Source organism: Peribacillus folii (genome assembly GCF_030271255.1).
Classification (GTDB): domain Bacteria; phylum Bacillota; class Bacilli; order Bacillales; family DSM-1321; genus Peribacillus.
Genome location: NZ_JASJOM010000005.1, coordinates 288,358 through 346,028, shown reverse-complemented (window position 1 = coordinate 346,028; position 57,671 = coordinate 288,358). Strand labels below are relative to the sequence as shown.

Genomic DNA, 57,671 nt, shown 5'->3' with positions numbered 1-57,671 from the left:
CCTAGTTATGTGTATCCCTATTTTGTATAGTAGTATAGTTCGTTTTAAAGGATTTAGTATTGATATCAAAAAAGGAGAAGATTCAATGAAACTTATATTTAAGATAATAGTATTATCAACATTGTTATTGAGTTTTATACCGATTTCAATGGTTCAGGCATCTGGGGAAACACTACATGAAGGTGATTTCAAATATAGTGTTTTAAATGGAACAGTTGAAATTGTAGATTACGTTGGAGACGCTAAAAACGTGGAAATTCCAAGTGAACTGAATGAAATGCCAGTAACAAGTATTGGAAATTATGCTTTTAGTAGTAAACAATTAAAAAGTGTAATCATCCCAAATAGTGTGACAAGTATAGGGAATGGTGCATTTCGCTATAATGAATTAACCAATATAACCATTCCAAAAAGTATCACTAAGATAGGGAATGAAGCATTTAGTGCTAATCAATTAACAAGTGTAACCATCCCAGAAAGTGTGACTAAAATAGGAGAAGGTGCATTTAATAGTAACAAACTAACGAGTGTAGCCATCCCGGATAATGTGACCAGTATAGGGGCCTCTGCATTTATTTGGAATCAATTAACAAGTGTAACCATCCCAAAAAGTGTGACAAATATAGGAGACTGGGCATTTAGTAGAAATCAACTAACAAGCGTGAACATCCCAGAAGGTGTAACTAGTATAGGAAATTATGTATTTAGCAATAATCACCTAACAAGTGTAATTATCCCGAAAAGTGTAACTAGTTTAGGGTCATCTGCATTTAGTGATAATAATCTAACAAGTGTAACCATCCCAAATAGTATGACAAGTATAGGGAATGATGTATTTAGTGGTAATCAATTAACAAGTGTAACCATTCCAAATAGCGTAACAAGTATAGGAGATCGTGCATTTCGTTCTAATAAATTAGCAAGTGTAACCATTCCAAATAGTGTGAACAAGATAGGGAGTGATGCATTTCGCGGTAATCAATTAACGAGTGCAACCATTCCCAATAGCGTGTTAAGTATAGGTGACAGTGCATTTCATTCTAATCAAATAAAAAATGTAACCATCCCAGAAAATGTGACTAAGATAGGAAAATATGCATTTTTTTCAAATAAATTAACAAGTATAACCATTCCGAAGAGTGTAACGAGTATCGAGGATTATGCATTTGCTTTGAACCAATTAACGAATGTAACTCTCCCGAATAGCGTAACGAGTATCGGCGATCATTCATTTCATTGGAATCAACTAACAAGTATCACCATTCCGAACAGTGTAATGAGTATTGGAGATCATGCATTTCATTCGAATCACCTAACAAGTGTAACCATTCCGAACAGTGTGACAAGAATAGGGTCTTATGCATTTAAGGAAAATCACCTAACAAGTGTAACCATTCCAAACAGTGTGACTCGGATTGAATCTCATACATTTAGTGAAAATCAATTAACGAGAGTAACGATCCCGGAAGGCGTCACAAGTATAGGGGGGATGGCATTTGATTCAAATCACCTAACAAGTGTAACCATTCCAAGCAGTGTGACAAGTGTAGGGACTTATGCATTTAAGGATAATCAACTAACAAGAGTAACCATCCCGGAAAGAGTGACTAAGATAGGGGCATCTGCATTTGAAGATAATCAACTAAAAAGTGTTACCATTCCGAACAGTGTGACTAGTATTGAATCTGATACATTTAGTAGAAATCATTTAACAAATGTAACGATCTCGGAAGGCGTGACAAGTATAGGGGATGGAGCATTTAGAGATAATCAACTAACAACAGTAACCTTCCCAAATAGTGTGACAAAAATAGGATATTATGCATTTAGTAGAAATCAACTAACAAATGTAACGATCCCGGAAGGCGTGACAAGTATAGGGGATGGAGCATTTAAGGATAATCAATTAAAAAGTGTGACCATCCCGAAAAGTCTAACGAGTATGGGGAGAGCTCCTTTTGGACGTACTGAGGAAAACCACTTATTTGTCTGGTATTTAGACAGAAAGTACACAACAGTTTGGGATCAATCTACAACAGGTGTAACGATATATGCTAAATGGTTGTCTCCACCTGTATTGGAAGGGGTAGAAGCTGTAACAATTAAACGAGGAGATAGCTTTGATGCTACAAAAGGCGTGATTGCAACAGATATGCATGATGGAGAATTAACATCTAGTATAGAAGTTGCCGGTAGTGTGGACCCAATGAAAGTGGGCAGCTACACCTTAACGTACAAGGTGACGGATAGTGATGGATATACAACAGAGGCTAAAAGACAAGTGAGAGTAAGAAGTAATGATAAGCCTATGATCAAAGGGACCAAAGCTGCAACAATCAAATTAGGAGATAGCTTTGATAGTAAAAATGGTGTGACTGCAACAGATACAGAAGATGGGGAACTGACATCAAGTATAGAAGTTGCCGGAAGTGTGAACTCGACGAAGGTGGGTAGCTACACCTTAACGTACAAGGTAATGGACAGTGATGGAAACACTGTAAATATAGTAAGACATGTAACGGTAAACCCTGCTCAAGTTAAAAGCTTGAAAGTATCTAGCAGAGGGACAAACTCTTTAAAACTGATATGGACAAAGCAAAGTGGTGTCACAGGCTATAAAATCTATCAGTATGATAGTAAGGGCAAACTGTTAAAGACCATTACAAGTAACGCGAACAGCTATACAATTAGCAAACTAAGTGCCGGAACAACGTATCAATATAAAGTTGGTTCATATAAAACCGTAGGGAAAACAAATTATTACGGATCCTATAGCAGTGTTCTCACTTCTACAACAAATCCAGCTACTGTTACATTATCGAGTGTTAAAAAGAGTAGCTCAACAAGTATGAAAGTGAACTGGAAGGAGATCTCTACTTCTACAGGGTACCAAATTCAGTATTCTACCAGCAGCAAATTTACTAGTAGTACAACAAAGAATGTGACAATCACAAACAAAAATACCGTTTCTAAAATAATAACCTCTTTAAAAAAGGGCGAAAAATATTATGTTCGTATAAAAACGTATAAAACATTGTCAGGAACAAAATATTATGGCTCTTGGAGTTCTGTAAAAAGTATAACTATAAAATAACTATAAAAAAGGTTTATAGAAAGATATTGATAACCTATAAGCTGGTATTGTTTAAGTAGAATTGAGTGTTTTCATGGCTGATCCAGATTTTAATTATTCCATAAAGGGACGCATTTCCTGAATAGGAAAAGCGTCCTTTTTGCCCGAAAGGTCCATCTAACGGAGGAAGAATTTAAAGAAATATGGAACTTAATAGTAATGCTAGTCTAGTGTTTGTGAAAGATTGTACTTAAAGTAACAGGTGCATTAGCTGAAGATCGGAGCTGTCTTTAAGGCAGCTTTTTTTCTTCTGGAACTAACGGGGCAGGAAAGTTCAGCAAAAGATGCCATAATACATTATCTTCGGCTTCTTTATGAACTGAAAGGGTTGAATTGCGGTTTGTGTCGTCTGAATTTTTAGAATAATCATGGTTATGTTAAAATAAATGAATTATGGCTTGGAAATAATGAGTTAAATCCTGCAAATACGAGAGGTGAAGATCGTGAATAAAAACGAATATGAATGGGTCAGACAGACTCGGGGAGTATTGCTTGATTTTTGCAGTGAACTGGATTCAGTTGATTTTACTCGTCAAAATGGATTTGGTTTTCAAAGCGTTAGAGACACGCTGGTCCATATTGCGGACTGTTATCATGCTTGGCTTGGTTCATTTGTTTTATTGAAGACGAAGAAACCGATCACTTCAAAGGAAGACATATCGGTACTCGGTTTGGATGAAATAAAAGTACGTTTTGAACAAGTGGATTTGTATGTAAATGAAGTATTTGAAGTGCTGAAGCATCAAATGGATGATCCGATCCATAGGCAGATTCCGTGGCGAGAAGGAGGAGAGCCGATTTCAATGACACCAAGTAAATTGCTGATGCATACGATCACTCATGAGTTCCATCACAAGGGGCAGATTATGGCTATGGCACGTCAGATGGGCTATGAACCTCCCAATACGGATGTGTTAGGAACTAAGGATATCAATCATTTTACGATCCCCTGCCAGATGGATGAATTGTAACGGATACTTGGGGCGAGTTATGAGACTACTATTGTTCACGAAATTCACCATATAGAACAACTATCAATTTGGGCAAGAGAATTGGGAAGAAAGCCTGTTACTGCCAACCTTATCGGACGGGGCCTTTCCTCTCATTCTAAAAAAAATTTATTCCGTTTCAGCTCATTATGGAGGCGATGCTCTAAAGGGGCATCGCCTTTATCGTTTACAGACGGGGCTGTTTTGGGGAGCAAAAAGTATTTGTGCATTCACTGAAAATCAGAGCTGTCTTCAGGGCAGCGTTTTTTTATGCCGCCATCGCAGCAGTTAGTTGAAGAATAATCCTGTAATGTGGATAATAGCCTTCGCTATAGGTGTTAACGGTTGGTTACATGGAGGGCATCATTTAACGTCTCTTTCGGGTAATTGGCCATTATAACAGGATTATCGTAATTTTATGATTGCCGTAATCCTTTACCTACCAAAAACCGCTGACCCTAAAGGCGGCAGCGGCAATCTACGGTTAGTATCCATCCTAACAAATTTTTCATTTCTTTATTCTTATCCTGTATCCATCCTATTTGCTTAACCATTCGTCAGTTTTCTTATAAAAGGCTTCTACCAAGTCAGGTCTGTCAATTCCAGGCAAATCACCGGCTATATCATACCCGTCTTGACTAAGAACATAAGAAAGACAGGCATAGCTTTCCCTGAATTTAGATATTTCTTCCATGGGAACATTCATATTGGTAGTTGGAAATACAGGGACAAGAGAATCTTGTTCGTATATCCCTTCCATTGAAACAATAAACCATTGTCCATCTATTTTTTGTACACAGAATACCAATTTTGCATCGGAGTTTAATTCTACCGGGTACCCATTCATATCCATACGTTTTTGTATGGTAGCTAGCATGATGGCTACTGCCTTATCACCATTCAGCCAAATTTCAGTATTATAAATTTTATGTGGTGCACGACCTGGCATCTTCTTGGAAGCTTCCACGAATTCATGCCCGGTTCCTTGAAACCAGGAAATCGTAATCCTTGATTCAGGCGCAAAGCATTTTTCCATTTCACCCCATAAAGCGTTATCTCTGCAAAAACGCTCAAATTCAATTAATTCTTTTACGCTTGCCTTATTAATAATATCCTGCTGTGTATTTACAACTGGCCTTTTTAATATCATATGTGAACCCTCCAATTTCAAGATGATGTATAGACGGTAGAACAATTGACATTACATATTACCTTGCTCTATACCATATATTTTACTCTGTAACCATGCGCTATTCCATGTACTAGGATTTGATAATTTGGTTTATATTAAGTAAATTATTGTACTGTAATACAATGATTTTATTATGGAGATGTTAGGAATATGGATAAATCAAAACAAGCTATTTTGAAATCAGATATTCCTGAAATACAAATAGCCTTATACATTCAAGAATTAGTAGAGGTACTCAGTCTTAACTTAGGTTTGCAACAGCTAATGGACAGATCCAGAGAAATACTAGGCCACCCCATGGTTCTTCATGATATGGGATTTAAGGTGCTGGCAGCTTCCTATGATGCACATGAGGTTGTGAATTTTATACATGACGACCATGGAAATAAATATATTAATGAAGATACGATTGAATTTATTCGTTCCAATAATGTTGCCGGTAAAGTTCGAAAAAAAGGAACTTCTGAATACATCGAAAAGTTGGAGCCTTTAAACGGAACATTGCTTTCTATCATTAAAATCAATGACATTGAAATTGCACAGTTCGCCGTATATGAGGCAGCTATTAAGTTTGAAGAATTTGATTTTAAGCTCATTGATAAAATCACCCAGCTTTTATCCGTTGAACTTCAAAAAAGCAACGCATTCCAAATTGACAATAGTCTTATACCGAATTATGTAGTTACTGATTTATTAGACGGGAAAATAATGACGGAGGATGCTGTTAGAGACAAGCTGCATTATTTACATTGGATACATGAAGAGGCCTTTTATGTTATGGTGTTATCCGATGCAGACCATAAGGCATTGGATATGAAGATCCCAGCAGTGGTTCAGGTACTAAAAGAATTTATTCCACTTGAAAATTGCATTATCTTTCAATCAAATATTACGGCGTTCATCTCCAAAAAGCTTTATACAAAATTGTGTTCTGAAAGCAACTCCGTATTTGAGGATTTTTTACAAACGAATGCATTACGGGCTGGAATCAGCCTGGAATTCTCTGAAGTTTCTGCATGTAAGAGGTATTACACACAAGCTAAAAAAGCACTGGAAATTGGAAGGAAACAAAATAGCACACTATCCTTTTTCAAGGAATCTGCACTAGAGATCATTTATGAATTAATCACAAGCAACTACAACTTTGTGGATTTTTGCCATCCTGCAGTGATGGAACTTTTGAATTATGACCAATGTAACCATACTGATTTATTGCCTACATTAAAGAATTATCTTCACTTTATGAGTTCACCAAATGAGGCGGCTAAAGTGCTATGTATCCATAGAAATACCCTGTTTTATCGAATTAATAAAATAAAAGACATGACTGGCATTAATTTAAAGGATGTAACCGAAATATCTCAGCTGTATTTCTCAATAAGGCTTTTAGAAATTGATGGCTATTAAATCAACGCGCTCATCAGCAGGATTTAAAGCTATATTCGTCATTTATTTTGTCGTACTGCTTCTTCAATTCGGACTATAATAATTTTAAGAATAGCAAAGAAGGGTGATGCACTACCATTGAAAGTAACTCGCCCTTTCTCTGCTTATCCTCATAGTGATTACCATAAGAACTATATGTCTTTTTTTATCTGTACATTGTGCATGTATATCATGTTTACGTTTTCTAACTAAATAAGGTGGTAACGTCAGGAATGGAATGCGACGGACTCCTATATGTTGTGGAAAAAATTATCATAATAAAATTCACTTAGCCGTTATACCAATACATCCTTTACAGCTTGAGCAAATTCCTGGGGCTTCTGTGCATAGCCTAGATGAGCGCCGGCAATGGAGTGAATAGGTAAATCAAGCTTCTCGGACAAGTCTCTGACAACATCTTGAGGGAATGAACCCACTGAATCTGTTCCATTAAATAAGATGATTTTTTCCTTTTGCTCTGCAAGCTTGTTTAAATCAATTTTACGACTAGTATATTGGAGAATTTCATATTTGAACCAATCGGCCATTCCTTTAACAACGGGATTATCAATATTTTCAAGTGAAACAGCTGGTTTAGCCATCATTTTGGCATCCATAGGAGCGATATGCAGAGCCTCGCCAAATAGTTTCATGGCTGCAGCCATTCCCTCTGTCTGGGACGTTTCAACTATTTTTTCATTCATTGCTGCCCAATCTGATGAATCAGACAAAAATGTATTGATCGGCGGTTCGTGGAAAGCAACTTTTTGTACAATCCCAGGATAGTCTTGCAAGGTTTCCATCGCGACAATTGCGCCGGAACTGCTGCCCAAAATAAATATGGGGTCATCAGTAAGGTGTTTTGCCAATGCAGCTACATCATTAGCGTCGGTTTCAAGACGGTACGTACTGTGTGGATTCTCGGCATCTTTCGGCAATGGTGCAGTTAATTTACTCTGTCCATAGCCGCGGCGGTCATACGTTACAACCGTATACTGGTCTTGTAAAAAATCAGCTGTTTTGCCATAAATATCTCCAGTGCCGTTAGCTCCTGGAATCAAGATGATAACAGGACCTTGACCAACTTTTTCATAATATATATGGGCACCATTAACCTGTAGATGACTCATTGCAAATCGCTCCTTTTAAAAAATATTTAAAACGCCTTGCTAACTCATGTCACCAACTATAAACTCATGATATGAGTTAGTCAAGCCACAAAATTAAAGAAGGATGGAACCATGACAAAGCGAATTAGTTTATCAAGAGAAATTGTGCTAGAAGAGGGTTTGAAAATCAGCAGTGAAAAGGGATTCAATAAACTGACCTACAACGGGTTAGCCCGTTCATTATCGATACAGCCGCAGTCGATGTATCGATATGTAAGTAATCTGGAGGATTTAAAAAGTGGAGTAGTAGCCATCTACCTAAAAGGGTTGGTCGAATTGATTTACCATGAATTATTAGCGTACTCAGGTAAAGACGCATTACGTAAATTTGCGTTCTGCGTGATTTCCTATTCACAATCCAGACTCACATTTCCAGATATGGTTGGTGGACTTGCTGAATTCAGTGATACCGATGCAGTTTCACAGCAAATGGAAAAGCTGCATACCATTTTAGTTGAAATTATTAAACCAATCACAAAAGATGATTCAATGATTGAGCAAAATGTACAAATATTTCTGAGTTATGTACTCGGGCATCTGCAACTCATGAATAATGGAATTGCACCGAAAAAAGCAAATATTCAACAAAACTTTGAAGAGAACATCGAACGATTATTTTCATTATTTTAAATGGGGGAGTTACGGGGTAGACGGTCAAAAGTAGTCTATTAACAAGCTTCCTGAAGCTACTGGGTTTGTTTGATTAGGCTTTGATTTTGAACATGTTCTTGGAAAACAACCATAAACTTATGTGCACTTTACTTTATATAAGTAAAGTGCTTTTCATTTCACAGCTTCCCCGTACGTATGAACTCTATAATAACCCTTATTGAGCTAACAGGTACTTTAGCAGAAGATCGGAGCTGTCTTTCAAGCAGCTTTTTGGAAAAAGTTCAGTGAGGCTTCCGTGCTCGATCCTTCGGAAAAGGAGTGAAGGAACCAGCCACTATCAGGCATTTCTTCCACGTGAAAAAAGGTAATTCGGCTGAATTACCTTTTTTAGCGTTCGGCAAGCTCAATCGGATGTCGTCATGGATGCCTGGACATTAGGACTGATAGGGGCCTGAGGATAGTTGATGCGTTCCTCGAATTCGACCCAGTCGAGATTTGCCATCAGCAGCAGGTAGCGTTTGTCGCTGGCCGGGTCGCTGATGATGATGTGGTCTCGACCAGCCGTTTCCACGCGTCCGCGGTAAATCATTGAATTCCATTTGCTGCTGCCTTGGTAAGTGAAGTAGAAGGTACCGATCTTACCTTTGTTGAAGCGCAGGATGTTTTCCATAAAAGATTCTTCGATCGCGCCTGCCGGAAGCTGCTGTCCCGTCCCCATCGGTACGACTGGGGCGGCATACGAAGGTCCGGAAGGCATGGTTTCCCGGCAGCCGCCGATGCCATTCATCGTGGAAGCCTGATAAAAACCAGGATGATCATTCATTGGATAATAATTAGAGTCTCCGCAAGTCATGAGAAGATAGCTCCTTTTTCATTCAACTATAAAACTCTGGACAATAGCCCGGAACACCGATATAAAAGCAATGATTCTTGTGCGCAAAATCGAACTGCGTCATGGGGGACCTTGGCATCGTGGCAGTACAAGGTGCCCGGTATCTTTTCCCCGGACTTGGATTGAAGAACCACAAGCTATTCCTGGCCCTTGGGTCCCGATAACCATGCAGCACATCCCTGGCCCTCTGAAGATCAGCTTCATTGGGGCGTTGTGTATACAATGTTCCATTCAAGACGGGCTCGAAGTGGGGAGTTTCAGTTCCGGGTATGGTTTGGTAAATCGCATGCCTGATATTGCGCAGCCCTCTGAAGTCAGGCGCACAATCGGCCTCGACCCGATTGGCGACAACCGTTCCCACCATGTTCATGCCTTGGACTCCCTCACCGCTCGCTTCCGCCTTCATGAGCCTCGCTAACTCTTCTACGTCTCGTTCATTATGTTTTATGCGTCTGCCCATTTTCTCGCCCCCCCTCGCCTATATAGGTAGCTTATTGCCCAAAGCTGATTTTGGTAACTTGGCTACCAGCCCATTATTACGTGATCTTCAGGCAAGTTTATTAACGAGCAGGAAAGGAGGGATTCTTCAATGGAATGGAGCATTTTCCCATTACAGCTTGATTGCTCCTTTTATGTACGGGTAGTGGGTTTTGATGAAATGGATTCCCTTGGAACTTAACAGTATGTCTCCATTCAGCTACTTCTTTGGATCCTTCATGATTTGCTCCACCCCGGCCAGGATCACCGTCAATCCGAACTCAAACGATCGATCCGATCCCATCAGGTTGAACAGGCCATCTGTGAACATCCTCCGGAACAGTCCGGCGTCCGACTCGCTCATGGAGTCCAGAAGGCGAGTCACCTCCTCGCCAGGCTCCGTTTCCTGGTCCTTCATGATGGCAGCAACATTCCGTTCATGCTGGTAATCGTCCAGAACGAAGTAATAGACATAATTGACAAGCGTGGTGACCACTTGCATTTTCTGCTCTTGCTCAAGCGTTGTCGATTCCACGCAAAGCAGCATACGGTTGGTGAACCGGATGATGTCGGGTTCGTGGGGCAGCGTCATCATCATCAGCTGTGTCGAGCAAGGATATCGGCTGAGCACACTCCGTACCGTGATTGCAAGTTCCGTCAGTTGCTCCTTCCAGTCCCCGTCGGAGTGAAACTCCTTCAGGATCATGATGGATACATGATTGGCCAGTCGCTGGTAGAGATGCTGCTTGCTCTTGAAGTACCAGTACAGAGAGGGAGCCTGAATTCCAAGCCGGGTGGCCAATCGTCTCAAGCTGAATTTCTCGATGCCGTCTTCCCCGAGAAGCTCCCATGAAGCTTCTAAGATCTTATCCTCCGAAATCTGGGGCTGTTGCTTTTTCATTGGTCTGCCTCCTTAAAACTAACAGTGTAAGTTTATGATTTACATGGTCATAGGTTTATGATATCATCTAACACTGTAAGGGGCAATCTAACAGCGTTAGATTAAAAGCCTGAAAAATAAGGAAAGTGGTGACCCGCATGGATTCAGAAAACCTCCATTACTTTGAAAAAGCACCGGTAGCAAAGGCCGTAGCCCACTTCGCTGTACCCATGATGCTAGGAACGTCAATGAGTGTCATCTATTCGATCTTGAATGCCTATTTCCTTGGTACACTTCACGATACGGCCATGTTAACCGCACTGGCACTAACCTTGCCATTATTCGCCGTCATCATGGCGCTAGGCAACTTGATTGGCGTGGGCGGCGGCGCATTCATCTCCCGTTTGCTTGGAGAGAAAAAATATAGGGAGGTAAAGCATGTATCTTCCTTCGCCTTTTACAGCAGTTTAGTTCTCGGTCTTATCTTGATGGCCGTCTGTCTCCCGTTGATCGGCCCAATCGTTCATGGCCTGGGGGCAACGCCTGATTCCTTTGGATTCACGAAGGACTATGTCACCGTCATGCTTATAGGTTCACCATTCGTCGTATTATTCTTCACCCTGGAGAATATCGTGCGCTCGGAGGGTGCGGCAATCACGTCGATGATCGGAATGATTCTCAGTGTTGTCGTCAATATCCTTCTCGATGCGTTCGTCATCTTCGTATTTCATTGGGATGTAATCGGCGTTGCGTCTGCGACGGTCATTTCCAACTTGGTCGGGAGTGCATTCTATGCCTTCCATATGGGATATAAGAGCCAATTCCTAACTGTCTCGCTCACATGGTTCAAGGCTACAAAGGAAATACTGGGCAACGTCTTGAAAATCGGCATTCCCGTCTTTATTATGAGTGTGTTCATGGGGGCCATGTCGCTCATCTTTAACCAGTTTCTTGTCGAATATGGCGATCAGGCCGTAGCGGCATTCGGGATTTCATCACGTTTACTGCAATTTCCTGAGTTCATTCTGATGGGCTTATGCGAGGGAGTGGTGCCGTTGATAGCCTTTTCTTTCACAGCGAATAAATTACGGATGAAGCATACGATAGGATTTACGATTAAAGCGATCGTGGCGTTAGCGGTCGTGTTCGGCATCATCGTCTATTTGATTTCCGATCATTTAATTGGTTTATTTACGAATGACCCGCAGTTAATTGAAATGGGAAGCTACATTCTGCATGTGACATTTTTATCCTTGTTCATTACAGGAATGACCACATTGTTTACCGGGATCTTCCAGGCGACGGCACAAGGAACTGCCGCGTTCATCATGTCAATCATCCAAGGCATCACGCTGATTCCTGTATTGTTCATCGCCAATCAGCTGAACGGCTTCCATGGGGTGGTCTGGTCGCTGGTCATTGCGGATGCCGTGGCATTTCTTGTCGGGGCCGCCATGCTGTATGTTCTGCGGACTAAATTGCAGCCGGATTTGACTGAATTGGTACAGTGAATAAGGAAAACATCCATTAAGGAAGGCGAAGGGAACTCCCCATTTTCCTTCCTTTTTTATGGACATACAAACAGCAAAGTATCTCCTAATGATGGTATATACAATTCCATGTATAACAACCTTTTATCGCATACATGGACTGAATTACATTGTTTCCTTTTTGAACATACTAAAAGCATAAAAAATTTTTATGTGGTTGGGAACTATGTGTCATCCTTTGCAGGAGGATCAAGAGAAGAATAGTAACCATATAAAAAAGAACTTCCACAATACATCCGATTTAAGCATTAGAGAAATCAAGCTTGGAACCAATCCAGCTATGACGTTAAATGTATTTGGATGGTTTGGTCGATACGGAATTGCTTCAGAATTCAATAATCCTTCGAATTATAGAGACCTTTTACTTAACTAAACCTTCCATCAATCGGGAGTTCATACATCATCTAGCCAATCATATTCTTTCCACAGCTAGCATTGAAATCACCAAGACTTATCAAGATGTACGTGATGCCCTAATCCAGGGTAAAACCATAATGATATTTGACGGGTTTTTAGAAGTGATCATTGCAGACACTGGCCAATGGAAAGAGAGGGCACTCGAAGAGTCTTCGGGAGAAAGAATGCCTAATGGAATGGTTTTTGGCTTTTCGGAAAATGCCATTGTCGGGTTAACGTTCATTACGGGAACCCTGTTTGGCAATTCAGGACTCACAGCAGCATTTAGTACCCTGCGATTTATCATCATTATATTGGCTTATTACTGCGGTTACGCCGGGATCATTATCGGTGCTACCCTTATATTACTGCATATGATCAGTTTAAAATCCGTTGGAGTCCCATACCTTTCTCCGCTCATTCCTTTTAGAGTGAAAGAAATAAAAGACTCTTTATACAGGGGTGACTTAGAAACATTGGTTAACAGTGAACATAGATATCCCGATGATCATGATTAAACGAATCGTCTGCCTCTCATTGACGGATGTGTTAGCAGAAGGTCGAAGCTGTCATTATGACGGCTTTTTTTCATGCAACTGTCGCGATAGGGGTATTATCCACTCCAAAGGAATCGTGGTAATATTTAGGTAGTATTAAAATGGCGGTGAAATAAATGGAACCTAAATGGCTTGAATGGGCGAAACAACTCCAATCCATTGCACAGGCGGGATTAACGTATTCGAAGGATGTTTATGATCTGGAAAGATTTGAAGCGGTAAGAAATATAAGCGTTGAAATCTTGGCGCATCAAACAGATACGAACCAGACCGTAATAAAAGATCTGTTTGCCAATGAAACCGGTTATGCGACACCTAAGGTCGATATTAGGTCAGTTGTCTTTAGAGATCAAAAGATTTTAATGGTGCGAGAAAACACTGATGGAGCTTGGTCTTTACCTGGAGGTTGGGGCGACATAGGATTAACTCCGAGTGAAGTTGCAGTCAAAGAGGTAAAGGAAGAATCAGGGTTTGACGTCAAAGCCATTAAATTGATAGGTGTCCTTGATAAGAAGTGTCATCCGCACCCGCCTTCCCTTTATCACGTTTATAAAATGTTTATCCTATGTGAAATAATGGGCGGACAACCTAAAGAAGGAATCGAAACGAGTGCAGTCGGTTTTTTTGCTGAAACTGAACTGCCATCATTATCAATCGCTAGAAATACGGAATCGCAAATTCAATTGGCTTTTAAGCATTTACACAATCCACAAGAACCTGTCTATTTTGATTGATTTTTCAAAAGAAATTTTCCAATATTCATCAGGTGATCATTAAATAATGGGTTCAAACCTGTAAAACCTATGAAGAGGGGTGATTCAATTGAAGGTGGAAATAAGTTTCTTCCCTCGCGAAAAAGTAATAACTGTGCCGGTGGAGGAAGCCACTTATCCTTTTGAGATCAACGGGGAGTTCCCATATATCGTAGATTTTTTTTGTGATCGTGATAGCGATCATCCATATTTTCATGAAAATTTCTTTTGTAGTTGGATGGATAGCCTAAATCATTACCCCATATATTCACTTGCGGAAATCCATGATTTTCAGCAAGCAGAGTACGAAGAGCTGTTTAAGAGGCAAAATATAGCGTTCCATTATATGCAGGTGAATCGCAAAGACAGGCTTTATGTAAAGGCGACCATCCGCAGCCCGCAGCAATTCAACGAATATTATCCTTATTTGTACGGAAATGGAGGCATGTTGAACTTGTCCTTGTGGTCCCTAAAACACGATGTGTTCGGAATGGAGCAAAGGGAATACGAGTCACCATATCCGGTCAAAAGGACTAAAAAAAACCGAACCAGACTATTCAAATTAAAGTGGATGGCCAATACCCCGATAGTAACTTTAACTGAGGGCTCCACTCTATTTTGGGTAGGGTATGATGGTGACTATATAACCGCGCTTTCCAACGATGAACGCTTTGCAACAAAAGAATCCCTTCAACAAATGATACCGGAAAAGGTCGAGCTGATAATGGATGTATATGATTATGAGTAGGGTTCACCTTCACAGTCTTTTGATATAAAGGGAGATCTACGACAACGAGAGGGTAGCTTTGAACTGCATATACGAGAGACGCAAAATTACATGCCGTTTTAGAGTGTGTTGAAGGCGGAAATCCTAGGAATCCATTGCTTGCTCCCTATTAATAGGGATGCGATAGGTAAAAATGAAAAGGTGCTGATCGGCAGCTCCGTTTCAATTTTCGGGGCGGGATATTCAAGCGTGGTGGTTGATCTGTGCTTCACAATCGGGCCATATGGTTGAGTAGGTGGATTTCATTTTTGTTGTTAATCAGTGAATTCCTACCGTTCCTTATGGAAACAATATGGCTTGTATTATTGCGAGTATGTGCAATATCAGGTAAGGAAAGCGAGAAGAATGTAAAAACGTTTAGAAAATAGTTGTTTTTATCAACTAATTCACCTATAATTTCAACAAGTTGTTTTTTTCAACTAATTTAATTTGCAGGAGTTTTTTATCATGGCGCAACCTAATCTTTCTATAATCGAAGGAATCAGGAATTTCAATCGTTTTTATTTTAACTACCAATCTTTATTCAACCAGTATGTATATGATGAATCCTTATCTCTAGTAGAGATAAGGATGTTATATGAAATTAATAAAATAAATACTTGTACAGCAAGAGTATTACAAGAACAATTAAAATTAGACAAGGGATATGTCAGTAAAGTATTAAAGCGTTTTGAAAATGAAAATATTATTTATAAGGTAAAATGCGAACAGGATAGTCGTGTTTTCTTCCTCCATTTGACATCAGAAGGAAAAGATATTTATCAGGGTTTAGAAAATAAAGCTAATCAACAAGTAATGAAGCTTTTCGAAGATACTAGTTTGAGCGATCAACAAAAACTTCTGGAATCAATGGTGACAATTGAAAAGATATTAACCAAGCAACATACTGAAGATGAATCGGCTGTAACAATACGAGATCATTATACAGATGATGATAAGGAAATAATGATTGAGAAACAAAGAGAATTTTATATAGACAACTGTGGATTTGATGATGAATTTTTAGACTATCTCCGCAACACCTTTGAAGCAGAAATCGAAAAGATATGGATTGCAGAAGTGGATCGGGCTTTTGCTGGATGCATCGGTTTGGTCAAAAAAGATGATCAAACAGCTCAATTAAGATGGTTCATTGTTGATCCGTCTGCCCGTGGAAAAGGTGTAGGAATGAAATTACTACAAACAATAATTAACTACTGCCAAAAAACGCAATATGAAAAATTATCTTTAGAAACGGTAAGTCAACTGAAAACAGCTAGAAGATTATATAGTAAATTCGGATTTGAGCTGACTGAAGCAAATGAGCAGCTCATGTGGGGGCAAGACCTTGTGGAGGAACTTTGGGAACTGAAGTTACAGAATGATTAATCATTTTCACGAAGCAATGATCCAGTGCGATCTCTCATTAAAGGACGCGATTTCTTACTAAGAATCGAGTTTTATCATAAACGAACGGGTGCGTTAGCTTGAGCTCGGAGCTGTCTTTCAGGCAGCTTTTTCTACTGGGACTATCGGGGCAGGATGGTAGTTTTAAGTCTTGTAAAGTTTCATTGCTATGTAAGAAGGGACTAATACTGAGGTTCAGGAGGCTTGAAGTGAATACAATCCAAGGGAAATATCAACAGAAGGCAAAAACGAAAAAAGGAAGCAGTATATATCTAATTGCTTCTATAATTGCCGTACTTTTATGGAGTACATCGTTTGTTGCTACAAAAATGGCATATGCTTCTTTTTCACCGCTTACACTAGGTGCAGCCCGTTTTGTTATAGCTGCTATTATTTTAGGTATCATTCTTTTATTTAAAAAAAATAAAGCGAAACCTCCAATTAAAGATGTAGCATTAATGTCAGTTAGTGGAATATTAGGTACTACCATTTACTTTGGTTTAGAAAACATAGGAGTGAACCTTACTACAGCATCTATTGCTGCAATTATTGTAGCATCATATCCTGCTATAACAGCGCTAATCGAATTTCTTTTTTATAAAATAAAAATTTCTTGGATAAAGGGTCTTGGAATTATAATAGCCATGATTGGTGTGTTTCAAATTTCGTATAACCCTCAAAGCCAAGAAGGCGATCAACAGCTAATTGGTAATATCATATTAATAATTGCAGGATTTGTTTTTGCTTTTTATAACTTTACAACCCGTAAACTCGTAAATAATTATTCTATGATTACTTTATCTTTTTATCAAACTGTAGCAGGGGCGATTACGTTTATTCCGGTAGCATTTATAGAGAAATCCAGTTGGAGAATGCCAAGTATGGGATCCTTTCTCATGTTGCTATATTTAGGAGTATTCTGTTCTGTCATAGCCTTTTTATTATATAACTTCGGATTACGCAAATTATCTTCCAGCTCTGCCGTTACGTTAATGAACCTTGTGCCTATCTTTGGTGTGCTATTTTCCGTAATTATTCTTCATGAAGTTGTGCGAATAAGCCAAGTTTTTGGCGGAGTAATTGTCATTCTCGGTGTGGTTTTAAGCGTTAGAGAAACAACTCAAAGGCAGATTAGGAGCACTGGAAAGGGAATTTAAATACAATAACTAATTATTATTCTTCGTTATAAGCCAACTCCATGGCAGACGTTGAATATGCACTGGGAAAACATCGAATGCATTTCCATCAAGCTAACCTAGCCCTGGATGGTTTTTTTACAAATTGTTTTTGGAATAGTGTGCATACACTAACGGGTATGTTAGCTGCAGATTGGAGCTGTCTTTCAGGCAGCTCTTTTTGGTATTTATCGGGGGCAGGGTATAGCCTCATCATTAAAAGCTAACGATAGATACTTCTCCTTTAAGTAGCCTCCGTCTCGATTTGCTTTCACCATAGGGCGCGTAATCTGCTTCCATAATGGGGTTAGCTTTTTGCGATAACTGAAAGTGATACCTAGTTATTCATCAGAAGCAGTCCCTCAAAACCAAGCCGGCACTAAAATCCGTTAGGCGGCTCTCCCCATTTTACATGGAATAATGATCGAAAAACATATCCAGAAACGAATGGAACACCTCTGATTTCTCATCACGGCGGTATGCTATGGCAATATCCAGCGTAACTGACGTATCCGCCAGTTCCCTTAGGACAACTCCAGAGGTTTGGGCATTTCCAGCTGTAAGCGAGACGCCCATCCCCAGCGATACGAGAGACATTACCGTTTGGAGGTCATGCGTCTCGACCGTTATATTGGGGGAAAATCCGGCTTGAAGGCAGACTTTTGTAATCACATCGTAGAAGCCTGGTCCAATTATCCTTGGGGTAATAACAAATGATTCGTCTGACAGGTCTGCTATGGATAGGGGAACCCCTTTCATGGCCAAGGGATGGTTCTCAGGCAGCATGGCTTTTAAAGGAAGATGCATATAATTTTTTACGATTAGCTGTTCGCTATTAACAGGCGGGGTGAGGAGCCCGACATCTATCTGTTTCCCCTGTAATGCCTGTATTTGGGCGGTCGTGCCCATTTGCTGCAGATTCAAGTTGACGGAAGGATACTTTGCCCGATACTTCTGCACGATGGGAAGGATGTTTTCTCCGGTCCCGGTGAACGCAATCACCAGCTTCCCGTGTTCTGCCCTTGCTGTCATTCGTGCTGTATCAAATGCATCCTCAACCAAATCAAGCATTTGATAAGCCTTTTCCAGAAAAGCTTTCCCTGCATTGGTCAATTCAACACGGCGATTGGTGCGATGAAACAGGAGGACGCCAACCTCCCCTTCCAATTGCTGGATTTGTCTGCTAAGCGGGGGTTGGGCAATATGTAAGCGCTCGGATGCACGACTAAAGTTAAGCTCTTCAGCAAGTGCCACGAAATATCGAATATGCCTCAGCTCCACTCTTGCTCCTCCTGTTCATTGAATGATACTTATTAGGTATAATTATAGATTTTTTTAAGTATTTCTACAATTCTTTCTTTTTATCTATAATAACTCTAAAGCCGCTTTGGTAAGGAACATGTTCCGAAAATGTAAGTCGATGAATGGGAAAACGAAGATGATTATATTCTTAAAGTATAATTCTGCAATTTAGTTTCAGGCAATATTTTGTCTCCCAATATAAGTCTGCCCATGAGGATTGCACGTAACGCTTGGTACACAACCGGGTTTGGGCAAAGCTGCATAAATTGACCAGAACATTGAAAGCGTTTTCTGTATAGGTGTGAGGCGGGAAACGTATTTAAGGAGGACCGTTTTGTAAGAATGTAAGCATTATTAAGTGAGGAGCCAATCAAATGAATTTTAACAAACGGTTAGACAAGTTACGGGGTTACATGGAAAATGAAAACCTTACAGCAGTATTATTGACTGATCCACTTAACCAGTGCTACATGACTGGATTTGAAATAATTACTTATTCCCGACCAATTTTCACAGTAATAACGAAGGATGAATGCATGTTGATTGTACCAGGATTAGAGGAAGAGCACGCCAAATTACATGCGGAGTATGATCGGATATTTGTGTATTATGAGCATCCTGAAAAAGCAGGGCAAATTAACCCTGTGGAGTTAATCATAAAAAGTTTACAAGCTCAAAAAGGGGAAAGGAGGCTCGGAATTGAGTCCCGCTCCTTACCATTCGAATTAGCAAGGGTCCTCCAGAGGGAAAACTGGGGATTGGCTGTTATTACTTCCGAGCTGGTTAAAATGCGAGCGATAAAAGGTGTGAATGAACTAGAAAAAATGCGTCAAGTCTGCTCATTGGCCGTAGGTTCTGTACAAGCAGCATTTCGTGCTCTCAAAGCAGGAACCACTGAGATGGAAATTGAAGATGCTGCAGCGAGAGCAAGCTATCAAGAAGCCTCTTGCCTTTATCCCGACTCAAGCTTTATTTCGAGAGGAATGAGTCCATCTGGAATTGAACGTACCATTCTGCCGCATGTGTTTTCAAATTTGAGAAAAATAGAACTAGGGGATGGATTGATCATTACAAGAATCACTTCTCTTGATGGATATAAGGGAGAGTGTGAACGAACTTGCTTCGTTGGGGAGCCGAATGCGAAGCAAAGGGAATTGTTCGATGTGATGATGAATGCACGGAAAGCAGCGCTTGAAACAATCAAAGCTGGTGTGCAGGCAAATGATGTGGATGGCGCAGCACGCTCAATTATTCAAGAAGCGGGATATGGGGAAAATGCCATTCATCGCACCGGACATAGTATCGGTCTTGCTGTCCATGAGGCTCCGTTCTTCCGTTTTGATGATAGCTCGATATTAAAAGAGGGAATGACATTTACGGTCGAACCCGGTATTTATGTCCCAGGAATAGGGGGCTTCCGTCATTCCGACACGATCCTCGTTACAAAAAGTGGATATGAGATGCTGACGGATTGCCCGAACTCCATTGAAGAATTAATTTTTGATCCTATTGCCCATAAATAATTGGGGTGGAGCTGTATTGAAAGCAAGCAAGACACCATAAAGGGGGTTCTGGCGGCTGCTTTCATGAAAGCTTATACCGGGAGTATATAAAAAGGGGGGGAAGGGTTTGAATACAAGACTGTCACGGCAAAAGGGGATCATTGCACTGCTCTTCTTAGGCTGGTTTGTTTCTTCCATTGATCGGATGTTCATCAACATAGCAATATTGCCTATAGGAAAAGAATTGAATATGGATGCGGCAACTTTTGGGATCGTGCTTAGCATATTTTATTTGGGCTATACACTTATGCAAATTCCCGGAGGTATGTTGGCGGACCGATACGGGTCCAAGTATGCCATCATAGTAACCATCCTCGTGTTCTCCTTGTTTGCTGGTTTGTCGGGTGTGGCTTGGTCGGTCACTTCTCTCTTGGTAATCCGTTTTTTCTTTGGATTGGGAGAAGGAGCGTTTCCAGGAGCAGCTACCAAATTAATGAGTGAGCATGTCAGTCCGGAAAAAAGATCCAGTGCACAGTCAGTATTGCTTGTCGCAATTGTATTGGGTGGGTTCGTGGCAAGTATAGCCGGAGCCTACTTTATTACCCAACTAGGTTGGAGAAACGTGTATATATACCTTGGGATTTTGGGTGGAATTGTCGCTCTGCTGTACACCCTATTTCTCCGGTCAGACAAAACCGGCCTTAGTGAAATCAAGCAGAAAGATGGGCAAGCCTCCATTGCTTCACTGCTGAAATCACCCTCCATGTGGAAAATAATGATCTCTCTTTTCGGGTTGTATACGGCGATTTGGGGGCTGAATAGCTGGGTTCCATCCTATCTCATGAATGTCCGTAAACTGGATTTGCTTGATACGGGGATTTATTCCTCCCTTCCAGCGATTGCAGGGATGATTGGGTACTTGGTTGGCGGGTGGCTGGTTGACAAAGTCTTAGTGAACCATGAGAGACAATTGATCATTTATGGCAATCTACTATCTGCCATTTGCATTTTTGTCATGTTCAATGTTGAATATCTGACAATGACCATCATCTTCCAAAACCTGGCGGCCTTCTTCCTTCAAATCGCCTACATGGGCATTTTGGCCGTGCCATTGAAATTGTTGCCCTCTTCGATTATGGGAAGCGCATTTGGAATGATAAATACTGGAGCCAATCTAGCCGCCTTTATCACTCCAGCAGTGATGGGTGTATTGATTCAGCTATTCAATGGTTCTTATTACATCGCATTCTGTTACTTGATTGTAGGCACTATATTATCTCTTATTATGGGCATTCTCCTTGGAAACGTACGGAACGATTTTATACAAAGTCATGATGGATCGAAAACGGCAAAATATACGTAAACTAACAGGTGTGCTATGTGTTAGCTGATCATCGGAGCTGTCTTTATGACAGCTTTTTCTTATGAAACTGAAGGGGCAAGCTCAGGATAGATGAATTTAGTGAATTGGTAAAAGGCTATTTATCCAGTTTGTAGACAAAAGGGGTTCGGAATTAAAAAATTCCGAGCCCCTTTTGAAATTCCCTTTGAATTTTCTCCTATAGGTAAAAGATTGGGGCTGTACGAGCCCACTATTAGGCTTTTTTGGACCTTGCCATGTCCAATTGGCCATCTTCTTTACATTCATGGCAGCGAAAGTAAGCATCGCCTGCATCGACAATTTTTTAAGTCACCTTAACGTAGTCCAACGCATACCATGCTTTTCTTTTGCATCTGCGAATACACGCTCAATCGTTTCTTTACGCTTCATATAGATAGGTTTTACATCTTGATGATGACGCAGATGATCTGCTTCTTCCACATGTGTTTGCCAGATATGCCGTGTCACCAATTTTTGAAAGTCTTTTGTGCGAGGACGTGTATAGGGTGAAGCCGATATGATTTCTTTGTTAAATAGGAAGCTTGTAATCGCTGGTGTTTTATAAGCGGCATTTGCGGCAATGGCTTCCGGACCGCCCGCGGAAAGCGAGTGCCTGGAGAGGAAACCAACGGCCACATTGTATACCCCATAAAAATAGACAAACTCGACTCTTATCGAGTTTGTCTACAGTCTGACCCTTCCTTTACAGGAAGGGCTTTTCATATAATGGCCTACAAAAAATGAGAGGAATATTTCTCAAGCAATAACGCTTTAATGTCATCTGCAGATTTATTTGTTATTTCCTCGATAAAGACATCAGATAAAATCTTTCTTCTTGAACTGCTAGAGAATCCAAGTGCCAATAGTTTTTGGATATCACTTTGATGTATATAAAAATTCAACTTCATGCAGGAGTGGTTTTCATCTTCAAGTAAAGCAGCAATTCGATTGGAAAAGGTAATGATCAAGTCATATTCTAGATCTTTAAGTTGATGTAGCTCATTAATATTAATGGTCCCGACAACCTTTAAATCGATGTAGTGCCTTAAATTTTCAACAAAGAAATGAGTCTTCTCAATGGCTGAGTTCGTTACAATAACGATTTTTTTGCTATTCCTTCCAATTACTTTATTTTCCATGATGAATTTCCTGAATATCAAGGTCAAGGTAGAAATCTGTATGCTGGAAAAATGAATATCTATTTTATTTTCAAGAACGGGCATAGCGTTACTGACAACCCCAAATAGGTTAGGTAACTCTGTGTGGGTATGATCTAGCTTATCATCATAAAAATGATAATCATACTTATTGCGAATGATGCTTTTATAAACATACTTATAAACCTCATCAAAAAGCAGGTCATAATTATGAAAAATTGTAATGATATTCTTTTGGATTTCATTAATAAAAGCGATAATGACCTCCTGCAGCTGTTGATCTAGAGGTGGTGATTCATAGAACGTATAATCGAGCGATGAGATCAAATAATCCATGAATACATTTTCATCTTGGTTTTTTGTTTGTAATAATCGATATTTGCGAACCTTGAATGTAAGCTTTGTCACACGTTCTATGCTATCTCCTTCCTGAATCCTATAGAGGGTTAGAACTAGATAGATAAAACAAAACTTCTTAGATAGATAAGACATCCTCATTTCATTTTCTTCAATAAGTCTCTCCAATAATTCCTTCGCCTGGCATATTTGCGCTTTGGCCTTTTCAGAAAATATTTGAATGATCATTTTTTGTAAAGGATTATTAGCTCTTCGATTAATAATATTCCCGGATGAATCTATTTCCAGAAGAGAAGCTAAAATGGATGTAGTCAGAATGCGATAGGACCTTTCATGGCCTACAATTTCCATCCCCTTTTTAGGGATGATTTCCATGCTTAGATTCTTTCCTTTTAAATATTCATTCAAGGCTTTCGTATCTTTTTTCTTTGTAGTCAAGCTAATACCGATTTCCTCGTACAGTTTAGTCGTATTCAAGTACTTATTGAAAAAGGACAAAATAATAATTGCAAAGTTCCGTTCTTTTTGAGAAGAAACATACTCATCTAGAGAGAGTTTGCTGACAAAGTTAATATAATCATTGTATTTTAAATGACTTGAAACAGTGGTTCCGACTATTTTGATTTGATTTTCATTTGGTAAATAAAGGTTAATGTTGGCTATATGCCTTTTTAAACTATTCGTACTCCTATTAAAACGCTTATAGGAATCACTAAGATCCAATGTGCCTTTTTCTTGTAAGTAACTTATTATTTCTAAATCAAGTTTATTAATACTCATCCAATCAGCCCTTTTTAGTATAGAGAGGAAACGTCCTTTCATTATATACCGAACCTTCGAATTTAAAAGATGTAAAAATGGGTGCTTATTGAAAAATGTATTATTTTAACATAATATTATATTTTTTTGAGGGTAACTTTTTGAATCATTTTCAGGTTACAAAGTTACCTTGAAGAAAGCGCTTAACAGAAATAAAATCAAGATGAAAGAAATAAGCAATGATACATGTATCTTTAAAAATTTCCAGAAAGAAACCCAATGAACTGCAAAGAAGCTAAAAGAGGAGGGTTTACATTGTTAACAAAAATGAAAGATGAAGTACAGACCTTTGGCAGGTCGTTGTTGCTTCCCATTGCGCTTTTGGCTCCAATAGGATTGATATTAGGCTTATCGGGTGCTTTAGCACAAGAATATATGATTGATAAAATGCCTTTCTTAGGTAATGAGATACTGCAAACTATCATCAAGAATTTACGTGCTATAACGGAAGTCATTTTCACTAACATTCCATTGCTTTTTGCAATGGGCGTGGCATATGGCATGTCTAAAAAAGAGAAAGGGATCGCCGTTTTTTCCTCTGTCATAGGGTATTTAACTTTATTGATCGTCATGAACGTCTGGCTTACGGTAACCGGTAATCTGGCTACGGAAGATATAGCTAAAGTGGGACAAATCGTTACCCTTGGAATTCAAAGTCTGGATACACAGGCTGTAGCGGGCATAATCGCAGGACTCGTGGCTGCCAAGGTAACAGATCGCTTTTATAAGTTGGAACTTCCGTTAGCATTCGCTTTCTTCAGTGGAAAAAAATCAGTGCCTATCCTTACATTTTTAGCGGTCATTCCCATTGGTTTATTTATACCATTTATATGGGAAGCGTTAACTAAATTCTTAATTAGCATTTCCGCTATATTCATGAATCCGTATTACGGGGTGGGGGTATACTGGTTCGTTGAAAAACTCTGTATCCCATTTGGGTTACATCACGTATTAAATGAATTGCTTAGACTTACAGCTGCGGGCGGAACGTATACAATAGATGGTCAAGAATATACTGGCATATTGAATGCTGTCAATAAAATATTGTTCCAACTGGGACCGAACCATGAAAGCTGGAGTTTGATGCCTACCCTTACGAGCTATTTGGGGACTGGGCAAATGCTGGGTACGCTATTCAGGATCCCTGCCATTGGTTTGGCTATGTATCATACAGCGTATAAGACCAATAAACAAATCGCTAAAGGAACGATTTTAACCCTAGTTTTGACGGCCTTCTTAGGAAATGTAACCGAGCCGATGGAGTTCTCATTCTTGTTCATTGCTCCGCAATTATACTTTGTATATGCATTACTTTCTGGCCTTACAGCCTTACCCCTTAATTTGCTGGATATCACGACAAGTTACATAAGAGGGACCGTTTTTGATTTTGGAATCTTTGGCCTGCTCTATGACAAGACCAATTGGATTCATTTAATCATATTGGGTTTGATTAACTTCATTGTGTTCTATTTCGTTTTTAAATTTATCATTGTTAAATTCAATTTGCGAACTCCTGGAAGAGAAGAAGAAGTGAAAAATTCCACTTTATTAAAAGAGAAGAAATATAAAGAAATCGCTGTGATTCTTGTGGATGCTTTAGGGGGAACAGCCAATTTAAAGAACGTGGATAACTGCATAACTAGATTACGAATTGATTTAAATAACCAAGATGTAGTGGATATGGAGAAAATAAAGGATTCAGGGGCCTCAGGAGTATTTTTCCCTCAAAAAAATCATATTCATATCGTTTTTGGCCCACACGTGGAATTTGTGAAAAATGCTATAGGGGAAGTGGCAAGCTAGTTTTATCCATTACTGCTTGAAGGCGACAGGGATAATTAAACAATAAGGAACCTTTCTGGGAGTGAAAAATATGAGAGCGCTATATGATTCAAAAAGTAAAACGATGAACGACAGAGGGATAAAATATCTGTTGACCAATGAAGCAAAATACCAAGCATGGCTTGATGTAGAAGCGGCTCTAGCAAAGGCACAGGCTGAATTTGGCATTATCCCAAGTGAGGCAGCAAAGAATATAGAATCAGCATGTAAGCTGGAAAATATCGATTTAAAGCAAATGGATATAATTCAGCAAAAAATCGGTCACGGCTTTGTTCCTTTTTTAAAGGTTTTGGTACAAGTATGTGATCAAGAGAGTGGTAAATATGTGCACTATGGAGTAACCACCCAAAATATCCAACAGTCGGGGCAGCTGCTTATCATGAAAAGAATTCATGATAGGTTTATAAAAGTGGTTGGCGATATGTTAAGGAATTTGGCTATATTGGCGAAGGACAACAAGGATACCATTCTGCCAGGAAGAACCCATGGAAAACATGCTATCCCTATAACATATGGGTATAAGGTATCCGTCTGGATAAGTGAGTTAATTGCTTCTTTGGAAAGAATGGAGGAAGTAGAAAAAAGGGTCTTTACTGTAATGATGGGCGGAGCTGTAGGAGCCTTTAATTCATCAGGAGAGACAGGAAGAAAGGTACAAGATCGGGTTGCAGGATTATTGGGGATGCATTCCATGGATATTCCATCTAGAAATATGAGCACTCATAAAGTGGAATACATAATGAACCTCTCTTTACTGGCAAGTACCTGTCACAAAATAGCGGAAGAAGTTTATTATACGTCGATCGAAGAGTTCGGTGAAGTGTCGGAAGGTTTCCAGCAGGGCACTGTAGGAAGCAGTACAATGCCTCATAAGATTAATCCAAAACTATCTAAAGGCATCATAGCAAACTCCCAAAAATTATATTCCCTAGTTTCGATGGGCCTCTATTCATGTCCAAGACCCTTTGAAGGAGATAGTACGTCGTATATGTTATTTGATGGAACATTGGAAGAAGCGCTCTCATTAACCACGGAGATCCTGTTAAGAGGAGAAGAATTGACCAGGACGTTAACGATTAATAAGGAACGGATGTCGAAGAATGCACAGCTAAATAAGGGTCTTGATAATAGTGAATTTGTGATGATGGAAATCGCCAAGAAATTAGGGAAAGATGAAGCACACTCCTTAGTATACGGATTAGTCATGCAATCCTATCTAGAGGAAAGGAATTACTTGGACGTGTTAATTGAAAATCCAATAATAGCAGGGAACTTTACAGACAAACAACTGAAAGAAATGCTTGACCCTAAAAATTATATCGGTCTTTCGGCACAAATAGCTGAGGAGTTCTCCCTTAAGGCGATACATGCAAGTCAGGCTATCGAAAAGATGATTCTAAACTAGTTGAATATTTATATGGGAGGGTATACCTGTGTTTAAGAAGCTATTTAATAAGGATACAAAGAAAGAAGAAATGTTTGCATATGCTTCTGGGAAATTAGTTCGTTTAGAAGATGTTCCAGATCCTGTTTTTGGTCAAAAAGTGATGGGGGAAGGCATAGCAATCAGCCCTTCCGATGGAAGGATTGTCGCACCTATAGATGGTGAAATTACTTTACTGGCGGATACGAAACATGCTTTTGGCATTAAGACAGAGCTGGGTGAAGAAATTCTTGTGCATATCGGATTAGAAACCGTCGGGCTTAAGGGTGAAGGATTCAATGTGCGAGTGAAAATGGGAGACCGGGTAACAAAGGGACAAACCATTATTGAAGCAGATCTTGCCCTCATTGAAAAAAGAGGATGTAATACAATCATTCCGATGATCGTGACGAATAGCATGGAAGGGAAATTCAAGTTCGAATGGGAAAATTCAGGACAAGTAAAAGCCGGGGAGTCAAAAGTATTTACTGCAAGACTAAAATAGAAACTCACATTTGCGGCGGTTTGTAAGGATGGGCCTTTAGCTATGGTGAATGGAAAAAAATAAAGATGAAGTTCAGCGAATGCATCCTTGCATAGAATACAAGATGTCGAAAAAGGGGGAACAAGTAGTTTGATTGACTTGTTTCCCCTTTTTGATTTCATGGCTGATTGCAGTCATTGGCGCTGTTAGCGGTAAAGTTATATAATAAAAGAATGATGATAAAATTCATAATCCATGTATATTTGGAGGGAAGATTCTTGAAGAAAAAGTCGGTCAATGCGATGGAGGTTGCGAAATTAGCCAACGTTTCGCAGTCAACGGTTTCGCGAGTATTTACTCCAGGATCGAATGTGTCTGAAAAGACCAAAAGAAAAGTGAAGGAAGCCGCAACAACTTTAGGTTATCGGCCGAATGCATTTGCCAGAGGATTGATCATGAATAAATCAAATATGATTGGATTGGCCATGAAGGATATCCAAAATCCGTTTTATCATGAAGTTTTAGGAAAATTCTCCAAGGGTCTTCGCGAAAAGGGATATCATGTATTGTTTGTTTATACCGAAAATGATGAGATTCAACAAGATGAAATTGCCCAATTTCTTGAATATAATGTAGAAGGTGTTATTGTAACGGATGCCTTTTTGTCCTCCAATGTGGTTTCCCATCTCCATGAAAACAACATACCTGTTATTTTGTTTAACCGATACAGTAAGGATATTCCGTGCCACTCAGTAAGCTGTGATAATTATAAGGCCGGTAAGCGGATTGGTGAATTCCTGCTTGATCAAGGTTACAGTAAATTAGCCTTCATTACCGGGCGGAAAAATACATCGACCAGTCAAGATCGGCAAAGGGGATTTTGTGAATTATTACAGTCTAAAGGGATTAATCCGGTCATTGAAGAAGGGGATTATACGTATGATGGGGCCTATGAAGCCGCATTAAAGTTATTGACACGGGAAGATCGGCCTGAGGTCATTTTCGGAGCAAATGATATAACGGCTTTAGGCGCAATCGATGCAGCGAAAACATTAAATTTATCCATTCCTGAGGATATTGCCATCGTGGGATTTGATAACATTCAAATGGCTTCATGGCCATCTTATTCGCTCACTACATGGGAACAGCCTGTCGATGAAATGATTGAATTAACCATCAATACCCTATTAATCGAAATGGACCAAAAAGGCTCCGATTCCAAACCGACCCTAGTATCAGGGAGATTGATCGAAAGAAATACAACAAAATCCTAGACGATTATAAAAAACTTGACAGATGAAAGCGATTTATTTATTCTGTGTTTAGAAGATTTATTAAATTCTAAACTCTCCCCCATAGAAATGCATACGTATGCATTTCTATGGGGGAGAAAGTTAACGTCAAAATGCATACGTATGCATTTTGGGGAATTTCAATCATAGTTTTTTTAAAACAAGGAGGATTTCAATGGCAACTTATTTAAAGCAAGGTAAAGCACAGGAAGAAATTGCCCAGAACGACGCCCAAGTATCTGATACGGTACGTCAAACGATACTAAAAGTTGAGCAAGAAGGAGACGCAGCCGTCAGGGAATTATCTGAAAAATTCGATAAGTGGTCTCCAGAAAGCTTCCGATTAACTGGTGAACAAATTGAAGAAATCATTAGTCAGGTTCCTGAACAGACCATTGAAGATATAAAGTTTGCCCAAAGTAATGTGAAAAGATTTGCAGAAGAGCAAAGGAAGTCCATGATTGACATTGAGGTGGAAACACTTCCAGGTGTGATCCTTGGTCATAAAAATATCCCGGTCGATAGCGTTGGCTGCTATATTCCTGGCGGACGATACCCAATGGTAGCATCCGCGCACATGAGTGTACTAACGGCTAAAGTGGCAGGAGTTAAACGAGTCATTGCGTGCACACCCCCTATAAATGGGGAAATCCCAGCCGCTACCGTAGCCGCCATGCATATGGCGGGAGCCGATGAGATTTATATTCTCGGTGGCATTCAAGCAATGGCGGCAATGGCTGTCGGAACGGATACCATAAAATCCGTCGATATGATTGTCGGGCCGGGTAATGCATTCGTTGCTGAAGCTAAACGGCAACTATACGGCCGTGTCGGGATCGATCTTTTCGCCGGTCCTACTGAAACGCTAGTCGTTGCTGATGAAACGGCAGATGCAGAAATGATTGCTACGGATATTCTAGGGCAAGGGGAGCACGGACCAACGTCTCCGGGGGCATTGATCACTACTTCTCGTAAACTAGCAGAAGAAACTCTTGTTGAAATTGAGCGGCAGTTGGGCGTTCTCAAGACAGCAGATGTGGCCCGTGTTTCTTGGGAGGATTATGGCGTTATCATCCTGGTCGATACCATAGATGAAGCCGTACTTGAAGCAAACCGACTGGCATTTGAACATGTTGAGATCCTTACGGAAAATCCGGACTACTTCCTTGAAAACATGACAAATTACGGCTGCTTATTCTTGGGACCTGAAACAAACGTAGCATACGGGGATAAAGTCATCGGTACCAATCATACATTGCCAACAAAAGGTGCTGCACGTTATACCGGTGGTTTATGGGTCGGTAAATTCTTGAAGACGGTTACCTATCAAAAGGTAGCGGAAGAAGCGAGCGCCATGATTGGGGAATATGCTGCGCGCCTTTGCGAATTGGAGAATTTTGCCGGACATGCTGAACAAGCCCTTCTCCGTGTGCGCCGTTATGGTAAAGTGGCCGTTAATAACAAGTAAAATAGCTGGATAAATGGACTAGTGAAAGAGGATACATAAGTTTCTTATGCATCCTCTCTTTTCAAAATATGGACGGTCTTCATTCTTGCATTCGATTTCGCCGAAAAGGGCTTTAATGAGGGAAATCGCATCCAAAGCAATCCTGGCTTTCACCAAGAACAGCAAACGCTTACAAGTGACCATTTGCTTACCAAAAACAGTAGAAGGAATTTGTAAGTGAGTCATATTACAACAAAAAAGAAGCATTCAAAGATTATCATGTGGAAAAAAGGAAAACACATCTGGATTGCTAGCGATATAGGAGGCTGGAAATAATGGATTTAATCATCATCATACTTGCTTTAGGGCTATTAATGTTTATTGCTTACCGTGGCTTTTCTGTCATTCTTTTTGCGCCACTTTGTGCGTTGCTTGCTGTCATTCTAACAGAGCCCAGCTATGTTTTGCCGTTCTTCTCCAATATTTTCATGGAGAAAATGGTCGGCTTCATTAAAAATTACTTTCCTGTCTTTTTATTAGGAGCCGTTTTTGGAAAGTTAGTTGAAATGTCAGGAATTGCCGAGTCCATCGCCAAGACGATAGTGAAACTAGTCGGCAAGAAAAGAGCCATTCTAGCAGTTGTCCTAATGTGTGCCATATTAACTTACAGTGGAGTGAGTTTGTTCGTCGTTGCATTTGCCGTATATCCATTTGCTGCGAACCTTTTCCGGGAAGCCAATATACCTAAACGGCTTATACCAGGGACAATTGCTTTGGGAGCACTATCCTTTACAATGGATGCGCTGCCGGGAACACCGCAAATCCAAAATGTAATCCCTACTTCTTATTTTAAGACAGATATATATGCAGCACCCGTATTGGGAATCATTGGCTCGATTTTCGTTTTATCGATGGGGATGATTTACTTGGAAAGACGGCGAAAAAAAGCTCAAAAAGCGGATGAAGGGTATTTGGGGTTTAATGGAGATGGAGGAGAAACGGCTGTCGCTGCAGAAACAGTCAATCCATTACCGGCTCCCTTAGCTGTAAATACAAGTGGTGGCCGGCAAATTCTTGCATTCATACCGCTAGTTTTAGTGGGTGTGGCCAATAAATTTTTTACTATTTCCATTCCGAACTGGTATCCAGAGGGATTTGACTTTTCAAAGATAGGATTGGATGTGTTCGGGAAGGTGGAGCTTGCGACAGTAACAGGTATTTGGTCTGTCGAGCTAGCTCTAGTACTGGGTATCATTGCAACGGTTGCTTACGATTGGTCACGTGTTAAAACAGGGTTTCAACAAGGCATTAATGCCAGTATTGGCGGAGCGTTACTAGCAGCCATGAATACTGCTTCTGAATATGGATTTGGCGGGGTCATCGCTGCATTACCAGGATTCGCCACTGTACGTGATGGTATTTCTCATACTTTTACGAATCCCCTTGTAAATGGGGCCGTTACAACAAACGTCTTATCCGGTATCACGGGTTCTTCGTCTGGCGGAATGGGAATTGCACTTAGTGCGATGGGAGATAAGTATATACAAGCTATCAATCAATATAATATTCCTCCGGAAGTCATGCACCGTGTCATAGCGATGGCATCAGGCGGAATGGATTCGTTACCTCATAACGGTGCGGTTATTACCTTACTTGCGGTTACAGGCCTAACACATAAACAATCATATGGAGATATTTTTGCAGTCACCATCATCAAAACACTAGCGGTCTTCTTCGTTATCGCCATCTATAGCATAACGGGGCTCGTATAGACATTATTCAAGCATGGTCCATATTCTCCAGAATCATCAAAAAGCCCTTCTCTTAATCGAGAGGGACTAATTTATATATTCCCACCCAAATATTTCATGGGAGGCAAGTAACACCGCTTATCCGAACTTCATGCGAAAGTAATCCTTGTTTTGATTGGCTGCCTTTGATGTTCACTCATTGCTTCTTCTGCTCTCATGGATCTCGTGCTCTCAGAGCCAAAAGCAATTCGTCCCTTCCTTAAGGTCTTTCATTACTGATCAACTGACCTGGAATGGCTTAAAAGTACGAAAGATAGGCTATCCGGGCAATCAATCTGTCAATCCTTGGTGTAATAAATTGGGAATGTCTGCTACTATTAGGTATATCAGATTAAACATTTCATTTGGGGGATTTATGGGGTTGGGAATAATGTTTCATAACAATGTAATGGCGTACATACTTAAGAAACTGGCAGGGCTTGGTTTATTAGTACTTGTTATGTGTATTTATATCATTTTGGGAAGCGGATTTGATTTATATGAGTTCTCAGAAGCTTTATCGAATACAAAGGTGTGGGGATTAATTTGCGGGTACGCACTCGTGATGACCGTTCTGATCGATTTAATCAGGTATAAATGGAGTGAGGTCACGAACCATACGGGTATTCTGCTGCACTGTCTGGCAGGTTTTATTGTGTTTTTCCCATTTATGGGCTTTAATTTGTTTTCATTGATTGCTGGAAGTGTTGGTGCTTTATGTGGCTTCATCTATGCTTTTAGCTGCTATTTTTTAGTGAAAAAAAAGCATGTAGTATGGATTGCTCTTTTAGTCTTCCCACTCCTGCTATCGATAAGATTATTCGATTTTACGATAAAAGAAAGGTGGACCGAAGAAAAAACAAAATCATCATTTTCCGCAGAGTTTGAGCGTTTTAATGGAAAAAATGAGATTCCCTTATCTTTAAAAAAGGGAGATGCAGTGACGAGTTATATATCCTTTGACCAAATGAATGAGGGAGGGTATGGGTATCATATTTTAGATGATGGCGGGAAGTTAGTGGAGATGAACGAGCTAGAAGATACGCATGGGGAATATGGAGTCAATGAAACCAATGTAATCCAGTTTCATGCTGAAAATACAGGTACATATAGAGTCATCATCACTGGGCATAATTTGAAAGGGAAGATTGATGTAAAATGGGAAATAGATGAATGCGAAGGAATATGAGCACCGCATGCCTTTAGGCACTAGCTTGAATCGGTTACGTTTGCTAAGATCGGGGCTGTCTATATGGCAGCTTTTTATTATGGAACTAACGAGGCGGGATAGTTGCCTAAGGAATGAAGCAGATAACTATAAAATGATGATGGCGGGTTGATGTTCATTGATGCTTCTTAATGGGATAACTGGCTTTTATCATGCAAGACATGATAGGCCACCAACAATGGATGGGGAAAAATTTAAACAGCAATGTTTTAGTATTCTGAGAAGGAATCATGGAAAAGTATTACGTTTTTTAGAACCACAGATGACGATGAACTTTTTTGATGTCGAAGTTAACGTTTTCAATCAACATATACATATATTGCTTAATGATCATTACCCTATTTTAGCCTTTGCTTCCGCTGTTGATTTTGAAAATATTCATTTTATTAATGAACCGGAATTGTTGAGACAGTTTAGCCCTTTTTATAGGGTGTTGAGTATGAAGGAACTTAACGAACCATTATATATGAAAGAGGATCCAGGCAAGATTATTTTAGCAAATGATAATGAATTGAACAGTGCTGAATTGGAGCAAATAGCGTATTGGAAACCCAAAAGTGTTGGAGAGGTCATCTATAATTTTTGGGATTAAAAACAGATAGCGCTTATGGAAAAACGGGGTGGGTTAGCTGGAGATTAAGCTGTCTTTAACTCAGGTAAACTAAAGGTGCAGGTTAATTGAAGTGAATTTTACGAATAGTTCGATTGACAAATATCCCTTTCTCACATAATATTAATAGTCCTGTCAACAATATGTTGACGTATAGGGAACTTTGAAAAGTTCATTCTTAGAACAAGGGTGGATAATATGAATAAAGAGCTATTAATGGAAAGTGCACGTCAGATGAAAGCGAATGCCTATGTACCTTATTCCAAATTTCCAGTCGGAGCAGCACTACTATTAAAAGATGGTACGGTAATTAATGGAGTAAACGTAGAAAATGTTTCACTAGGCGCCACAAATTGTGCGGAGAGAACAGCCATTTTTACCGCAATATCAAATGGTTATAAAAAAGGTGAGTTTCAGGCTATTGCCGTCGCAGGAGACACGGTAGATTTTCTGCCGCCTTGCAGCATTTGCAGACAAGTATTAGCAGAATTTTGTTTACCTGATATGCCCGTTTATTTAACGAACGAGAAGAAAGCTATCTTGGAATTGACCTTAAAGGAATTGCTGCCTTACGCATTCACAGACTTAGAAATGTAAAAATGGAAGCACAGCCTAATTGAATAAATAGATAAAAAGTCGATTTCCCGAGATGGGAAATCGGCTTTTTTTTATGGAACCGACGGGGCAATGGATAATCTGGATAACTTTTATGATTCTTTTCTAACTGCTTAGGGTACACCTGTAGAAATAACAATATTTACACATCGACAGTACCCTCAGTCGGATATTTTTCTTTCAAAACATGATGCAGAAACATGATTCTAATAGCTATAATAAACTTTTTCTTATCGGTTAAGGATTCTTGATTTCTCAAAAATTATTCCAACTCTTCCGTAGTTATGTCACAATAAGCAGCCAACGTCTCATACCTTAATCCTATGTCTCTATGCAATCCTTCTATAATGACACACAATCTTTGTTCTTCATCAAAATCAATAGCTGTTAAAAAGGCACTCATTTCTATTGGATGAGTGTGATACATTTTGTGATTAGTATATAAAATCTTATTTATTACATCATCTGACATGTTGTATATTTTTTTATTTTTTCAATATTTTCTTCCAATGTAATAATTTTTATGAATAGTTCCTCCTAATATTTATTAATTGGGCCTATCAGTCTATGAACGGGGCGGGAAGGCTGCCATAAAGGAAGGACGGAAGCCGCGTTTTCCGCGCAGCTTCCGCCCCGATCTTCCGGACAACTAACTTAAATACCGATTTCGGATGACCCCCATGTGGTGAATCTCGTGTCCTGCGATGCCGTATGCAAGGGCACGCGCCGTAATGCTTGCGTTGTTGGCTGTGCCTTTGCGGGACCACGCCTCCGCCGGTAACCCGCGCAGCAGTGTGATCGTCGATTGCCGTACGGCCCGGTAGTCTTCGGCCAATAGCGCGGTTGTCCAGCTCCCGAAAGGAGGCATGAACAATTCCTGGTCGAATCCGGACAGAGGCGTCTGGTCCCCTCTTGCGAACCGGAGCAGGCGGTAGGTCATGACGCGTTCTCCGTCTGCGATGTGGCCCACGACTTCTTTCAGCGTCCATTTTCCTTCCGCATACCGATAAGCGCCTTGGCTTTCGGTCAACGATGCCAGCAACCCGGTCATTTGCTTTTCCTGGGCGAGCAGAATGTCGATGATGTTGCCATCCGGCACCAACCGGATATACTTTCCGAAGTCCCCGGCATATTCTTCTTCTGACGGTCTTTGATTCATGCGTAATCACCTCTTTATGGAGTTATAGAAAATTAAAATGCTCTTTCCGATGCTCTACCGAGATTTTTTTGCGAATTTCGTAATTTCGGCATGTATAATGAATTCGCGAAAGGATAAAACTTTCCTTCCAATAATTGAGTGTAAGCAACACTTAGTTGGTCTGTGGCCATGAGGATGCTTGGAATCTAAAATCGGCAGGTATGGCTGTCCGATCGATGGAAAGTGGCCAGATGAAAGTGTTTAGTGATAATAAAGTTGTTTAATTCTTATAGAACAAACGGGTGCGTTAGCTGAAGATCGGGGCTCTCTTTAAGGCAGCCCTTTTCTTATGGAACTGAAGGGGCAGGATAGTTCTAGAAGCGTAACTTATTCGAACCCTGATTATGACTATTTTTGTATCAAGGTGTTTAATTTACAATAAAGTTGTTGAACGAATGCGAGTCATTCTTTCAACAATCGGCCAGATTGTGGAGTAAATAAACAAGTGCGCTTTAAGTTTTCTGAAAATTATGGGAGGATATAGAAACTGTGAACATTGTTTTATTATCATTGAATTGCTCCTATAATAAAAAAGAGCGCGCGCTGAATTTAATTTGAAGGAGCAAAGAAATGATTGCAAATCAGCAATTAGTTATAAATAATCTTGAAGAAAAAATAAGAATATTCACTCATGCGGTTAATGGAAAGCTTATCAAAGAAGAAGATTTCGTTTTGGCGAATACAGAAATACCCACTGATACATTCAATGTACTTTTGCCGAAATCTTCACATATAAAAAATGCTTTTAAGATTAGAAGTAGCATCGAAAACATGTCTCTTAAAGAATATCCCTTTAGTACATGGATTGACTCCCGGTATTTGAACGCTGGCTGGCAAGACCTGATGCAAGAATACGGCCTAAAAGAAGCAGAACGTAATGTAATGATGAAACTTGAAAATACTCTTAATGTTGGTCAAAGAAAGTCCCATCAGCTTATGATTACTCATGTGAGAAATTTTGAAGAACTTAAGGAATATAAAGAGGTTTTTATGAGCCTATTTGAAGGTACACCAGAAAAAGCTGCGTTAGAACATTATTTTAATAAGTTTTCTGAAGGAAATTTGGGTTCGGAAATTCAAATGTTTATTGGACGCGTCGGCGAATTAACTGTATCTACTGCTTTACTAATAGATAGCAAAGAAAGTTATGGTATTTATGATGTTATGACAAAAGAAACATTTAGAGGTAAAGGATATGGCAGTGAAATGTTTCAATACCTTCTTACTCAAACAAAAGATAAACAAAAACCCGTTGTCTTACAAGCATCAGAGGATGGGGAAAATATCTATAAGCGCTTTGGGTTTATAGATGTCGGAGAAATGGTTGTATTTGAATAAGAAGTTTTCTTATGAAGTCAAAGGGCGATACATATTAATATGTATCGCCCTTTGAACAAGGTCCATTCAATATAATAGAGGATGAACTTATGTTGAAACTGTTTCTGAAGATATATACGAAAAAATTGATGTATGTAAAATGAAGTGTAATTGATTTTATGAATGATACTTCTTTATCCTTTAACAAACTACATTGTGAAGGAATGTAGTTTGTTAAAGGGGCAGGTTAGTGTAACTGCACGTGTTGTTAAATATGGTAAAATGAGTAAAAAAGGAGGGGCGATATGAAGGTGGTTCTTCAAGCAATTATAGGTTCCTTTTCAATTCATGTAATCTATGCAGTCGTTATGATGTTAGTCGGTTATATGAAAACAAAAAATTATAAACCAGATATTGAGAGTGCATGGGATAAAGCAGCAACCCTGCAAAACGAGGTAGAGTTTGTGAGTGTTACGCCTCCTTATTTTTATGCATTATCATTTTTGGTAGTATTTGTAATATGCGGAATTGTAATTTTATCGTATGAAAAGGTAATGAACTAACAGGGCAGATTAGTTGAAGATGGAATAATAAGGAGTGAGTGGAAATGAGTTTGGCTTCCTATATGGGGTGTAATCAAGAAATACCGATTAATGCTGATGATTCAGATGATTTTTTTATATTGGCAGTTGTTTTGCCAGTGAGTGTGACTTGCTAAATGTAAAGAAATATCAGTTTACTACTCCTTTCGTTTATGAGGTATCAAGTCATTGGGGAATTGAGATTTCAAAATATATGAACCCAAAATCGTGTGCCGAATCGAAAATGAAGCTGATAGAATTATGTAAAATTATGGACAGGTTCATTGAGATCGGTGATTTTTTTGAACTGTATAGTTGTTGGGTAGGGGAAGAAGCTGAAAAGCGAGATGGTGAGATTACCCTCCAAATCAATACCTTTGATATGGACGTGTTTGAAATTCCCGAAAAAACGTTAGTTAGGTTAAAAAAATGAATTTTCTGCTTCACTAACGGGTGCATTAGCAGAAGATCGGAGTTCTCTTACAGGCAGCTTTTTCTTTATACGAAAAATTGGTGCACGATCGTTCTGCAAGCGCAGTATATTCACACTGCGCACCAACTTACTTCCTATCTGTCTCCTTTGAGAACGTTCAAAAAATTAGAGATGAAAGGTTGTGGAGAGTGTTCATGACAGTATATATTAAGCTCCCACGTGCCATCTATCTCCCTTTATAAAATATCGTTATATTTTTTCTCTAACTCAAGCAGCCAAGACTTTCTTTGAATGCCCCCGCCATACCCGCCAAGATCGCCATTTGTATTGATCACTCTATGACAAGGAATAAGAATTGAAATTTGATTGGCTCCATTTGCTCCAGCGACAGCACGATAAGCTTTAGGATTTCCTATTTCTCTTGCTAAATCTTTGTAACTAATGGTACTTCCCGGGCGTATCCCTCTCAGTATCCTCCAAACCTCTATTTGGAAGCTTGATCCAATTTCGTCTGTAATGGGTGTTTGAAAGGAAAAGCGAGTACCTTCAAAATATTCCTGCAGTTCCATTTCAAGATGCTGGAGAATTTGATTTGTTCCAGGTATGATAGCTGCAGAAAATTTTGTCCGCATTTTCTCAATTTCCTTTTCTAATCCCCTTCTATCAACAAATTCTAAAAGAAATAGAGCGGTATCATCGGCTATTGCAATCATCGAACCTAATTTTGTTTCAATCCACTTTGCCGTTAAGAGTTTTACTTGTTTATTTCTCTTCGGAACGGCCCCCATGATGCGCGTAAAAGCATCACGAAATCCATTACTGGATTCAAATCCGCTATCAAGCTGAGTGTAAATGAAAGGTTTACCATTGCGAATATGATTAAATGCCACACCAAGACGGCGGGCTCGAGCGTATTCAATAAAAGTCATCCCAAATTGTTTTTTAAATTGTCTTCTTGCGGTGTTCGCGCTAATGGATAAGTCATCAAAATCCTTATCCGTCCATTTTTTTTGAGGATTCTCTTCTATAGCTACAACTAATTTTTTTACTTCAGGGGATAAAGAACTAGGTGTATTTAATGGCTGACACCTTTTACAAGGCCTGTAGGAAGCCAATGTAGCTTCTTTTGCCGTTTTAAAAAACTCGCAGTTTTCTTTTTTAGGCTTTTTGGCAGGGCAAGTTGGTCTGCAAAATACACCCGTCGTTCGAACCCCTACATAAAAAGTGCCTTCATAGTTTGAGTTTCTCTCTACTAGCATTGTATAAAATGTATCTATTGTCCTTTGGTCAGTAATCATAATTTTCGCTTTGCCTCCTAAATCCTAAATGTGAGCTGATTTGCTAAGATATTTTGTGCTTGGAAATAAGAATGTGGTCCATAGCTTACCCTGCTTACACCAACATTTTTCCAGTTAATACTCTCGATATTAGTAGATGAATTCAGCATAATGTTAACTGGTAAAGGAGAATTTTTAGAAAATTCCTCGATCAGCTCTATATTGGTCAGCCCTGGGATAAATATACCGTCCGCACCAGCATCAGCATAGACATCAGCTCTATGTAGCGCTTCCTTTACTAAATCAATAGAGTGCTTCTCTTCTTTAAAAAATACGTCTGTTCTTGCATTAACAAATATATGGGTGTTTAAAGATGTAGCAACATGCTTTAGGGTTTGAATCCTGTCTGCTTGTTCATTAACATTCCATAACTCATAAGTATCGGAGCCATTTTTTTTATCTTCAAAATTAATTCCTGAGATACCTGTAGTAAAAAGAGATTGAGCATTATTATAGAGTGTTTCTAGAGAATCTGCATAAAACCCTTCTGCATCAACGGAAACAGGTACATTAGAATTATGGATTAGCTGCTGAGAAAACCATATTAGATTTTCAAAAGGTAATTTTTCTCCATCTGCGTATCCCCAGGCATCAGCAATTGCATAACTGCTAGTCGCTAATGCTTTGACGCCTTTACCCTCAATAATTTTTGCAGACATTACATCCCAACAATTAAAGAGGTACAACACATCCTCTTGATCATGTAGCTTTTTAAAAGCTTGAAATTGATTTTTTGTCATTTTGACTCCTCTTTTCCATTTTTTGATACCTTTATAATAACGAATCCTTACATTTTAGAAACCAGAAAAATTAACACCAATTTTTTATTTTCCATACCAAAAACGCCCCCTTTTAGGCATCCTTTCCGAAGTACAATGCGTGAAAAAGGAATTATAAAAAGGGGGAATTCTCAAAGAGTATTTCTTGTATAAGCGTAGTTTACTCGGACTATGTGGTAGTAAACCGCAATTTTCTTTGTTAAATAAGAGGTCTTTCATTTATACTTGATATAAATCTAAGGGAATATGGAAGTGTCTTATTAATGAATGATTATTTAAAATCAGATTGTAATAATTGTTTAGGGTTATGTTGTGTAGCCTTACCTTATGCCAAATCAGCAGATTTTTCATTCAATAAGGACGGTGGAGAGCCATGCCGAAATTTATGTTCAGATAATAGTTGCAATATACATGACCAATTGAGAGAAAAAGGGTTTCGGGGTTGTGTTTCTTATGAATGCTTTGGAGCCGGACAACATGTATCACAGACTATTTATGACGGTGGCGATTGGAGAGATAACTCAGAACGTTCCATAGAAATGTTTGCGCTATTTCCTCTCGTTCAACAACTTCATGAAATGCTGTGGTATCTCAATCAAGCTCTAAGCTTGAAGGAAACACAGTCATTTCATTCAAGTTTGCAAAACATTTATGAAGAAACGTTAACATTGACGGAGAAAGCGCCTAAAGAAATTTTAAAGTTAGACATTGTCGCACATAGAAGTAAAGTTAATATTTTGTTACTGAAAACAAGTGAAGTATTTCGTGAGGATGTAATTAAAAAAAGGAAAAACAAAGGAACAAAGAAAAGGTTAGATTACTTAGGAGCAAATCTAATAGGGGCAGATTTACAAGGGGTTAGTTTGCGAGGAACACTAATGATAGCAGCCAATTTAAGTCATGCTGATTTGAGAAAAGCTGATTTTATAGGTGCTGATCTCAGAGATGCAGACCTAAGTAATGCGAACTTAACAGGTGCTATCTTTCTAACACAATCGCAAATAAATTCAGCTAAAGGAAATGCCCATACGAAAATACCAAATTTCTTAAAAAAACCTGATCATTGGTTGAAATAAATTAGCTTTACCGCATTGTTTGTGTCAACTCTGCGATAAGTTTTATAGAACTAACGGGTGCTAAATTATTTTAGAAGGAGAGGGGAAATCGTGAAAAAATATTTAGGGGGAATTTCATTTGGTTTAATTATCTTGGTTACTTGTTTCTTGGTTGCACATATAACACGGGTCATTGATACTGGAGTACTTACCTTTCGCGTGCTGATGATAGGCGGGGTCGTTTTATCATTAGCTTTTTCTATTCTCAGTGAGAAAGGACTTTGGAGGAAATTAGCTTTAGGACTTAGTATATTAGTTGGTTTATTTTACCTTACAGCGTTCGAATTAATGAGAATAATATTCCAAGGTAATGGATTTTAAATGGTTTATTCAACATAAAGGTGTTCTGTTGAAGTTCCTAATGCTTTAAAACATGTTAATGATAAGCTGTCCTTTGAAGATTGGGGGGAATTAGTTAAAGGTAAAATAAAAAAAGAGAAGGCATAATTATTTATTTTGTTTAATGAAGTAACAGTGCTTTTCTTCATTAGCTTGAGCTCATCAGCAGCTCCTTTTCTTATAGGGACTGTTTAACTGGAGAAGAAAGGTCGTTAAAACATATATTATGAGATTGGGAAGGAGAAACTTACTAGTAAGGAGCCGACTATGAAGAGTATATTGGAAAGAAGGTTAAATTATTTATATACAGGGGAAAGTTTTGCAATAATCGTGTTCATACCTCTTAGTTTCTTAGTTAATTACACATACCCTCATCTGCAATTATATTCTCTGCTTTCTTTTTGGATTTCCTTTTTCTTATTAGAGTTTATCCTTATTCAAGGAGCTTATTATTGGCATTCCAAATGGAAGTGCCTCATTACTGAAAATAAATCTATAACTCCAATCAAAACTGTTAAACTATTGGTGAAAATGCGAACAATAAACTTAGTTCTGATATTTTTTTCTATGATTTTATTTGTTATAGACGTACTTGTTAATTATCCCAGTCTACCAATTAAGGGATTGTTAATTAGTGGATTTATATTTATTTTTGCTGTTCTCGAATTCATTAATTACTTCTACTTGCAGTTGTCTTATGATAATGTATCTGACATTAAATATTTAATAAAAACTAAGAAATTAAAACGATCATCATTAAGCAAAGATTTTAAGCGTGTTGGATAATAAAGGGGTAAAGAGTTTATTCATCAACTAACGGATACGTCAGCTGAAAATCAAAGCTGCCTTTCAGGCAGCTTTTTGAAATTACCGGGACGGGTTATCTAAGAAGCAAGGGGTTCTTCTTTATTTTATCGAATAGATAGGGATAGAATAAAGGGGGGAAGTGAAATAATGGAAATTAATAAAAAACTAAACACACAGTTCAATCCTGTTGTAGCGAATGTTAGAAAGACCTCTGATTTAGTTGACTGTTCAGGTGGGTCTGTTTTTATCATTCATGACGATACTATTGTTACAGAGGAATATTGGGGAAACCATTCGAAAGAACCTAATTCGAGGCGAATCCAAGAGGATACCCAATTTCATGTTGCGTCCGTTAGAAAAAGTTACATAGGCTTTGCCGTTGCTTATGCGGTTCATGAAGGATACTTAGATTCAATCGACGATCTATTAGTGAAATATCTTCCCCAGTATAGTATGCCAATATTTAATGGGACCACGATAAGACACTTACTAACACATACGCATGGTTTAACGAGTAGTAACGGGGAGATACAGCGGGAATTTCCACCTGGAGCAGATTGGTCATATCGCGGTATTGGAATTGAATTGTTGACGCACATTGTTAAAAATGCGACTGGTAAATCGGTTGCTGAGATAGTTGTGAATAATGTATGTAACCCTCTGAATTTTACGGAGACTGGTTGGTATGGAGATATACATGATAAACTTGTTGCTGTCATACGGAAGCCTAATGATCCAAACTGGACAACAAGTAAGAGTACAAAAGGTGATCAGGCGAATATGTATGTATCATCAAGAGAGTTGGCTAAGTGGGGATACTTCCATCTTAAAAAAGGATACATAGGCGGAAAACAATTGGTATCAAAAGAAATTATCGATATGGCTACAAGCATCCAAAGCCCAAGTTCATTGGATGTGAAGCTCCCACAAAATGGTTTCTTGTGGTTCGTAAAAGGGTTGCCTGCAAGAAAATCAGAAATGGGTGAACTTGTATCTAAAGGCTCCTTTCAAATTCTTGGCTATACAGGAGTAACTCTTTTGGTTATACCTCAACATAACCTTGTGGCAGTGCGCGCATTCAATAGTTTTGGTTCTCCTCAGGGGTTTGAATATTTAGCTGATGTCCGAGAGTTTGGTAATACTGTAATGACTTGTTTGACGAACTGACTGGTGTTTCACATCAATAAGAGAGTTGCTTTGAGAACTAGCGGGCCGTTAATGGAAGAAGGAACAATTCTGAGCAATCTAGAAAGAAAGACTGTAAAGAAAAAAGGTAAATGAGGTGTTTTTTATAGAAAAGATACCTGTTAAAACGATTAAGAAGATAGAAGAGGATATTGAAAAAAATGATTTAGGAAAAGCTAGGGATAGACTGCACGGGTTAATTTCAACCTATCCTCATGAGTTAGAACTCCGCAGAAGGTTGGGGGATATCTATTTTGCATTAAAAGATCCTTCAATGGCTGGTCGTTACTGGTATTTAGAAAAGAATAAGACATCAGAAATGGAAAAGGCCTGTATTTTGTTTGAAAAGTCTATGGGAAACGATGCTTTCAATATTTCACAAGCTCTAAAATATAAAGGTGATAGAGAATTTTTAAAAAGACTGGAATTGGATCAGGCAAGTTCACTTATACAAAGTAAAGTGATAGAGAATTTGATCGAACAGCCTGAAGAGGCATGGAAAGATAAGTTGTTTGTTTTTGGGTGTTTCTCAATCCTGATACTAACCATTCTCTTTGCATTGGTCGGAGTTTACGCTCTTTTAAACTGGATTTTTTGATCCTAACGAATACGTTATTTAAGATTTAGCTGCCTTCACTGGCAGTTTTTTTTATGGGAATTTAGAGGAAGGTTAGTTCATCAAGGCAAAAATTAGCTTTTACCAAAGAAGCCTTCATTATAATGATATGTCCCTGATTATACCTTCCGCATTCAAATAGGACGCCTCCTTTAATAAAAGGGAATAATTTTTTTATCCTCCCCGTATCTTTTTAAGAAGGAAATCCGTTAATACTATGAAAGGTTTTTTTATGTTCCATTAAAATGAATGGGGGAAAACTATGAGAGTCCTAATATTGGGAGGTACTCGTTTTTTAGGAAAAGCTTTGGTAAAAGAAGGCTTGAAAAGAGGGCACGAAATTACGTTATTCAATCGCGGTACCAATAAAGAAATGTTTCCTGAGGTTGAGCAGCTGATTGGCGATCGAGACAATGATGTGTCCAGTCTAGAAAATCGGAAATGGGATATTGTACTGGATACGTGCGGCTTTGCTCCGCATCACATAAAAAAAATAGCGACTGTACTTGGGGATAGCATCGAACATTATACGTATATCTCAAGCATCTCTCTTTATAAGGATTGGATTCCCGTCAATATTACGGAAGACTATCAGGTACAATCCATGCCGGAGGATAAGTTGAAGGATGTTGAGGAGGGGAAGATTTCTCCCTATGAGTATTACGGTGCGTTGAAAGCATTGTGTGAAGCAGAAGCAGAAAAGCATTGGCCAGGGCGCGTTTTGCATGTAAGAGCAGGGCTGCTTGTGGGAGCGTTTGACTATACGGACCGGCTCCCGTACTGGGTTCAGCGTGTGGCACAAGGTGGAAAAGTATTGGTGCCGGGACGTTCAGATCGTCCTGTTCAATTGATTGACGTAAAGGATGCAGCCACATGGGTGTTCAATATGGCGGAAAGCAGAAAAAAAGGCGCGTTTAATGTAACAGGTCCCCATGATACATTGACAATGAAAGAGCTCTTGAACACTTGTAAAGCGGTCACAAACAGCGATGCCGAATTTGTGTGGGCAGATGAACCGTTTATAGTCGAGCACAAAGTACAGCCGTGGACGGAAATGCCTTTTTGGATTCCTGAAAACTTCCCGTTAGAAGGAGAAGCTGAACCGTGGAAAGGATCCTTTCTCATCAATATCGCAAAATCTCTTAGCGCTGGTCTTACCTTCCGCCCTCTAGAAGATACGGTTCATGATGTGTATCAATGGGAGAAGGCGAGACAGGATACAGACCGAAAAACAGGGATATCAAAAGAAAGAGAGCAAGAGCTGCTGGAGGCTTGGTTCCTGCAAGAGAAAAAGGAGAGAGTGTGAAGGGGCTTCCCCATCTAACTTAAGGAAAATAATGTTCCCTTCGGGGTTATGTTCATGATGATGTTGCCTGAATAAACGTTAGCCGCCATTTTGTTTGGCGGTTTTTTTATTGCCTATAAAGAATATGGTATGATTTGGTTGTGGATAATGTGTAACATTTTACCAATACGGAGAATATCCGACGGGTTCCGAAATTGTCATCCAGATAGAATGATAGACGGCAGGTATGTTTATCGTGGATAGCTTGAAGTGAAAAGGGGGAGTGGAAGATGGCAAGTGAAGGTTCGTTATATAAACATTTACTTCAATTGGAAGAGAAGTTGTTACAACCGGAAATCCGTACATCTCAAACCGAGCTTGAGCAGTTACTTGCAGATGATTTTTTTGAATTTGGCAGTTCCGGTAAAGTCTTGTACAAAGATGGGGGCATTGGGGAAGCAGGAATAGGTGAGGTAAAGATGACCTTGAGTGATTTTGAAACGCATCCATTGTCGGAAGAGATCGTGTTAGCTACCTATCTAGTATTTAATGAAGTTAATGAACGATATTCATTGCGGAGTTCGATTTGGAAATTCACCGATGGAAGCTGGAAAATGCTTTTTCACCAAGGGACAAACACGACTCCTTAGTTTTCGTTTTTACATGCCAAAAGGATCCTTCGATACGAAGTTGACAACCCTATCAGTGGAATATATACTGATGAACATGACGTAAACGTTATGTTTTGAGGAGCGATAGGTGATGGATAAACGCATGCGAATTGGCGAGCTGGCAAGGCGCGCAGGGGTAACGCAACGTACTGTTCGGCACTATGAGAGCATAGGACTCATGCCTCCGGGTGAGCGTGAAGGAACCGGACAGCATTATTATACGGAGGAATCCCTTGAACGTCTCCGGAAAATCGATCAATTAAAGAAATTAGGACTGAGCCTCGATGAAATGCGTGAAGTCGTTCAGCTATATTTTATCGATCCTAGCGGGGTGCAATCAAAGCGGAAAGCTCTTGCCCTCCTTCGTCAGCATCTAGCTGAAACGGATCAGAAACTCAGTGAGTTGGGGCAATTCCGCGGGGAAATTCAGTCGCTTATCGGCCACTTTGAGCGCTGGTTCGAAAAAAGAGAAGGTGAATGACCTTTTCTTGAGCAAAACATAACGTTAACGTATTACGTAATGTTTTTACGATTAAAGGATGATAAGTACAGGGTGGCAGAAGTGCGCGGGAATCAGATGTGTTAGGCGAAGCCAGGCTTCAGCGTTATGCAGTTTCGCGACTTCGTGAGATTTGGCGGCAAAGGTAAAAGCGCAGGTAAAGGACTCTGGGATGGATTTCATTATGAAGAATGTAGGGGGGATTGATTTGAACATTCAAGCAAACGAAAGAGCTATATCGAGAGTGGGACTTGGCTGTGGCCGTATGTCCAATGCCAATTCCGACAGAAATGAAAGCATAGCCACCATTCATGCTGCCCTGGATGCGGGTATCACTCATCTTAACACGGCAGATTTCTATACCAGTGGCCATAACGAAATGCTGATTGGTGAAGTACTCAAGGGCCGAAATAGAGAAAAGGCTTTTTTATCCGTGAAATTTGGAGCTTTAGTGGCTCCTGATGGCAGGATGTATGGTCTGGATGTTAGACCTCAGCATATTAAAAATTACTTAACGTATTCACTTAAACGGTTAGGCGTGGATTATATCGACCTATATCAGCCGGCAAGAATCGACCTGGCGATTCCTGTCGAAGAGACGATAGGCGCGATTTCCGACATGGTCAAGGCTGGGTACGTCAAGCATATCGGGATGACACAGGTGGATGCCGCTACTCTAAAAAAGGCGCATTCCGTTCATCCCATCAGTTTGGCTGAATACCAATATTCGCTGTTTAATCGCGGCATCGAGAAGGATATCGTGCCGGCTGCAAGGGAATTGGGGATTGATGTTGTGGCATTTGGGACACTTGCTCACGGACTGCTTGGCGGTACGATGTCTAAAGACAAGGTGGACCATGGCAATAGCTATATCCCATTATTCCATAAAGGAAATATCGACAAAAACCTTTCCCTTGTTGAAGGCTTACGCGAGCTAGCGGCAGAAAAACAAATGACGGTAGCCCAGCTTGCGCTAGCGTGGGTTTTAACCAAAGGCAAAGATATCATGCCGTTAATTGGTGCAAGAAAAGTAAACCAGCTTCAGGAATCGATGAAGTCGCTGGCTGTTCATCTATCAGAAAGTGATGTCAAAAGAATAGAAGAAGCCATTCCAGTAAGTGCGATTGCCGGTGGCAGTTTTCCGCAGATGCAATTCAAACATGGAATCGTGGTCCCTCAATAAAGGGATAATGGAAGAAGCCTGCACTCAGTTTGTATACTCGAACTAGCGGGTGCAGGTGCCGATGATTGGAGCTGTCTTTGAGACGGCTCTTTCTTTATGGAACGAATGGGGCAGAATGGTTGAACAACCGTATCGGGCATCGAAATGATGATGCAGCGGTATGTATCATGGATGCTGATTGCTTGTTCTCAACAGAAACAGCCTATGATAAATTATAATTACAATAATTTACAAATTTTAATGTTTATTCAGTAGGGAAATAAAATTATGGACGAAACATGATGATTAGGGAGTTGATCGCTCGAATCATACCTAGTGAAAGTCACAGGTATTCATTGCTTGCTGTTGGGAATGAAATTACAGTGGATGTATTAGAGGACAATAACCTAACCAATGTGGGACCTATTATAAACACATCATCTTATGAGTCATTGAATGAGCAATATCCTAAACTTTCCTTAAAGAAAGAACCTGCATTCATTGTGTTCAATAAAGATGACTTGGTATTAAAAACATACGATTATGAAGAACTGATTAATTGTTTACAAAATCCGGAAAAATAATTCTACCCCTCATGGTTAAGATGGGAGAAAAAGGGGACTAGGAATATTTTCCTGAACTTATATTTAAAAACGGACGCGATAGATACGTTCGAAATTGTCTTTAAGACAGGTTTGTGAAAAACAGGATAATCAGAACCAAGAGGTGGAAAGGAATGTATCAATTTCAACACGAGGTCCAAAGAAAAGAAAAGATTGATAGGGTATATCACACTTTATATATCATTTCTTGCTTGGTAAATATAGCTTTAGATTTCGCGAATGGTCATTTTCTTAATGGAATAGTCAGTCTGTTATTTGCAGTCTTTATATTTCACTATGGTTTGCGAAAGAAATACTGGGCGGTACTTTTCATAAAATGTACGGTATGGATTCATATCGTTTTCTTGTTGGTGATGTTTCTGGTGATGAGGATTAAATGATAACGTAAGTAAATGGACTGCTAACAGGTGCATTACCTTTCTAACCATTTGTCCATTTGATGCAGTGAAGGGGTTCTTGGCCATTGATGTGAGGAGTAAGGATCGGAGAAAAAAATTAAAAGCAGGAAGCATGTTAGGTATGGGACATGCCTTTTTTTGTATGAATATGTAAAAGGTGATAATTGTAATTTGAGTATAATCGATAAAAATTTATTGTAAATCAATAAAAAATCCATTAAACTTAAATCAAAAATGTAAAGATACACAAGTGAGGTACTGTTATGAAACAAGTTACGACACTCTTTTTAAAGTTAGCTATCATTTTTATCGGCATTCCTGTTCTTGCCTTGTGCCTATTTTTGGTGCCTAAGATCGGGAATTTTGCTGGAGAATTGTATCCAAATCTCTCTTATCTGAAACCCCTTGTGTTAATCGATATGTATGCGGCAGCAATCCCTTTTTACGTTGCTCTGTTTCAAGCTTTTACGCTTTTACGCTATATTGATAAGAACCAAGCGTTCTCGGACCTCTCGGTGAAGGCTTTAAAGAAGATAAAATACTGTGCCATCACGATCAGTGCCTTGTACCTGCTAGGTATGCCACTCTACTATCTCATGGCGGAAAAAATTGACCCTCCAAGCTTCATGCCAATCGGTTCGATGATCATTTTTGCCTCTATGGTCATCGCCGTTTTTGCTGCTGTTCTTCAACGGCTTTTACAAGAAGCGATCCAGATTAAATCAGAAAATGATTTAACGGTCTAAGGTGAAGGATATGGCAATCATTAAACCTCCTCAACCTGCATACTCTAGCGTTTTTTAAGATAGTTAATGGCTGGCATGTTTTGAGTGATTTTTATTCAAAACATGCCATTTCTATTTTCAAGGTTATTGATGAAACATTTGAAGTCCAAACACATAAACCGACGGTCAATGGATCGCTCCATAGCTCCCGTTACACGTGAAATTGCAATTTGCCGACTCAAGGGAAACAGCCCTTTGTTCGATTTTCTCATATATATCCTGATTTTTGGAGATTTAACCAAGGTTTCAACATACCTATCGATTACAGAGTCGTTTGACATCTCCCCAAATTGGAATACATGGAAGGCTTCAGGAAGGAAGGGTAATTCTTTAATTCAGCAAAGGTTAGTGTTAACATATAGTGAGTAGATCTTCTACATGAAGGAGCCAATTATGAATCCCAATATACTATTGCGTAATAATGTAAAGTTGAAAGGAAATGGTACACGACCAATGATTTTTGCGCCAGGCTTCGGTTGTGATCAAAATGTCTGGCAATCTGTTGCCAAAGACTTCGAAGACGAATACCAAATTATCCTATTTGACTATGTTGGGTCAGGTAATTCCGACTTACAGGCATACAACGTGGAAAGATACAGCTCTCTTGAAGGGTATGCACAAGATGTACTTGATGTTTGTTCCGCATTAGACCTTAAGGATGCTATATTTGTTGGACACTCTGTTGGATGTGTCATCGGCATGCTGGCATCCATTAAACATCCTGAATACTTTTCCAAGCTTGTCCTTGTAGGGCCTTCGCCTTGCTATCTCAACCTTCCTGATGAATATTACGGAGGATTCGAGAAAGAACAGCTTCTTGGATTGATTGATATGATGGAAAAAAATTATATAGGCTGGGCAACCGCCTTTGCGGGAACGGTTATGTCCAATCCCGATCGGCCAGAGCTGAAACAGGAGCTAGAGAAGCGTTTTTGTTCTACTGATCCCCTTATCGCTCGCCAATTTGCAGAGGCTACCTTTTTCGCAGACAACCGTAAGGACTTAGCGAAAGTGAAAGTACCCTCCCTTATCTTGCAATGTTCAGAAGATGTTATTGCTCCGGCAGCCGTAGGTGAATATATTCATAAACATCTTCCAGATAGTACATTGAACATGATGAAAGCAACAGGACACTGTCCGCATATGAGTCATCCCGAGGAGACGATTTTCCTGATCCGTCAGTATTTGGATGATTCTTCGGCAATTGATGTATAGAAAAGGATAGGTGTGAAGTTTTGTGAATGAACAATTGAATGATGCACCTTGCGGATTTTTGACCTTGTCAGAAGAAGATGCTATTTTATCCATTAACCGAACCTTACTTAAAATATTGGGGTATGATCACGAACAATTGGAAGGAAAGCATTTTAACTTCATCCTTTCAGCTTCGGCTATACTTTTTCATCAGCTATATCTGGTTCCTCTGATTAAGCTGGAAAATCACATAGAGGAAATATATATTTCCTTAAAGGCGGCAGATGGTGAAGAGATCCCCGTGTTGCTCAACGCTGTCCGAAGAGTGCGCGTGGGAAGCTCCGTCATCGAGTGTGTGGTGATTCCCATGCGAAAAAGAAACGAATTGGAAAATGAGCTTTTATTGGCGAAAAAAGAGGCCATGACAGCTCTTCATGCTAAGAATGAGGCTTATTCTGATTTGGAGAAAGCTCATGAAATGGTAAAAATGCAAAAAGAAGAACTTATTGAAGTGAATGGGAAAAACGAAAAATACAAAATGGAAACAGAACGAGAAATGGAACTCGCAAAAAAAATCCAAGAGGCGCTATTACCTGTTCCCATCAGTAATGAACATCTTGACATTCAAGCCTATTATAAAGGCGCCAATCAACTATCAGGTGACCTTTATGGATACTACCAAATTGACGATCGCCGGTTTGGGCTTATCCTGCTCGATGTGATGGGGCATGGGCTTTCGTCGGCTTTGATAACCATGTCGCTTCATTCCATATTTCAACGGTTAATTTTAAAAGGTTCCGAAGTCGAGACCGTTATGAAGGAATTAGATGATATTCTTCATTCTCTATTCAGAAACACAAGTGAAACTTCTTATTATTGCACAGGTGTTTACCTTTTAATCGATACGGATAAGAAAGAAATCAGTTATATTAATGCAGGCCATCCTCCCGTGATCTTACAGGATATGAACGGAAAGCAATATCACCTGCAATCCAATCGTCCGCCACTCGGGATGTTCGAGGGGATAAGCTTTAAAACAAATGCCATTACATACAATAAAGACAGTTTCCTGTTCCTTTATACAGATGGAGTGGAAGAACCTATAGGTCCAGACCAATTATGTACTTTAATCAAGAACCATTCGACAGCACCATTATCGACACTTAAACAGGAAATCATAAACTCTCTTAGAGTGGAAGAAAATAATGATTCATATAAAGATGACCAATGCTTCATACTGGTCAAACTGAATTAAGTCAGTGAGAGAGAGACGTGTCATGATATCACTAAATATGGTTGTGCTAGTTGAAGAGTGGAGCTGCCTTAAGGCAGCTTTTTTGGTTCCAATAGTATAGACAAACTCGATGAAATTGACTATATTTTTTATTGCAAACACAACAAAGGTACGGTACATTTTATATATGACTTTTTATTGCATTTGCAACAAAAAAACTAGATGCAAGCCCTAAGTAAAAAAGGGCAACCATGGAAGGGGCAACCTATATCAATGACGATCCATATAAAAAAATGTACATGCGAAGATTTACACACGCTTCAAGACATTAGCTATGAAACCTTCAATGAGACATTTAAGCATCAGAATTCACCGGAAAATATGAATGCTTATTTGGAAAAGGCATTTAATTTAGACCAATTAGAAAAAGAATTATCCGATCTGTCTTCGCAATTCTTCTTTGTTAATGTGGATAATGAGGTCGCTGGGTATTTGAAGGTTAATATTAATGAGGCTCAGTCTGAAAAAATGGGTGACGAATCACTTGAAATTGAGCGGATTTACATAAAGAAAAAATTTCAAAAACATGGTCTTGGCAGAGATCTTCTAAACAAAGCGCTGGAAGTTGCGCTGGAAGGTAATAAAGAGAAGATCTGGCTAGGGGTCTGGGAGAAAAATGAAAATGCGATCGCTTTTTATAAGAAGCTGGGGTTCATCCAAACTGGCGCCCACTCTTTTTATATGGGTGATGAAGAACAAACCGACTTTATTATGACCAAAACAATAGGAAAACATTTTTGAAAAGCGGCATTCATTTCCGCTCATACCAACGAACAGAGCTGCCAGTAAGGCAGCTTTTTATTATGCAGCGAGCGGGGCTGTTTCTACTAATAAGCTTATATCTCCTTTCAAATAAATTTTTTATTGTTGAAAAAATATACGTTTAGTGTAAAATTACACTTAAAAGGAGTGTTTAGGTATAAATGGAAAGAGGAGAGTTCATCCGTTTAATTTCAGAAAAAATGAAGCTTGTTCGAACAGAGCAAAATTTTTCTCAAGATAAGATGTCGGAAATTCTGGGGATTTCGAAAAAAACGTTAGTGCAAATTGAAAAAAGAAGAATGGAAGCCAATTGGACAACCGTTGTGGCATTTTGTGCGTTGTTTAATCATAGCCAATTGTTGATATCGACGATTGGTGATGATCCGGTTGATTTTGTCCGGCTAATCGCAAGCAAAAATGGCGGGACGCCAAAGGAAAAAACAATGGGCGGTAAGATATGGTGGAAGGAAATCGATTATAGAGGGGATTTTCGATTGCAACAAAACTTGATTAGTAACCATTACCGTATATTGGATCAATACGATTATCGCTGGCATAGTTCTTTTGCTAAAGAAGAGAGTATAAGCCGCTTGATTGAACTGCACGAGTTACACACAATCGAGGTGGAGAAAGGGAGAGGATATGAAGAATAAGATTTTCATTACAGTATTGATGATCAGTATCGGGTTTAATTTGTTGTTATTTGGAAGATGGTTTATTTTTGAACATGCGTATGAACCTTCCAAAAGTGAACAGGTTATTTTAAGTGAAATGGTTCAAAAAACGGTTGAGAGTCAAGATTATGAAAAGATTGCAGAAAAAGAGAAAATAATTGCGATAGATACTAGTCTGGATAAAAATGAAGGCGGAGCATTTCCCTACTATTTTGGCGTAAGTGTCCGTACTGACAAGCAGACCTATCTCTTTTCTTGCAATAATGACCAATGCTCAGACATGGAAAATCAAGGCTGGACGTACTCTATCTATCAAAACGAAAGTCCACGGATTCCATTTAAACAATAGAGGGTTATGATGAAACAATCGGTTTTCTTGAAAGTTGAATAGTTGAAATATTGATCTTTTTATCATGGAGGTATCATAAGCACTACATGTTCATTGTTGCGGATCGTTGATACAATAGCTGTGATTCCTGTAGGAGCATACATACTAAACGTGTCTAGAAAGAGGTTGAATTTCAATGAAATCATCGAACGCTATTTTGGGGACTTCCCGATTCAGAAAAATGGTGCCTGCACTATTCCTTTCATGTGCAGCGCTTGTAGGCTGTTCAAATGAAAACGTCCATGATGAGTTAACAGAGCCCGCAAAAAAAGAAACGGCCACGATTCATGACTTTGCCAAGCTTGAAGACAAATTCGATGCTAAGCTTGGCGTCTTTGCGTTGGATACCGGTACAAACCAAACGGTAACCTACCATCCAGATGAGCGTTTTGCTTATACATCTACTCATAAGGCTCTTGCCGTAGGAGCACTTTTACAACAAAAATCCATGGAAGACCTGAATCTAAGGATTACCTATACACGTGAGGATCTGGTCAATTATAATCCGATCACCGAAAAGCATGTTGATACGGGGATGACGCTTAAGGAGCTGTCGGATGCTTCGCTTCGTTACAGTGACAATACTGCTGGAAACCTCATCCTGAAACAACTGGGGGGACCGGCTGGATTTAAAAAAGCACTGAAGGAACTGGGTGATGATGTCACCAGCCCTGAGCGGATCGAGCCAGACCTAAATGAAGTGAATCCTGGTGAAACGCATGATACGAGTACACCAAGGGCACTTGCTGCCAGTCTTCATGCTTATACACTGGGCGATACACTCGAGAGAGAGAAGCGTGAACTTTTCATAGATTGGATGAAGCGAAATACGACGGGAGATGCGCTGATTCGTGCTGGAGTGCCGAAGGGCTGGCAAGTGGCGGATAAGACCGGGGCAGGATCATATGGTACGCGAAATGACATCGCCATCATTTGGCCGGCAAAAGGAGACCCGATCGTTCTTGCCATCCTTTCAAGTCGTGATGAAAAAGATGCTGCGTACAACGACAAGCTTATCGCGGAGGCCACAAAAGAAGTGATGAAGGTCCTTCAGGTCAATAAGTAAGTAGCCTTTTTTAGTTAATATACAGCCTCCGAATGTGGCATTATACAAACCAATTGGCTATTAAGCAAAAGACCCACTTAAGGAGATAGACTCTGTTAAAATGTTAAAAACATGAAGGGAAGAGTGAAGGAAAATGTGTGGAATCCAATTCATCTTAGCCAATACCTATGATGAAGCGAGTAAGGAAGAAGCATATGTGGAGTTTGAGGAGGGAATGCACTCCTACCTTTTAACGAAGGAAAAGGATTCTACGAATGATTTTGGCTTGCTTCTAAATCTTGATATGTATGGGGAAACCATATTATATAAAGATGAAATTCATGAAATGATAGGGATATGTGAGGGCATAATTGATATATACAGTAAAGAGGACAAAGAGCAAGATATTCGGCGTTTTGCTAGAGACTTGAAATCGCTCTGCATGGAAGCCTTACAGCGAAAAAAACATGTATTTGCGATAGGTGATTAGCTTGCTGTATACATTCGGTGACCTCTGATCATTTCAAAACAGATGAGGAAAAATCAACATGAACATGGATATAGGGTTTCTCTTTCTTATTTTCCTATCGATAGCAGGATTGATAGTTTCCATCAGATATACTGAAGATCAAGATAAAGAGAAGACCGAAGTGATAATCGGAGCAGGAATCTTCGGTAATTTGGCTTATCTTTTGATACACTTCCTGCCATTCAAGGTAAGGAAGGTGTTATATAGTATGGTATGTCTTCTATTGGTCCTTGTGTTTTCGATAGGGTTATGGGAGCTATCAAAGGAATAAACATGCAGGTATGAGGTGCTTCTGCTAACGGTTCGAGCTGTCGTTAAGGCAGCTTTTTCGATGGAGCGAAAGGATAGCTCCATCGAAAAAGGCTTTCTGAGTTATTAAGCACATAAGATTGGCATATGTTGAATGAAAGGAGTGTGTTAAACATGCAAGGTTTCCCGCATGATTCTTATCGTGAGATATTGCCGCCTGGGCAATATGCCTATTCAAGTGGTTTTCCCGCCATGATGAAAAATCTATCGCCGACTTATACGATAGCTGCCGAACCTGTGTTTTTAGATCATCTCCTTATGAATGTAGAAAAAACAATTGTCGTCGCAACAACGATTGGACCATTAGAAGGGAAACTAACGGGAGTGGCCATTGACCACATTCAACTTACGGTTGGAAATGTAAATCACCATATCCGCTATCAACACATTGTCTACTACACGGGTAAGCCATAACTGCGTCTAAGGACGCTTTTTTTGCGTGCTGCTGTTCTGAAAACAAAAAAAACGCATAAAAGATTGCGTCAGGGCTAGGTTTGCCGCTTTTGAACAAAGGAATACCATGGACTATTATTGAATAATAAGGAAGCGGCCCTATTGATATAGCTTCACTTCATTCACATGATTTTTATAGAAAGAAGGATTGAAATGGCCTATTGCAAAGTTCGCCAAGCTGAAATTTATTATGAAGATTTCGGGGAAGGTACGCCCATTTTAATGATACATGGTTATTCTCCGGATCATCGATTGATGAGCGGGTGTATGGAACCGATATTCACTGAGAGGCAGGGCTGGCGCCGAATTTATATGGACCTTCCTGGGATGGGATTAACAAAAGGGTATGACGGAATAAGCAGCACCGATGAAATGCTGGATGCTGTTACGGATTTCATTCAAGCTGTAATTCCTGACCAAGCATACGTCATTGCTGGGGAGTCGTACGGGGGCTATCTTGCTAGGGGGCTCATTGAAAAGCAGCAAAAACAAATACTTGGTGCGGCCTTCATATGTCCGGTCATCCTGCCGCTTCCAGAAAACAGAACAGTGGAGAAACATGAAATAATCAAGACAGATCAAAGGCTTATCGACAGTTTAACGAAGGATGAATGGGAAGACTTTAAGAATCATAACATTGTATTGAATGAGTACACCTGGTTACGGTACAACGAAGAAATTCTAAGTGGATGTAAAATGAATGATGAAAAGTTTCTAAACAAGGTTGAACAGAAATATGGGTTTTCTTTTAAGATTGATCAGGCCGATTTCCATAAACCTAGCGTTTTCCTGTTAGGAAGACAAGACGCTACGGTAGGATTTAAGGATGCCCTTGATTTAATCACCAAGTATCCGCGAGGAACCTTCGCTGTCTTGGATACTGCAGGCCATAATCTGCAAATTGAACAACCGCAACTCTTTCATACGCTCATAAATGAATGGCTGGATAGGGTGGAAGCGTTTTATCCTATTTAAGCGTTAGTTACGGTGTAAGGGTGTTGTGCTGGGTAGCTTTTCATCGGGAATATCTTCTCCGATTTGAACAATCTGCTTTATGCAATAGTTGAAAAAGGCTTATTAACTCATCAAGCGGCTCTTGATTTTACGGTTGAATGACCTATACTGCTTCTTCATATTGGGCATATTGTATTCTTAAGCAACATGCAAGGAGCTTGGGCAGCGGAGCGCAGCTTTTAAGCGGGCTATATCGCCGCTGCCTGTACCTTATTGAAAAGTACAATAGATTAATAGAAAGGTGGGCTTGTTACCCAT

General features: G+C 39.5%; 55 protein-coding genes and 3 pseudogenes (1 of these 58 running past the window's edge). 46 read left to right on the top strand and 12 right to left on the bottom strand.

What is annotated here, in order from left to right; genetic code table 11:
• The first annotated feature begins 85 nt into the window (after positions 1-85).
• The 3 genes and pseudogenes from QNI08_RS10915 to QNI08_RS22580 form a co-directional block, all read left to right on the top strand.
• Positions 86-3,094, top strand: coding sequence for a leucine-rich repeat protein (locus QNI08_RS10915; RefSeq protein WP_285767446.1), 3,009 nt, complete (start codon positions 86-88; stop codon positions 3,092-3,094).
• Positions 3,095-3,576: 482 nt separating this feature from the next.
• Positions 3,577-4,104 (top strand): DinB family protein, encoded by a 528-nt coding sequence (locus tag QNI08_RS10910; protein WP_285767445.1) that lies wholly within the window; start codon positions 3,577-3,579, stop codon positions 4,102-4,104.
• Positions 4,098-4,248 (top strand): annotated as a pseudogene (locus tag QNI08_RS22580) (DinB family protein); the annotation flags it as partial. The gene QNI08_RS10910 and the pseudogene QNI08_RS22580, both read left to right, overlap by 7 nt.
• Before the next feature lie 412 nt (positions 4,249-4,660).
• Here QNI08_RS22580 and QNI08_RS10905 read toward each other — a convergent pair.
• Positions 4,661-5,272 (bottom strand): nuclear transport factor 2 family protein, encoded by a 612-nt coding sequence (locus QNI08_RS10905; protein ID WP_285767444.1) that lies wholly within the window; start codon positions 5,270-5,272, stop codon positions 4,661-4,663.
• Between the two features lie 192 nt (positions 5,273-5,464).
• On the opposite strand from QNI08_RS10905, the gene QNI08_RS10900 reads away from it, so the two are divergent.
• Positions 5,465-6,721: a PucR family transcriptional regulator gene (locus QNI08_RS10900; RefSeq protein ID WP_285767443.1), complete on the top strand. Its 1,257-nt coding sequence runs from the start codon at positions 5,465-5,467 to the stop codon at positions 6,719-6,721.
• A gap of 314 nt (positions 6,722-7,035) precedes the next feature.
• Here the strand turns inward: QNI08_RS10900 and QNI08_RS10895 are convergent, their stop codons facing one another.
• The gene (locus QNI08_RS10895; protein ID WP_285767442.1) at positions 7,036-7,869 is read right to left on the bottom strand and encodes an alpha/beta fold hydrolase; all 834 of its coding nucleotides are present in this window, start codon (positions 7,867-7,869) and stop codon (positions 7,036-7,038) included.
• Between the two features lie 111 nt (positions 7,870-7,980).
• Between QNI08_RS10895 and QNI08_RS10890 the strand changes: the two genes are divergently transcribed.
• On the top strand, positions 7,981-8,538 hold the full coding sequence (locus tag QNI08_RS10890) for a TetR/AcrR family transcriptional regulator (protein WP_285767441.1): 558 nt from the start codon (positions 7,981-7,983) through the stop codon (positions 8,536-8,538).
• A 385-nt stretch (positions 8,539-8,923) separates the two neighbouring features.
• Here QNI08_RS10890 and gerQ read toward each other — a convergent pair whose 3' ends face one another.
• The 3 genes from gerQ to QNI08_RS10875 form a co-directional block, all read right to left on the bottom strand.
• The gene (gerQ, locus tag QNI08_RS10885; protein WP_285767440.1) at positions 8,924-9,373 is read right to left on the bottom strand and encodes a spore coat protein GerQ; all 450 of its coding nucleotides are present in this window, start codon (positions 9,371-9,373) and stop codon (positions 8,924-8,926) included.
• A gap of 22 nt (positions 9,374-9,395) precedes the next feature.
• Entirely contained in the window at positions 9,396-9,872 is a 477-nt protein-coding gene (locus QNI08_RS10880) for a cell wall hydrolase (RefSeq protein WP_285767439.1), read from the bottom strand.
• A 237-nt stretch (positions 9,873-10,109) separates the two neighbouring features.
• Positions 10,110-10,790, bottom strand: coding sequence for a TetR/AcrR family transcriptional regulator (locus tag QNI08_RS10875; protein ID WP_285767438.1), 681 nt, complete (start codon positions 10,788-10,790; stop codon positions 10,110-10,112).
• Positions 10,791-10,927: 137 nt separating this feature from the next.
• Here QNI08_RS10875 and QNI08_RS10870 point away from each other — a divergent pair, with 137 nt between their 5' ends.
• The 6 genes from QNI08_RS10870 (at position 10,928) to QNI08_RS10845 (ending at position 17,354) form a co-directional block, all read left to right on the top strand.
• Complete coding sequence (locus tag QNI08_RS10870; RefSeq protein WP_285767437.1) at positions 10,928-12,280, top strand: MATE family efflux transporter; 1,353 nt, start codon at positions 10,928-10,930, stop codon at positions 12,278-12,280.
• 329 nt (positions 12,281-12,609) lie between these two features.
• On the top strand, positions 12,610-13,233 hold the full coding sequence (locus QNI08_RS10865; protein WP_285767436.1) for a spore germination protein: 624 nt from the start codon (positions 12,610-12,612) through the stop codon (positions 13,231-13,233).
• 155 nt (positions 13,234-13,388) lie between these two features.
• Positions 13,389-14,006 carry an NUDIX hydrolase gene (locus QNI08_RS10860; RefSeq protein ID WP_285767435.1) on the top strand — a complete coding sequence of 206 codons (618 nt, stop codon included), beginning with the start codon at positions 13,389-13,391 and terminating at the stop codon, positions 14,004-14,006.
• Positions 14,007-14,100: 94 nt separating this feature from the next.
• Positions 14,101-14,772 carry a hypothetical protein gene (locus QNI08_RS10855; protein ID WP_285767512.1) on the top strand — a complete coding sequence of 224 codons (672 nt, stop codon included), beginning with the start codon at positions 14,101-14,103 and terminating at the stop codon, positions 14,770-14,772.
• 486 nt (positions 14,773-15,258) lie between these two features.
• Positions 15,259-16,179: a bifunctional helix-turn-helix transcriptional regulator/GNAT family N-acetyltransferase gene (locus QNI08_RS10850; protein WP_285767434.1), complete on the top strand. Its 921-nt coding sequence runs from the start codon at positions 15,259-15,261 to the stop codon at positions 16,177-16,179.
• A gap of 227 nt (positions 16,180-16,406) precedes the next feature.
• Positions 16,407-17,354: a DMT family transporter gene (locus QNI08_RS10845; protein ID WP_285767433.1), complete on the top strand. Its 948-nt coding sequence runs from the start codon at positions 16,407-16,409 to the stop codon at positions 17,352-17,354.
• Between the two features lie 426 nt (positions 17,355-17,780).
• Here QNI08_RS10845 and QNI08_RS10840 read toward each other — a convergent pair whose 3' ends face one another.
• Positions 17,781-18,653 (bottom strand): LysR substrate-binding domain-containing protein, encoded by an 873-nt coding sequence (locus tag QNI08_RS10840; protein WP_285767432.1) that lies wholly within the window; start codon positions 18,651-18,653, stop codon positions 17,781-17,783.
• A 395-nt stretch (positions 18,654-19,048) separates the two neighbouring features.
• Here QNI08_RS10840 and QNI08_RS10835 point away from each other — a divergent pair, with 395 nt between their 5' ends.
• On the top strand, positions 19,049-20,197 hold the full coding sequence (locus QNI08_RS10835; RefSeq protein ID WP_285767431.1) for a M24 family metallopeptidase: 1,149 nt from the start codon (positions 19,049-19,051) through the stop codon (positions 20,195-20,197).
• A gap of 106 nt (positions 20,198-20,303) precedes the next feature.
• Entirely contained in the window at positions 20,304-21,539 is a 1,236-nt protein-coding gene (locus tag QNI08_RS10830) for an MFS transporter (RefSeq protein WP_285767430.1), read from the top strand.
• Positions 21,540-21,635: 96 nt separating this feature from the next.
• Here QNI08_RS10830 and QNI08_RS10825 read toward each other — a convergent pair.
• Positions 21,636-22,148 (bottom strand): annotated as a pseudogene (locus QNI08_RS10825) (transposase); the annotation flags it as partial.
• A 140-nt stretch (positions 22,149-22,288) separates the two neighbouring features.
• Positions 22,289-23,851, bottom strand: a complete 1,563-nt coding sequence (locus QNI08_RS10820; protein ID WP_285767429.1) for a helix-turn-helix domain-containing protein — start codon at positions 23,849-23,851, stop codon at positions 22,289-22,291.
• A gap of 294 nt (positions 23,852-24,145) precedes the next feature.
• Here QNI08_RS10820 and QNI08_RS10815 point away from each other — a divergent pair, with 294 nt between their 5' ends.
• From QNI08_RS10815 to QNI08_RS10775, 9 genes are all read left to right on the top strand, one after another.
• Complete coding sequence (locus QNI08_RS10815; RefSeq protein WP_285767428.1) at positions 24,146-25,693, top strand: PTS transporter subunit EIIC; 1,548 nt, start codon at positions 24,146-24,148, stop codon at positions 25,691-25,693.
• A 70-nt stretch (positions 25,694-25,763) separates the two neighbouring features.
• On the top strand, positions 25,764-27,137 hold the full coding sequence (locus tag QNI08_RS10810; protein ID WP_285767427.1) for a class-II fumarase/aspartase family protein: 1,374 nt from the start codon (positions 25,764-25,766) through the stop codon (positions 27,135-27,137).
• A 28-nt stretch (positions 27,138-27,165) separates the two neighbouring features.
• Positions 27,166-27,660 carry a PTS sugar transporter subunit IIA gene (locus QNI08_RS10805; RefSeq protein ID WP_285767426.1) on the top strand — a complete coding sequence of 165 codons (495 nt, stop codon included), beginning with the start codon at positions 27,166-27,168 and terminating at the stop codon, positions 27,658-27,660.
• A 257-nt stretch (positions 27,661-27,917) separates the two neighbouring features.
• Positions 27,918-28,913 carry a LacI family DNA-binding transcriptional regulator gene (locus QNI08_RS10800; protein ID WP_285767425.1) on the top strand — a complete coding sequence of 332 codons (996 nt, stop codon included), beginning with the start codon at positions 27,918-27,920 and terminating at the stop codon, positions 28,911-28,913.
• Positions 28,914-29,106: 193 nt separating this feature from the next.
• A complete protein-coding gene (gene hisD, locus QNI08_RS10795; RefSeq protein ID WP_285767424.1) occupies positions 29,107-30,399 on the top strand; it encodes a histidinol dehydrogenase in 1,293 nt (430 codons plus the stop codon).
• A 314-nt stretch (positions 30,400-30,713) separates the two neighbouring features.
• The gene (locus tag QNI08_RS10790) at positions 30,714-32,150 is read left to right on the top strand and encodes a GntP family permease (protein ID WP_285767423.1); all 1,437 of its coding nucleotides are present in this window, start codon (positions 30,714-30,716) and stop codon (positions 32,148-32,150) included.
• 409 nt (positions 32,151-32,559) lie between these two features.
• Positions 32,560-33,357 carry a hypothetical protein gene (locus tag QNI08_RS10785; protein ID WP_285767422.1) on the top strand — a complete coding sequence of 266 codons (798 nt, stop codon included), beginning with the start codon at positions 32,560-32,562 and terminating at the stop codon, positions 33,355-33,357.
• Between the two features lie 160 nt (positions 33,358-33,517).
• Positions 33,518-33,988 (top strand): hypothetical protein, encoded by a 471-nt coding sequence (locus QNI08_RS10780; protein ID WP_285767511.1) that lies wholly within the window; start codon positions 33,518-33,520, stop codon positions 33,986-33,988.
• 216 nt (positions 33,989-34,204) lie between these two features.
• Entirely contained in the window at positions 34,205-34,603 is a 399-nt protein-coding gene (locus tag QNI08_RS10775) for a cytidine deaminase (protein WP_285767421.1), read from the top strand.
• Between the two features lie 160 nt (positions 34,604-34,763).
• On the opposite strand, the pseudogene QNI08_RS22510 reads toward QNI08_RS10775, so the two are convergent.
• Positions 34,764-35,093, bottom strand: a pseudogene (locus QNI08_RS22510) (HTH domain-containing protein).
• A gap of 177 nt (positions 35,094-35,270) precedes the next feature.
• Positions 35,271-35,780, bottom strand: coding sequence for a DinB family protein (locus tag QNI08_RS10770; RefSeq protein WP_285767420.1), 510 nt, complete (start codon positions 35,778-35,780; stop codon positions 35,271-35,273).
• Between the two features lie 609 nt (positions 35,781-36,389).
• On the opposite strand from QNI08_RS10770, the gene QNI08_RS10765 reads away from it, so the two are divergent.
• Both QNI08_RS10765 and QNI08_RS10760 read left to right on the top strand, forming a co-directional pair.
• Positions 36,390-37,157 carry a GNAT family N-acetyltransferase gene (locus tag QNI08_RS10765; protein WP_285767419.1) on the top strand — a complete coding sequence of 256 codons (768 nt, stop codon included), beginning with the start codon at positions 36,390-36,392 and terminating at the stop codon, positions 37,155-37,157.
• Between the two features lie 284 nt (positions 37,158-37,441).
• Positions 37,442-37,699, top strand: coding sequence for a hypothetical protein (locus QNI08_RS10760; RefSeq protein WP_285767418.1), 258 nt, complete (start codon positions 37,442-37,444; stop codon positions 37,697-37,699).
• A gap of 687 nt (positions 37,700-38,386) precedes the next feature.
• On the opposite strand, the gene QNI08_RS10755 is transcribed toward QNI08_RS10760, so the two are convergent.
• Both QNI08_RS10755 and QNI08_RS10750 read right to left on the bottom strand, forming a co-directional pair.
• Positions 38,387-39,448 (bottom strand): bifunctional transcriptional activator/DNA repair enzyme AdaA, encoded by a 1,062-nt coding sequence (locus QNI08_RS10755; protein ID WP_285767417.1) that lies wholly within the window; start codon positions 39,446-39,448, stop codon positions 38,387-38,389.
• Between the two features lie 17 nt (positions 39,449-39,465).
• The gene (locus QNI08_RS10750; protein ID WP_285767416.1) at positions 39,466-40,227 is read right to left on the bottom strand and encodes an isocitrate lyase/PEP mutase family protein; all 762 of its coding nucleotides are present in this window, start codon (positions 40,225-40,227) and stop codon (positions 39,466-39,468) included.
• Between the two features lie 302 nt (positions 40,228-40,529).
• On the opposite strand from QNI08_RS10750, the gene QNI08_RS10745 reads away from it, so the two are divergent.
• The 22 genes from QNI08_RS10745 to QNI08_RS10640 all read left to right on the top strand — a co-directional run.
• Positions 40,530-41,342, top strand: coding sequence for a pentapeptide repeat-containing protein (locus tag QNI08_RS10745; protein WP_285767415.1), 813 nt, complete (start codon positions 40,530-40,532; stop codon positions 41,340-41,342).
• A gap of 90 nt (positions 41,343-41,432) precedes the next feature.
• Positions 41,433-41,702, top strand: coding sequence for a hypothetical protein (locus QNI08_RS10740; protein WP_285767414.1), 270 nt, complete (start codon positions 41,433-41,435; stop codon positions 41,700-41,702).
• A 285-nt stretch (positions 41,703-41,987) separates the two neighbouring features.
• Positions 41,988-42,506: a general stress protein gene (locus QNI08_RS10735; RefSeq protein WP_285767413.1), complete on the top strand. Its 519-nt coding sequence runs from the start codon at positions 41,988-41,990 to the stop codon at positions 42,504-42,506.
• A gap of 168 nt (positions 42,507-42,674) precedes the next feature.
• Positions 42,675-43,694: a serine hydrolase domain-containing protein gene (locus tag QNI08_RS10730; protein WP_285767412.1), complete on the top strand. Its 1,020-nt coding sequence runs from the start codon at positions 42,675-42,677 to the stop codon at positions 43,692-43,694.
• 124 nt (positions 43,695-43,818) lie between these two features.
• Positions 43,819-44,310: a DUF6584 family protein gene (locus tag QNI08_RS10725; protein WP_285767510.1), complete on the top strand. Its 492-nt coding sequence runs from the start codon at positions 43,819-43,821 to the stop codon at positions 44,308-44,310.
• 280 nt (positions 44,311-44,590) lie between these two features.
• On the top strand, positions 44,591-45,634 hold the full coding sequence (locus QNI08_RS10720) for an SDR family oxidoreductase (RefSeq protein WP_285767411.1): 1,044 nt from the start codon (positions 44,591-44,593) through the stop codon (positions 45,632-45,634).
• A 269-nt stretch (positions 45,635-45,903) separates the two neighbouring features.
• Positions 45,904-46,263, top strand: coding sequence for a nuclear transport factor 2 family protein (locus QNI08_RS10715; protein WP_285767410.1), 360 nt, complete (start codon positions 45,904-45,906; stop codon positions 46,261-46,263).
• Between the two features lie 112 nt (positions 46,264-46,375).
• Positions 46,376-46,765, top strand: a complete 390-nt coding sequence (locus QNI08_RS10710) for a MerR family transcriptional regulator (RefSeq protein WP_285767409.1) — start codon at positions 46,376-46,378, stop codon at positions 46,763-46,765.
• 202 nt (positions 46,766-46,967) lie between these two features.
• Positions 46,968-47,966 (top strand): aldo/keto reductase, encoded by a 999-nt coding sequence (locus QNI08_RS10705; protein ID WP_285767408.1) that lies wholly within the window; start codon positions 46,968-46,970, stop codon positions 47,964-47,966.
• A 65-nt stretch (positions 47,967-48,031) separates the two neighbouring features.
• On the top strand, positions 48,032-48,184 hold the full coding sequence (locus tag QNI08_RS10700) for a hypothetical protein (protein WP_285767407.1): 153 nt from the start codon (positions 48,032-48,034) through the stop codon (positions 48,182-48,184).
• A gap of 1,045 nt (positions 48,185-49,229) precedes the next feature.
• The gene (locus tag QNI08_RS10695; RefSeq protein ID WP_285767406.1) at positions 49,230-49,712 is read left to right on the top strand and encodes a DUF2975 domain-containing protein; all 483 of its coding nucleotides are present in this window, start codon (positions 49,230-49,232) and stop codon (positions 49,710-49,712) included.
• Between the two features lie 432 nt (positions 49,713-50,144).
• Positions 50,145-50,966: an alpha/beta fold hydrolase gene (locus QNI08_RS10690; protein WP_285767405.1), complete on the top strand. Its 822-nt coding sequence runs from the start codon at positions 50,145-50,147 to the stop codon at positions 50,964-50,966.
• A gap of 22 nt (positions 50,967-50,988) precedes the next feature.
• On the top strand, positions 50,989-52,200 hold the full coding sequence (locus QNI08_RS10685; protein ID WP_285767404.1) for a PP2C family protein-serine/threonine phosphatase: 1,212 nt from the start codon (positions 50,989-50,991) through the stop codon (positions 52,198-52,200).
• Between the two features lie 252 nt (positions 52,201-52,452).
• On the top strand, positions 52,453-52,980 hold the full coding sequence (gene paiA / locus QNI08_RS10680) for a spermidine/spermine N(1)-acetyltransferase (protein ID WP_285767403.1): 528 nt from the start codon (positions 52,453-52,455) through the stop codon (positions 52,978-52,980).
• 182 nt (positions 52,981-53,162) lie between these two features.
• Complete coding sequence (locus QNI08_RS10675) at positions 53,163-53,654, top strand: helix-turn-helix transcriptional regulator (RefSeq protein WP_285767402.1); 492 nt, start codon at positions 53,163-53,165, stop codon at positions 53,652-53,654.
• Positions 53,644-54,024: a hypothetical protein gene (locus tag QNI08_RS10670; protein ID WP_285767401.1), complete on the top strand. Its 381-nt coding sequence runs from the start codon at positions 53,644-53,646 to the stop codon at positions 54,022-54,024. Before QNI08_RS10675 ends, QNI08_RS10670 begins: the two co-directional genes overlap by 11 nt.
• Before the next feature lie 175 nt (positions 54,025-54,199).
• A complete protein-coding gene (bla, locus tag QNI08_RS10665; protein ID WP_285767400.1) occupies positions 54,200-55,129 on the top strand; it encodes a class A beta-lactamase in 930 nt (309 codons plus the stop codon).
• Positions 55,130-55,262: 133 nt separating this feature from the next.
• A complete protein-coding gene (locus QNI08_RS10660; protein ID WP_285767399.1) occupies positions 55,263-55,598 on the top strand; it encodes a hypothetical protein in 336 nt (111 codons plus the stop codon).
• A 58-nt stretch (positions 55,599-55,656) separates the two neighbouring features.
• The gene (locus QNI08_RS10655) at positions 55,657-55,908 is read left to right on the top strand and encodes a hypothetical protein (protein WP_285767398.1); all 252 of its coding nucleotides are present in this window, start codon (positions 55,657-55,659) and stop codon (positions 55,906-55,908) included.
• 152 nt (positions 55,909-56,060) lie between these two features.
• Positions 56,061-56,360: a DUF2642 domain-containing protein gene (locus QNI08_RS10650; RefSeq protein ID WP_285767397.1), complete on the top strand. Its 300-nt coding sequence runs from the start codon at positions 56,061-56,063 to the stop codon at positions 56,358-56,360.
• A 192-nt stretch (positions 56,361-56,552) separates the two neighbouring features.
• Complete coding sequence (locus QNI08_RS10645; RefSeq protein WP_285767396.1) at positions 56,553-57,374, top strand: alpha/beta fold hydrolase; 822 nt, start codon at positions 56,553-56,555, stop codon at positions 57,372-57,374.
• Positions 57,375-57,669: 295 nt separating this feature from the next.
• Positions 57,670-57,671 carry a 2-nt sliver of an ornithine cyclodeaminase family protein gene (locus tag QNI08_RS10640; protein WP_285767395.1) on the top strand. It continues 958 nt past the right edge of the window, so just 2 of its 960 coding nucleotides fall inside the window; only part of the start codon is in view: it crosses the right edge, with 2 bases visible at positions 57,670-57,671; its stop codon lies off the right edge, out of view.

What these genes read in the sequence shown, in the direction of transcription:
- QNI08_RS10915 (WP_285767446.1), top strand. Translation starts at nt 86, where the DNA reads ATGAAACTTATATTTAAGATAATAGTATTATCAACATTGTTATTGAGT.
- QNI08_RS10905 (WP_285767444.1), bottom strand. Translation starts at nt 5,272, where the DNA reads ATGATATTAAAAAGGCCAGTTGTAAATACACAGCAGGATATTATTAAT.
- QNI08_RS10900 (WP_285767443.1), top strand. Translation starts at nt 5,465, where the DNA reads ATGGATAAATCAAAACAAGCTATTTTGAAATCAGATATTCCTGAAATA.
- QNI08_RS10895 (WP_285767442.1), bottom strand. Translation starts at nt 7,869, where the DNA reads ATGAGTCATCTACAGGTTAATGGTGCCCATATATATTATGAAAAAGTT.
- QNI08_RS10890 (WP_285767441.1), top strand. Translation starts at nt 7,981, where the DNA reads ATGACAAAGCGAATTAGTTTATCAAGAGAAATTGTGCTAGAAGAGGGT.
- gerQ (WP_285767440.1), bottom strand. Translation starts at nt 9,373, where the DNA reads ATGACTTGCGGAGACTCTAATTATTATCCAATGAATGATCATCCTGGT.
- QNI08_RS10880 (WP_285767439.1), bottom strand. Translation starts at nt 9,872, where the DNA reads ATGGGCAGACGCATAAAACATAATGAACGAGACGTAGAAGAGTTAGCG.
- QNI08_RS10875 (WP_285767438.1), bottom strand. Translation starts at nt 10,790, where the DNA reads ATGAAAAAGCAACAGCCCCAGATTTCGGAGGATAAGATCTTAGAAGCT.
- QNI08_RS10870 (WP_285767437.1), top strand. Translation starts at nt 10,928, where the DNA reads ATGGATTCAGAAAACCTCCATTACTTTGAAAAAGCACCGGTAGCAAAG.
- QNI08_RS10865 (WP_285767436.1), top strand. Translation starts at nt 12,610, where the DNA reads ATGTATTTGGATGGTTTGGTCGATACGGAATTGCTTCAGAATTCAATA.
- QNI08_RS10860 (WP_285767435.1), top strand. Translation starts at nt 13,389, where the DNA reads ATGGAACCTAAATGGCTTGAATGGGCGAAACAACTCCAATCCATTGCA.
- QNI08_RS10850 (WP_285767434.1), top strand. Translation starts at nt 15,259, where the DNA reads ATGGCGCAACCTAATCTTTCTATAATCGAAGGAATCAGGAATTTCAAT.
- QNI08_RS10835 (WP_285767431.1), top strand. Translation starts at nt 19,049, where the DNA reads ATGAATTTTAACAAACGGTTAGACAAGTTACGGGGTTACATGGAAAAT.
- QNI08_RS10820 (WP_285767429.1), bottom strand. Translation starts at nt 23,851, where the DNA reads ATGAGTATTAATAAACTTGATTTAGAAATAATAAGTTACTTACAAGAA.
- QNI08_RS10810 (WP_285767427.1), top strand. Translation starts at nt 25,764, where the DNA reads ATGAGAGCGCTATATGATTCAAAAAGTAAAACGATGAACGACAGAGGG.
- hisD (WP_285767424.1), top strand. Translation starts at nt 29,107, where the DNA reads ATGGCAACTTATTTAAAGCAAGGTAAAGCACAGGAAGAAATTGCCCAG.
- QNI08_RS10790 (WP_285767423.1), top strand. Translation starts at nt 30,714, where the DNA reads ATGGATTTAATCATCATCATACTTGCTTTAGGGCTATTAATGTTTATT.
- QNI08_RS10785 (WP_285767422.1), top strand. Translation starts at nt 32,560, where the DNA reads ATGTTTCATAACAATGTAATGGCGTACATACTTAAGAAACTGGCAGGG.
- QNI08_RS10780 (WP_285767511.1), top strand. Translation starts at nt 33,518, where the DNA reads ATGCTTCTTAATGGGATAACTGGCTTTTATCATGCAAGACATGATAGG.
- QNI08_RS10775 (WP_285767421.1), top strand. Translation starts at nt 34,205, where the DNA reads ATGAATAAAGAGCTATTAATGGAAAGTGCACGTCAGATGAAAGCGAAT.
- QNI08_RS10770 (WP_285767420.1), bottom strand. Translation starts at nt 35,780, where the DNA reads ATGAATCAAAGACCGTCAGAAGAAGAATATGCCGGGGACTTCGGAAAG.
- QNI08_RS10765 (WP_285767419.1), top strand. Translation starts at nt 36,390, where the DNA reads ATGATTGCAAATCAGCAATTAGTTATAAATAATCTTGAAGAAAAAATA.
- QNI08_RS10760 (WP_285767418.1), top strand. Translation starts at nt 37,442, where the DNA reads ATGAAGGTGGTTCTTCAAGCAATTATAGGTTCCTTTTCAATTCATGTA.
- QNI08_RS10755 (WP_285767417.1), bottom strand. Translation starts at nt 39,448, where the DNA reads ATGATTACTGACCAAAGGACAATAGATACATTTTATACAATGCTAGTA.
- QNI08_RS10750 (WP_285767416.1), bottom strand. Translation starts at nt 40,227, where the DNA reads ATGACAAAAAATCAATTTCAAGCTTTTAAAAAGCTACATGATCAAGAG.
- QNI08_RS10745 (WP_285767415.1), top strand. Translation starts at nt 40,530, where the DNA reads ATGAATGATTATTTAAAATCAGATTGTAATAATTGTTTAGGGTTATGT.
- QNI08_RS10735 (WP_285767413.1), top strand. Translation starts at nt 41,988, where the DNA reads ATGAAGAGTATATTGGAAAGAAGGTTAAATTATTTATATACAGGGGAA.
- QNI08_RS10730 (WP_285767412.1), top strand. Translation starts at nt 42,675, where the DNA reads ATGGAAATTAATAAAAAACTAAACACACAGTTCAATCCTGTTGTAGCG.
- QNI08_RS10720 (WP_285767411.1), top strand. Translation starts at nt 44,591, where the DNA reads ATGAGAGTCCTAATATTGGGAGGTACTCGTTTTTTAGGAAAAGCTTTG.
- QNI08_RS10715 (WP_285767410.1), top strand. Translation starts at nt 45,904, where the DNA reads ATGGCAAGTGAAGGTTCGTTATATAAACATTTACTTCAATTGGAAGAG.
- QNI08_RS10710 (WP_285767409.1), top strand. Translation starts at nt 46,376, where the DNA reads ATGGATAAACGCATGCGAATTGGCGAGCTGGCAAGGCGCGCAGGGGTA.
- QNI08_RS10705 (WP_285767408.1), top strand. Translation starts at nt 46,968, where the DNA reads ATGAAGAATGTAGGGGGGATTGATTTGAACATTCAAGCAAACGAAAGA.
- QNI08_RS10695 (WP_285767406.1), top strand. Translation starts at nt 49,230, where the DNA reads ATGAAACAAGTTACGACACTCTTTTTAAAGTTAGCTATCATTTTTATC.
- QNI08_RS10690 (WP_285767405.1), top strand. Translation starts at nt 50,145, where the DNA reads ATGAATCCCAATATACTATTGCGTAATAATGTAAAGTTGAAAGGAAAT.
- paiA (WP_285767403.1), top strand. Translation starts at nt 52,453, where the DNA reads ATGACGATCCATATAAAAAAATGTACATGCGAAGATTTACACACGCTT.
- QNI08_RS10675 (WP_285767402.1), top strand. Translation starts at nt 53,163, where the DNA reads ATGGAAAGAGGAGAGTTCATCCGTTTAATTTCAGAAAAAATGAAGCTT.
- QNI08_RS10670 (WP_285767401.1), top strand. Translation starts at nt 53,644, where the DNA reads ATGAAGAATAAGATTTTCATTACAGTATTGATGATCAGTATCGGGTTT.
- bla (WP_285767400.1), top strand. Translation starts at nt 54,200, where the DNA reads ATGAAATCATCGAACGCTATTTTGGGGACTTCCCGATTCAGAAAAATG.
- QNI08_RS10660 (WP_285767399.1), top strand. Translation starts at nt 55,263, where the DNA reads ATGTGTGGAATCCAATTCATCTTAGCCAATACCTATGATGAAGCGAGT.
- QNI08_RS10655 (WP_285767398.1), top strand. Translation starts at nt 55,657, where the DNA reads ATGAACATGGATATAGGGTTTCTCTTTCTTATTTTCCTATCGATAGCA.
- QNI08_RS10650 (WP_285767397.1), top strand. Translation starts at nt 56,061, where the DNA reads ATGCAAGGTTTCCCGCATGATTCTTATCGTGAGATATTGCCGCCTGGG.
- QNI08_RS10645 (WP_285767396.1), top strand. Translation starts at nt 56,553, where the DNA reads ATGGCCTATTGCAAAGTTCGCCAAGCTGAAATTTATTATGAAGATTTC.